Here is a 41452-nt window from a genome sequence, read left to right on the forward strand (position 1 = left end):
CACTGCTGATTGCCGCAACCCTGAGCGCGGGCACGGTGCTGGCGATTGCCGCGCTGGGCCTGTTGATCAACGAAAAAGCCGGCATCGTCAACCTGGGCGCCGAAGGCATGATGCTCTGCGCCGCCATCGCCGGTTTTGCCACCGTGGTGCACACCGGCAACAGCTGGCTGGGGTTTGCCGCTGGCATGGCCGCTGGTGCGGTGCTGGCCGCGATCTTCGGCGTGCTGGTGATCTGGCTCAACACCAATCAGTACGCAACCGGGCTCGCGCTCAGTCTGTTCGGCGCCGGCTTCTCGGCCTTTGCAGGTATCAGTTATGTGCAGGAAAAGTTGCCCGAACAGGCGCGGCATGTGATTCCCTGGCTGGGTGACTTGCCCTTTGTCGGGCCGGCCTTGTTCCGCCAGCACCCCATGGTCTACATCGCGATGGCGCTGACGCTGGGTTTGATCTGGTTTTTGTATCGCACCCGCGCCGGGCTGGTGCTGCGTTCAGTCGGCGAAAGCCCCGAGTCGGCCCACGCCCTGGGCTACCCGGTGCGGCGAATCCGGCTGATGGCCGTGGTGGCGGGCGGCGCCTTGTGCGGGCTGGCGGGCGCCTATGTGTCTGTCATCTACACGCCGCTGTGGGTAGAGGGCATGATTGCCGGCAAGGGATGGATTGCGCTGGCGCTGACCACCTTTGCCACCTGGCGCCCGGCACGGGTGTTGCTTGGTGCCTACCTGTTTGGCGGTGTGACCATGCTGCAGTTTCATTTGCAGGGGCTGGGCGTGGATGTGCCGCCCCAGTTTCTGACGATGTTGCCCTACCTGGCCACCATCGTCGTGCTGGTGCTGATCTCGCGCAATCCGCGCTGGATCAGGCTGAACATGCCGACGTCCATAGGAAAACCCTTCTACCCCGGTTCATAATCGGATTTTTTCGCCAATTGTTTAACTTGCTACAGGAGACGAGATGACTGACTTGCAAAAACGTTCGATGCTCAAGCTGGCTGCGCTTTCCGCAGTTGCTTCGGCCGCGCTGATAGGCTGCGGCAAAAAGGAAGCGCCAGCCCCTGCGCCTGCCCCCGCACCCGTTGCAGCACCGGCACCGGCCAAGCCGGAGCCACTGAAAATTGCGTTTGCCTATGTCGGCCCGGTCGGTGACGGCGGCTGGACCTTCGCGCACGACAACGGCCGCAAAGCCATCGAGAAGGAATTCGGCGACAAGATCGTCACCAGCTTCGTCGAAAAAGTGCCGGAGTCTGCAGACGCCGAGCGTGTGATCCGCGACATGGCCGGCCAGGGCAACAAGCTGATCTTCGGCACCACATTCGGCTACATGGAGCCCATGCTCAAGGTGGCCAATGACACCAAGGGCGTGAGGTTTGAACACGCCACAGGCTACAAGACCGCAGAAAACATGCGCACCTATGACAGCCGCACTTACGAAGGCGCCTACATGGCCGGCGTGATTGCCGGCAAGATGAGCAAGACCGGTACGCTGGGCGTGGTTGGCTCGATTCCTATCCCTGAGGTGGTGCGCAACATCAATGCCTTCACACTTGGCGCGCAGTCGGTCAACCCCAAGGTCACGACCAAGGTGGTGTGGGTCAACGAGTGGTTCAACCCGCCCAAGGAAACCGAAGCCGCCACCGCGCTGATCAACGGCGGCGCTGACGTGCTGTTCCAGAACACCGACTCATCTGCCGTGCTGCAGACTGCCGAGAAGATGAACAAACGCGCCTTCGGCTGGGATTCGGACATGACCGCTTACGGCCCGAAAGCCCACCTCGGTTCGGCCATCATCAACTGGGGCCCCTACTACATCAAGGCGGTCAAGGAAGCGCTGGACGGCACCTGGACCACCGGGCAGAGCTGGTGGGGCGTCAAGGAAGGTGCCATCGACATGGTGTCGATTGCGGCCGACGTGCCTGAAGAAACCAAAAAGCGCGTTGACGAGATCAAGGCCGGCCTGAAGGACGGCAGCTTTTCGATCTGGAAAGGCCCGATCATGGACAACACCGGCAAGGAACTGATCGCCAAGGACGTGGTCGCTGACGACAAGTTTCTGGGCGGCCTGAAAACCTACGTCAAGGGCGTGGAAGGCAAGGTTCCGGGCAACTGAGGCAGCCCTACAGCGGTGGGCGGCATGGCCGCCCCTGCTTGCTGGCCCAGGCTGCCTTGTGCAGCCTTTTTTTATTGACGCATGTGAGGGGAGGGGCAGTGGCTGGACATCCGATCGGCTCTTTCGAGCCTACACAACCACAGGAAGACCATCAGCAGGCTGCACGCTCAGAGGCCGCGCTGGCGCCGTCCTATGTGCCGAATGCGGTCCCCGCGGTGGTGCGGCTGTTCTATGCCTTGCTTGCGCTGACCTGGACCGGCTGGGCGATGATTGGTCTCGTGTCGGGTCACATGTTTTTCATGGTGTCACGCGGGGGCCCGGTCCACTTCGAAGGGCTGGCCGCAATGCTTTTTTGTGCAGCCGTTCTGCTGGCTGCCTTCCAGTGCGTGCTGCCCATCATCGACCATCACGACCAGCGCGACAACGAAGCCGCTTACAAGCGCGTGCGCAAGACGATGGCATGGGTGGCTGTGATGGTGCTGGTGGCTGCCCTCACCTTTGGTTGCATCCCTCCCTGAACAATCAGGCATGGGCACGGGGACTGCTCGATGGCAAGGGCCTGGCCGATCTGGGGCGGGTGCGCTGGGTCGCCGAACATCTGGGTCCGCTGAGCGAGCAACTGCGTTTATGGGCCTTTATGAGCTCTCTGTGGCTTGTGTTCTGCGGGGTGGTGGGCAAGACCTGGCAGGTCTTGTCGGGGAACAACATCGCGACCGGTGCGGCAAAGCACACTTGGTGGTCGCTTGTCCTGCTGCATGTTGTCCTCACACCGGCCGTGGTCGCTTTCGGGCTCAACCTGGTGTACGACATCGCAAGCGGAGAACTTGCCAACAGTGTCAGGAACCCCGACGAACTTCCCCAGCGTCTCGCCTGGATGTATTCGATGCTTGTGGCAGTGCTGGGGGCTGGCCTGTTCATCACGCTCGCCACCCTGATGACCTTGCTGCGGGCGGCCGGGCTGGTCGCCGGACCGGAGGAGACAGCGTCGGACGCCTAAATTGCGGTAGACCCTGCCCGCTGCGATACTGAGCCTTATGCACTCACTTCCCCCAACCCTTTCTCCCGCGCGCCTGCCTGCGCTGCTGCAGGCCATGCCCAAAGCCGAGCTGCATATCCACATCGAGGGCTCGCTGGAGCCGGAGCTGATTTTTGCGTTGGCCCAACGCAACGGCGTGAGCTTGCCGTACGCGGACGTGGAGGCGCTTCGCAGCGCCTATGCGTTTACCAACCTGCAGAGCTTTCTGGACATCTATTACGCCGGTGCCAGCGTGCTGATTCAGGAGCAGGACTTCTACGACATGGCGCAGGCCTATTTCGTGAAGGCCGCTGCCGACAATGTGGTGCATGCCGAGCTGTTTTTCGACCCGCAGACACACACGGCGCGTGGCGTGTCGATGGAAACAGTCATCAATGGCCTGCACCGCGCCTGCGTGGATGCTGAAAAAGAGCTGGGCGTCAGTGCATCGCTGATCATGTGTTTCCTGCGCCACCTCAGCGAAAAAGAAGCTTTCGAAACCCTGGAGCAGGCGCTGCCTTACCGCGACAAAATCATCGGCATCGGCCTGGACTCCGGCGAGGTCGGCAACCCGCCGGAAAAGTTTGCGCGGGTGTTTGCGCGTTGCCGCGAACTGGGCCTGCGCCTGGTTGCCCACGCAGGCGAGGAGGGGCCACCCGAATACATCTGGACCGCGCTGGACGTCCTCAAGGTCGAACGCATCGACCACGGCGTGCAGGCGATCAAGGATGCCGCACTGATGCAGCGCCTGGCGAAAGACCGCATTGCGCTCACGGTGTGCCCGCTGTCCAACCTCAAGCTGTGTGTGTTCCCGGACTTGGCGCAGCACAACCTGCGGCAGTTGCTGGATGCCGGCCTGGCTGCAACCGTCAACTCGGACGACCCGGCTTACTTCGGCGGCTACATGAACGCCAATTTCACGCAGACCTTTGCGGCTGTTGGCATGGATGCGCACCATGCCTACACCCTGGCGCGCAACAGCTTTGAGGCGAGTTTTATCGACGATGCGGGGAAGAGCCGCTACATCGACCGTCTGAATGACTGTTTCGAAGGGTTCCGCCGCTGAGGTGCTGCCCGCTACCCGCCTTCAGAGCATTTGCATGGCTGGGCCTTCGGGTTCGGGTGGCAGGCCCAGCACGGTGCGTACCACATGCATCAGCGCATCGGCCTCAAAGGGTTTGGTGACATAACCGTCGGCGCCAGCGGCCAGGCCCTTGAGCACCGACTCGCGTGTCGCCTTGCCCGTCAGCATGATGACCGGCACGTCCTTGAGCGCCGGGTGTTGACGCAGGCGCAGCAGGATGTCGAAGCCATCGGCATCGGGAAGCACGACGTCAAGCAGGATCAGGTCGGGCGGGGGCTGTTTACGAAACTCGGCCACGACCTCCTCCCGGTTCCCGGCCACCCGCACCTTGAAACCCTCGAAGCTCAGGTAGCTCTGGATGAATTTGGCCAGCATGGGCTCGTCGTCAACCACAATGGCAGACAGTTCCTCGCCTGGTTCCCTGGGTTTGGCCGGGCCGCGCGGTCTGGCGATCCTGACGTAGTAGCCGGCTTTTTTGAGTGAGGCCGCGCCTGCGTCGGCCTCGGCCTCGGCTTGTGTCACGGCGAAATGATTCATCCGGGCGGTGAATTGCTCGGTGAAGGGGTCGACTTCCGCGATGGCGACCAGCTTGTCGTTCTGCAGGGTCATGAACGCCGCAGTGAACGCGCCGCTGGACACGCTTGTCATGCCGGTTCTGAGTTGGCCCAGCGTCAGAGAGCCGTCAATCCTGACCAGCAATTCGAGCGTGGCCGGCTCGAGGGTGCTGGCACCGCTGCGCAGCGCTTCCTGCCCCCGGGTGGTCAGTGCATAAATGTCGTTGTCATTCATCATTCGGCTTGGTTGGACGAGGGCCCTGTTGGGGGGATATTTCGTGAGATTATCGCCTTTCGAGGCGGGGGAAGCCAGTACTTGCCTTGGGGGCCTACCACACCGTACCATCTCAGGCCTGAATGACGCAACCCCTATGAAACGTCTTGTCCTTACCTTCTTCCTGATGTGCCTTGGCTTTGGTGCTGCCGCCCAGTGGACGCCAGTAATGGTCGATGAGATGGTGATTACCTATATTGACCGCAACAGCCCGCGTGGCAAGGGCGGCCAGGTCCGCATGTGGTGGCTGATGGACTACCAACTGGTCCAGATTACCGATGAAAAGGGCTACTTCTCGCGCCTGAATCACAGCGAATTTGACTGCAAAAACCAGCGCTCGCGCTTGCTGTCGGTCGCGCTGCTGTCGGAACGGATGGGCATGGGACAAGTGGTGTTCGAAGACCCGTTTCCGCGCAAGTGGGAGGCGGTGCAGGATGGCAGCTTTCAGGACGCCTTGTTCGATATCGCCTGCATCAATTATTGACTTGTCCGTCTCCCGCCTGATTCAGGGCGTTGTGCCTTCGTCCTACGGTCAATTGGCTGCTTTCCGACAGAGTCAAGCTGGCTGGCGACGTACAAATCGAGTTAGCCACAGCAGTGGCAAGTAACTACCAAGGAAACCACATGTCATCCAATAAAAGTCCCGCCAACACACGCTCTGAACACGCTGGCTCTTCAAGCAAGCAGGGCAATGAACAACAGTCTGAAAAACGCGGATCCAGCCAGGTCGACCAGGCAGCTGCGCAGGGCAAGGTGACGGGACAGGCTCCCAAAGGGGACGGAAAGGAACGTCAACAGGCTTCCACCGGGAAGTCCTGATCACGGAATCGATGGGGGCTGAGTCCCGTTCGCCCTAGGGCCGCCCTAGTATCCGACAGAGCGCTGCCGGCTGAGCTCACTGTGTGATGGCATTGATGCCGCTGCGCATCAGCCGCGCGACGCGCGCAGCCTGCGCATCGCCGTTGGCTTCGAGCGCGGCAATAACGCCGAGTCGGTCTTCGACCGATCGGTCCTGGTTGAGCTTGAACTTGCCTTCGAGCGTTGACAGGGGAATCCGCATCGCCGCGATCATATCCAACCGGGGCGCCACGAAGGCCAAGGGCATCGCATCGAAGTCCCACGCGCCCTTCACCGGCGTTTCGTAGAGCGCCACCCTGCGGCGCAGCACGGCATGCAAGGCCTCGTGTTCCTCGATCAGTTGCGGCCGGCCGCCCGCATGGATCGCGCAGTAGTTCCAGGTCGGAAAGGTGCTCTGCCGCACATACCAGCTCGGCGACACATAGGCATGCGGCCCCTGGAAGATGACCAACGCCTCGCAGCCGTCGCGCAGGTCCTGATACTGGGCGTTCTTCTTCGACAAGTGCGTCGTCAGCACGCCCAGGCCATCATCCTGCGCATCGAGCAGGAAAGGCAGATGGCTCGCGTGGACGCCGGCCGCACCCGAGGTCACGAGCGTGGCGAAGCTCCATTCGCGCATGCCGGCGTGCAGCGTGGCGAGATCGTTCTCGGCATAGGGGGGAGGCATGTACATGTGGGCGTCCTTGCGCGATGGTCAGGTAGAGGCCAGCGTGGCGAGCCAGCGGACCGAGTCATCGAAAGCTCGGCAAGCCACATCGGCGATGGCCACTGCTTCAAGAAAGCCGTGCACCGTGCCGGGGTACAGCGTTGCCTGTACCGGCACCCCGGCGGCCGTGAGGCGTTTCGACATCTCCAGGTTGTCGTCGTGCAGCGGGTCGCATTCGGTCATGACCAGGCAGGCCGGCGGCAAGCCCGTCAGGCGGGCCTCGATGCTGGCCAGGCGCGGATCGCTGAAGTCCTCGGGCCGGCGCAGGTAAAGGCCGTAGAACCACACCATCATGTGCAGCGTCAGCCCATACTCACCCGCGCCATAACGCGCCATCGACTCGCGATACAGGTCGGTGCTGTAGACGCCGTAGTTCAGCAGCATGCCGAGCGGCAGCAGCCGGCCTTCGTCGCGCAAAGTGAGGCAGGTGCCGACCGACAGGTTTGCGCCGGCTGAATCGCCGCCGATGAAGAGTTGGACGGGGTCGATGTCCAGCGCCGGCGCGTTGTCGGCCAGCCAGCCCATCACGTCCACGCATTCGTCCAGGGGCTGTGGGAACGAGGCTTCCGGTGCGCGGGTGTAGTCGATGCCGATGACGGCGATGCCCGCGCGGCCCGCGTATTCGCGCATCACGCGGTCGTGCGTGTCGAGGCTGAAGAGCACGAAGCCGCCGCCGTGGATGTAGATCAGCGCGCCACGCAGTGTGCGCGTTTCGGGGTAATGCACACGGATGCGGACATTGCCGTGGCGCGTTGGCACCGCGTGCTCAATCGTCCGGGCCATGACCGGGCCGCCCTTTGTCCACGGCGCGCGCACCCTCTCGGCGTTGGCGCGCCCTTCGTCAATAGGAATGGTGTGGCGCTTGGGGTAGCGCCCACCTTCGGCCGCCATGCGCTGCATGTACTCCACGATCTGCGGGTCCAACGGTGGCGGCGCGCAGGGAGCGCGCCAGGCGGCGGGCAGGGGTGATGACATAAACAGAACCTTCTAAAACGAGGAGAGGGCGGAAGTCAGCGAGGCCAAAGGCCGTGGCGTTGCCTCCAGCAGTGCCCGGGTGTAGTCGTGGCGCGGGGCGTCGAACACCGCGTCGCGTGTCCCCTGCTCCACGATGCGCCCACGCTTCATCACGAGCACGCGGTCGGCAATCTGTTCCACGGCCGCGAGGTCGTGGCTGATGAAGAGGCATGCGAAACCGTGATGTGCCTGCAGGCTTTGGAATAGCTGCAGCACCTGTGCCTGGATGGTCATGTCGAGCGCGGACACCGGTTCGTCGCCCACCACGAAGGCCGGCCGGCGCACCAGCGCGCGTGCGATGGCCACGCGCTGGCGCTGGCCGCCCGACAGCTCGTGCGGAAAACGCCCGCCGAACTGGGCGAGACCGACTTCGTCGAGCGTCTCGTCGGCACGCCGTACGGCGGCGGCCGCATCCAGCGCCGGCAGGTGGCGCAGCGGCTCGGCCACGATATCCCGCACGCGCATGCGTGGGTCCAGCGACGAGAATGGGTCCTGAAAAACGAGCTGACATGCCAGCCTGAAGCGGTGCAGCGCCGCACGGTCGACGCTGCGCACGTCTTCGCCGCGAAACAAAATCTGCCCGCTTTGCGAGTCGACCAATCGCAGGATCGCGCGGCCCAGCGTGGTTTTGCCGGAACCGCTGCCGCCCACCAGCGCCACCATTTCGCCCGCGTGGATGTCGAGGTCGATTTCGTCGACCACGCGCTGCGGCGCATGGTGCTTGAAGAGCCCCGCGCGCTTGCCAGGGTAGCTCACGCACAAGCCACGCACTTGCACCAGCGGCTGCGGCGCGCTTGCCGCGGCCTTGGCTGGCTGCCGGCGCGGAAGCGCATCCACGAGTTTGCGGGTGTAGGCCTGCTGCGGCGCGATCAGGATGTCGGGCACGCCGCCGGTTTCGACCAGCCGGCCCTTCTCCATGACGATGGCGCGTTGCGCATAACGCCCCACCAGGCCGAGGTTGTGGGTGATGAGCAGCACCGCCGTGCCTTGGTCTCGCGCAAGGCCGACCATCAGGTCGAGCACTTCGCGCTGGCTCAGGGTGTCCAGCGCGGTGGTCGGCTCGTCGGCGAGCAGCAGGCGGGGCTTGAGCAGCATCACGCTGGCCAGCATGATCCGCTGACGCATGCCGCTGGAGAACTCATGCGGGTAGGCGTTCATGCAGCGCTCGGGGTCGGCGATCTGCACGCGGCGCAGCATGTCGAGACAATGCGTGCGGATCTCCGGCGCCGACAGCTTCGTGTGCATGCGCAGGCCCTCGGCCATCTGTTCGCCGATGCGGTGCACCGGGTTGAGCGACACCATTGGCTCCTGGAACACCATGCCGATGCCCGGCCCGCGGATCGGGCGCATGGCCTTCGGGTCGCACGTGCTCAGGTCTTCGCCGTCGAACACGATCTGTCCGCCGGTCTGCGCGATGCCGGGCGGCAGCAGCTGCAGGATGGCGCGCGCGGCCATGGTCTTGCCGCTGCCCGATTCGCCCACCACGGCGAGGAATTCACCGGGATACACATCGAACGAGAGGTCGTCTACCAAGGGCTGCGTGCCGCCGCGCACTTCGAGCCTGAGTTGCTGTACCGAGAGCATTGGCCGGATGAATTGTTCTGGCATCTTCATGACGGTACTGTCCTCGGGTCTAGGCGATCGCGCAGCGATTCGCCCAACAAGTTGATGCCCAGCAGCGTCATCGCGATGGACAGGCCGGGCACGACGCAGAGCCAGACGGCCGACGCCATGTAGGGGCGCGCGCTGGCGAGCATGTTGCCCCAGGTAGGTGCCGGGGGCGGCACGCCCAGCCCGAGAAAGCTCAGCGCGCTTTCCGACAGCAGTACCCAGCCGAACATGCTGGTGGCCAGCACTGCGACGGGCGCGATGCAGTTGGGCAGTATGTGTCGCCACATGGTGTAGGCCTCGGAGTTGCCGATCATCCGCGAGGCCTCGACGTATTCGCGCTCACGCAGCGACAGCACGGTGCCGCGCACCACGCGCACCACCGAAGGCGCATAAGCCAGGCTCAGCGCCAGCACAATGCCCCATTGGTTGGCGCCGACGATGACCATCACGCCCAGTGCCAGCAGCAGGCCCGGAAAGGCCAGCAGCGCGTCGTTGAGTGCCATGAGCACGCGGTCGGTCCAGCCGCGCACGAAGCCCGCGACCACGCCCACCAGCAGGCCGATCGAGGTCGCCAGCGTTACTGTGAGCAGCGCGATGAGGCAGCTTGTGGATGCGCCCCGCATGGCGCGACTGGCCACGTCGCGGCCGAACTCGTCGGTGCCCAGCCAATGGGCCGCCGAGGGTGCCTGCAGCTTGCTGCGCAGGTCGATGCCCAGCGGGTCGTAGGGTGTCCAGACCGCGGCTACCACCGCCAGCACCAGCAGCACCGCGATGAGCGCACCGCCGATGAGGGTATGTGTCTTGAGTTTCATCATTGCACGGACACTCGCGGATCGAACAGCGGATAACACATATCCACGATCAGGTTGATGACGACGTAGATGCAGGCCGTGAACAGCAGGCAGCCCTGTAGAACGGGGTAGTCGCGCGCGAAAATGGCGTCGATCATCAAGCGCCCCAGGCCGGGCAGCGTAAACACGGTCTCCAACACCGCGATGCCGCTGAGCAGGTGGCCGAGGATCAGCCCGATCATGGTGAGCGTGGGGTTGAAGGCGTTGGGTAACACATGGCGGCGCAGCACTTGCGCTTCGGGCACGCCCTTGGCGCGCGCGTGCGTCACGTATTCCAGCCGGAGGATCTCGATGGTGCTTGCGCGCGACATGCGCGTCAGCACGCCGGTCTCGACCAGCACCAGGGTGATGATCGGCAGTATCACATAGAGGACACCTTGCGAAAAGTTCTCCGACATGGGCACATAACCCACCACCGGCAGCCAGCCCAGGAACTGGCCGAAGAACATCAGCAGCAGCAGACCGAGCCAGAAGCTGGGCACTGAGAGCATCAGCGTTGCCGCGCCTATGATGGCGAGGTCGGTCGCGCTGTCCTTTCGCCAGGCAGCGATCAAGCCCGCCGGCACGGCGATCAGCGAGGCCAGTGCCACGGCAGTGAGCACGATGGCAGCGCTCACGTGAAAGCGTTCCAAGATCAAGGGCAGCACCGCCAGTCCGTTGGTGGTGGACACGCCCAGATCGCCGCTCAATGCGTTGCGCAGCCACACGAGAAACTGCGCCACCAGGGGCTGGTCCAGCCCCATCTGGTGGCGCATGAGATCGATCTGCGCGGCGTCGGCGCCTTCGCCCAAAACGAGCTGAACCGGGTCGCCCGGAATCAGCCGCATCAGCGTGAAGACCGCGATGGCAACCAGCAGCAGCGTCGGGATCGTCATCGCGATCCGGCGCAGGAGGTAGGCGGGCATGTCAGGGCCCGCCTCAGGAGCGTGCGTCCAGCCGCACGTTCCAGAACCTTGGCTTGGCGGTGGCCCAGCCCTTGAAGCCCGTTACGTTCTTTCGCATGGCCGTGGTGTCGCTGGCGTTAAACAGCACAATCATCGGTGTGTCCTGCAGCATCTGGCGATGGATCTCGTCGAACAGCGCCTGGCGCCGTGTCTTGTCATTCGAGGTCATCGACTCGGCGAGACGGGTCTTGACGAAGGCGCTGTCCCAGACCTTGCGCGGCTGGCTGGCCTTGGCGCCGGAGACCATCTCGTAGTTGAGCGAAGGATCGACGCGCGACGAATACACGAAGGCCATGGTCTGGTACTGGCCCTTGGTATAGCGGTCGAGCTGAGTGGCCCAGTCGAGCACTTCGAGTTCAATGTTGATGCCGGCTTCCGAAGCCATGGCCTGGGCCAGCACGGCGGCCGAATACAAGGCCTCATAACGTTTGTTGGCGAGCATGCGGATCGGTTGGCCGCGATAGCCGGCCTCGGCCAGCAGTTTCTTCGCCGCGCCCAGGTCCCGCTTGTAGCCGGTGGCCTGCACCTGGCTGTAGTAGGGGCTGGCCGACGGCACGACCGAGTTGTTGACGGGCGAAAGGCCTTCGGTCACCGTGCGTGCGATTTCCGGTGTGTCCAGTGCGAGGGCAAGCGCGCGGCGGATGCGCACATCCTTGAGCACCGGGTCGTTGGTCTGGATCAGCAGTGCCACCATGGTCATCACTGGTGTGCTGTCTATCGTCAGGTCGCTGCGACCACGCATCTCGATCACGTCCGAGGGGCTCGGGCTGATGAAGGCGTCGATGCCGCGGCTGTAGAGTGCGGCCTTGGCGGCCGCCGAGTCGGGAATGACGACGAAGCGCAGGTTCTCGATCTCGGCCTTCTTGCCGCCGGTAAGTCCATCGCGCGACTCGGCGCGCGAGGCGTAGCCGTCGAAGCGTGTCAGCTCCACGTACTGGCCGCGCTTCCACTCCTTGACCTTGTAGGGCCCGGTGCCCACGGGCTCCTTCCATTGCCCGTCGGCACTTACCGAGCTGCGGTGCAGCACGGCGGCGCTGCCGCAATCAGGGCGCGCCATCATCGAGAGGAACAGGCCGCTGGCGCGTTCGAGTTTGAAGACCACGGTCTTCGGATTGGGCGCCTCCACGGCGAGCACCTTGGTCATCCCCTTGCCGTCGAACTCGGACAGGCAGCGCCAGCCGCTGGTGGGCGTCAGGTAGCGCTGCCAGCTCCACACCACGTCGTCTGCCGTGAGCAGCGCACCGTTCTGGAACTTCACGCCGTCGCGCAGCGTGAAGGTGTAGGTCAGGCCGTCGGCGGAGGTGTCCACACGGCTGGCCAGCATGGGGCCGACCGAGGTGTCCTCGCGTAGCGCGACCAGGCCTTCGACCACGTGCATGAGCACGGTGTCGGTGTTGTCGTCGCGGTTGCCGCCGGGCTCAGTGGAGCGGATGTCGGAGTTGATCTGTATCCGCAGCGTCTGTGCTGCGCCGTTCTGGGCCAGGGTGGTGCCGGCGGCGAGGCACAGGCCCAAGGCCGCGATGCGCATAGTCCAGCGCGCAAGCGTGGTAGGGGTGGCGTAGGTGCTGGCTGGTACCAGGCTCGGGGCTGCGTCGGCGGCCGGGCTATATCGGGGCACGTTCATGGGAACACTCCTGGTGTCGGCTGGGCAGGTCAAAGGGAATACTCGGTGAAACGGTGCGCCTTGAAGGGCGCCGGTGCAATGCGCATCTTCCGTGCCGCCGGGTCCATCACGATCGTGGCGACGGTCGCCGACGAGGCGCCGCCCGGGCCCGCGCTCGGGCTTCGGCACACCGCGCGCGGCGCGCCGAAGCGGTCTTGCAGCGCATCGAGCACATCCTGTTCGGTGAGGTCGCCTGTGCGTGCACGCAGCGCCTCAGTCACGCGGCGGTCGCGGTAGAGCGAGTCGGGCGTGGTTTCCAGGCTGCGATCCACAACGCGCGCCAGGGCTGCCGACGTCTTGAAGTGGTTGGCATGCACCAGCAGGCCGGCCTCAGGCTGCTGCCAAAAGACCTGGTCGGGGCAGGTCTCAAGGCTCACCGCCTCGCCCTCTGCATGTGTGACGATCATGTTGTTGGAGATCGAGCGCGCAGTGCGGCACACCACGCCAAGCGCGTCGGCGTAGAGCTCCGACTGCAGGATGCCGCGCCGGATCAGCGCCAGCGGCACGCCTTGGCGCGTCCCGTCGCCATCGGCCCTGATGAAGTTGCCTGTGACCGCGATGCCGTGGCTGTTGAGCCCGGCGCGCGCCAGCGTGCCCGCTTCGGCAAAGGTAAGCATCGCGGGCCCCTTGGCCGGCTGGATGCGCAGCACCACGCCGAGTTCCAGGCTTTCGACGCGCCAGTCCCAATTCTGCGCATGGATGAGCTTGCCGTCGCGCGCGGCGGACGGCATCACCACCACACCGGTGCAGCCGTCGGGTGGCTCGCTTGCTTCGAGCTGTGCGAAGGCATAGAGCATCTCGCTGCGCGCATTGAGTGCCACGATGTCCTCGGTGGGTACGCCCGCACCGGCCGCCAGGCCCTCGATCTCGCGCAGCATAGCTGCGTCGAAGGCTTCGATGACCGGGATGAAACGCCGTGCGAGTGCCCGGGTGCGCTCCCAGTCGAGGCCCACGCGCTCGAAGGCGAGGCGGTAGGTGCGCAGGCTCAAGTCGATGCGGTCGCCGGCTGCGCGGCCGTACTGCTGGCCGCATTGGTGCGCGTCGCCCTCGATGTCGTAGAGGGGGAACGATTCGATGTCTGTATCCATATTCATGTCTCCTTTTTCTTTCTCTTCTTCTTTTTTTTTCTCTTCGGCCCGGCGCTCAGGCGGGCGTGTCCGTTGGCTGCGCAGTCTGCGTGATGGCCGCTCGCAGGCTGTCGACGATCTGGTCGATGTGCTTGCGCTCCATCGTGAACGGCGGCGATAGCGCGATGGTGTCGCCCACCGCGCGCACGAGCACGCCGCGGTCCAAACACTGCTGCGCCACGGCCTGCGCATGTGTGCCCGGGCCGTCGGCCCAGGGTTGCAGCTCGATGCCGCCGAGCAGGCCCACGTTGCGGATGTCGATCACGCCCGGCAGACCCCGCAGCGAGTGCACGGTGTCTTCGAAATACGGCGACAGCGCCGCAGCCTGGGCGATGAGGCCGTCTTCGAAGTAAGCGTCCAATGTGGCCATGGCTGCGGCGCAAGCCAGCGGGTGGCCCGAATAGGTGTAGCCGTGCGACAGCTCGACGGCGCTGACGCTGCCCTGCATGAAGGCGTCATGCACGGCGTCACGCATTAACACCGCGCCCATCGGCACGGCGCCGTTGGTCAGGCCCTTGGCGGTGGTGATGATGTCCGGCGCCACGTCGAACAGGTTGGCGGCAAAGTTGGCGCCCAGGCGGCCGAAGCCGGTGATGACCTCGTCGAATATCAGCAGTACGCCGTGTTTGTCGCAGATTTCACGCAGACGCTTCAAGTAGCCGCTCGGCGGCGGCAACACGCCTGCGGAGCCCGCCACGGGCTCGACGATCACCGCCGCCACTGTCGATGCGTCGTGCAGCGTCAGCATGGCTTCCAGCGTATCGGCTTTGTCGAGCCCATGCGCGGGCTCGCCGCGAGAAAACGCGTTGCGCCCCAGGTCGTGCGTGTGCGGCAGATGGTCGACGCCGTTCAGCAGCGGACCGAAGGTGCTGCGCTGCCGGCCGATACCGCCCACAGAAATGCCGCCGAAGCTTACGCCGTGGTACGAGCGCTCGCGGCCGATCAGGCGGTAGCGGCCGGCGTCGCCGCGTGCGCGGTGGTAGGCCAGCGCAATCTTGAGCGCGGTGTCGACCGACTCGGAACCCGAGTTGGTGAAGAAGACGTGGTTCATGCCCGCTGGCGCGATCTGCGTCAAACGCTCCGCCAGCTCGAAGGCCGCCGTGTGGCCGATCTGGAAGTTCGAGGCGTAGTCAAGCACGTCGATCTGCGCCTTCAGCGCTGCGCTCACCCGCGGATTGCGGTGCCCGGCATTCACGCACCAGAGGCCGGCAATGGCGTCGAGCACGCGGCGGCCGTCGGCCAGATCGTAGTACAGACCTTCGCTGCCGACGATGAATCGGGGCGATTGTTTGAACTTGCGGTTCGGCGTGAAAGGCATCCAGAACGCGTCGAGCGAGGGCGTCGCCCGATGGGCGGTGGAAGGGGGCGGAGACAGGGTGTCGGCAATGGCCACGAGATGGTTCCTCTGTTGGAAGCGACCCGGCGCCCGGGTCAGCATGGGCCGATCTTGGCATGCAAATTGTATTTTTGACATGATATATACATGTTCTTTTGTGGACAAAAATACAAAACAGATGCCATGATTGGCTCCATGCCAATGACCCGCGGAGAAACATGGATGGCCCACCCGGTGGACAAGACGATCCCGCCGCTCACGCAGCGCGTGAGCCGCTACATCCTCGACCAGGCGCTCGCCGGATGTTATGAAAACGGCCGCCACATGACCGAGGCCGATCTCGCGGGCAGGCTCGGCATCTCGCGCACGCCGGTGCGCGCTGCGCTGCGGTTTTTGCACGAACGGGCCCTGCTGGCGCACGTGCCCAACCGCGGCTACAACCTCCATGCCGACCGCGAGGCGCTTGGGCTCGCGCGCCGCGCGATGCCGGAGGACGAAGAGAAAACGCTCTACTACCGGCTGCTGCGCGACCGCCTCTCGGGCAAGCTGCCAACCCGTGTCAACGAACTGGAACTGGCGCAGACCTACGGCGTGGGCCGCGCCTTGCTTCGCAATGTGATGACCACGCTGCTGCAGGACGGCGTGCTGCGCGGGCGTCACTACCAGCGTTGGGAATTCACCGAGACGCTGGACTCGGTCGAGAGCGAACGCGAGAGCTACCGCTTTCGTCTGACGGTCGAATGTGCCGCGCTGCGCGAACCCGGCTTCCAGGTCGACCGCGAACGGCTGCTGGCCTGCAGGGAGCGGCAGCAGGCGCTGGCGGCCCATGCGCCGCGTTATTCGTGGATGGACTTTTTCGAGGCCAACGCGCAGTTTCATGAACTACTCGCGAGCGCCTCGGGCAACCGTTTCATCCTCGATGCCGTGCGACAGCAGAACCGGCTGCGGCGCATGTCCGACCTGTCCGACTATCCGCTCGTGAACATCGACGTGTTGTGCAAGTCGTGCCACGAGCACCTCGAAATCCTCGACGCGGTCGAAGACAACAAGCTCGAAATCGCCGCGGAGCACATGCGCGCACACCTGAACCGCGCCAGCGACCTGCTTGAGCGGCGCGTCATGGGCGAGCTTGGCGCCCTGGCCGAATGAAAGCCGACATGAACCGGACCCACAAACCGACAGCCAATGAATCCACCGCGCTCGCCGACGGCTCGCAGGCTGGAGCTACCGCAACATGTGGTGGGTCGCGCACGACCGGCACGGCAGCTTCACCGCGCAGAGCATCCACGGGCAGGCGCTGCATATCGACCCGACTGCCGAGATGGTGATCCCACGTTTCGCCCCGCATCCGCTTGCCGCGAACGCCCACCTGCCGACTTCGATGCCAGTGTTCCGCGCGCTGGGCCAACCCCTGATGCGCCATCCCGGCATGTCATTTTCCTGAGGAAGCACTTCATGTCATCGAGCTACGCGCACCTGCTGCGGGGGAAGGCCTTTCTTCGCGGCCAATGGATAGACGCGCTCGACGGGTGCGTTTTCAATGTAACCGATCCGGCCGGTGGTCGCCTGCTGGGCACGGTGCCCGACATGGGCGCCGACGACGCACGCGCCGCCGTCGCGCATGCCCACGCGGCCGGCCCGGCCTGGCGCGCGCTGCCGGTGCAGGTGCGCGCGGCGCACCTGATGGCGTGGCACGCGCTGATCCTGAAGGAATCCGAAGCGCTGGCTGCCCTGCTCAGCGCGGAGCAGGGCAAGCCATTGGCCGAGGCGCGTGGCGAGGTGCTGCACGGCGCCGCCTATCTCCACTGGTTTGCGGAAGAAGCGCGGCGCATCCAGGGCGACGTGCTGCCGCCGCCGGTCGGGGGCAAGCGCATGCTGGTCACCAAGGAACCGATCGGCGTCGTCGGCGCGATCACGCCCTGGAACTACCCCAACAGCATGGTTACGCGCAAATGCGCGCCGGCACTGGCGGCAGGCTGCACCATGGTCCTCAAGCCGGCCGAGTCGACACCTCTGTCGGCGCTGGCGCTGGCCGCGCTCGCCGAACAGGCCGGCCTGCCGTCCGGCGTGCTCAATGTCGTCACCGGCGACCCGAAGGCGATCGGCACGATGCTGGCGACGCATCCGCTGGTGCGCAAACTGTCCTTCACCGGCTCGACCGCCGTCGGCAAGCTGCTGTCGCAGCAGGCCGCGGGCACGGTCAAGCGGCTGTCGCTGGAGCTCGGCGGTAACGCGCCTTTTATCGTTTTCGATGACGCCGATGTGGAGCGCGCGGTCGATGGCGTGCTGCGGGCCAAGTTTCGCAACGCCGGCCAGGCCTGCATCAGTCCCAACCGGCTGTTCGTGCAGGCGCGTGTCCACGATGCTTTCTGTGCCCGCCTGGCGGAGAAATCCTCCGCGCTGCAGGTCGGCAGGGCGTGCGAACCGGGTGTTGCGATGGGGCCACTGATCCATGAGCAGGCACTCGCGCGGGTCGCGGCACTGGTCGATGGCGCCGTGGCCGAGGGTGCTCGCGTGCTCACCGGTGGCCTGCGGCTCCCGCTCGACGGCCCCTTCTATGCGCCGACAGTGCTTGTCGACGTGCGGCAGGACATGCGGATCTCGGCCACCGAGGTGTTCGGCCCGGTCGCGCCGGTTTGCCGCTTCGAGACCGAGCAGCAGGTGCTGACCTGGGCCAACGACACGCCCTACGGTCTTGCTGCCTATGTCTACACCGCCGACATGCGGCGCATTTTCCGCATGCTCGACGCGCTGGAGTGCGGCATGGTGGCCATCAACGACACCGCCATGTCCAACGAGGGGGCGCCTTTCGGCGGCGTCAAGGAATCCGGCTTCGGCCGCGAAGGCTCGAGTTACGGCCTCGACGACTACTTGGTGCTCAAGTACGCCTGCATCGGCGGGCTGGACTGAAATTGGCCCCAAGGTCGCTGCTAGCGTGTAGCTCCCTGCCCCCCGAGGGGGGGAGCTGCGCCTGCGGCCCGGCAAAGACGGTTCTGCGGCCCCGGCTGGTAGGGGACAGCTCCGAGGCCTTTCAGGCCGCCCTCGCGGGGTGCTTCGTCGCTGGAAAGCTTGAACGGCTAAAATAGTGCCTCACCCGCGTGCTGTCCCGACGCGCTGGGGTTTTCATTTTTCGGGGCCATGTAGAGGACCACCATGTATAAAAACCTCGCTGCCGCGCTCGCGGCCGCCTGTTTTATTTCGCCTGTTTTTACCCAGACTGCTGCGCCTGTGAAGCCGCCGCTGAAGATCGGGTTTGTTTATGTCGCCCCCATCACGGATGCCGGCTGGGTGCGCCAGCACGAAGACGCGCGCAAGGCTGTCGAAGCGGCGCTGGGCGACAGGGTTACAACCACCTATGTTGAAAACGTCACGGAGGGCGCCGACGCCGAGCGTGTGATCCGCGACCTGGCACAGCAGGGCCACCAGTTGATCTTCACGCCAAGCTTCGGCTACATGGAACCCACGCTCAAGGTGGCCAGGGACTTTCCCAACGTGAAGTTCGAGTCCATCACCGGCTACAAGACGGCGCCCAATGTGGCGGTGGCCAATGCGCGCTATTACGAAGGCCGCTACCTGGCGGGCCTCGCTGCCGGGCGGCTGGCGTCCAGCGCCGGTTATGTCGCGGGCTTCCCGATTCCCGAGGTGATTCAGGGCGTCAATGCCTTCACGTTGGGCATGCGTTCGGTCAATCCGCAGGCGACGGTGAAGGTGGTCTGGCTGGGCGCCTGGTTCGACCCGCCGCGTGAGCGCGATGCCGCGATGACGCTCTTCAACCAGGGCGTCGAAGTGATCACCTTTCACACTGGATCCACCGCCGTGATGGCTGCCGCGCAGGAGCGTGGCAAGCTGGCGATTGCCTACCACTCGGACATGCGCAAAGTCGCACCCGACGCCCAGGTGCTGGCCGTGACGCACCAGTGGGGCGACTACTACACCCGGCGCGCGCAGGCGGTGCTGAACGGCAACTGGCAAAGCGGCACGGTCTGGGGCGGCGTGAAAGAGGGCATGATCCGCGTCGACAGCTTTGGCCCCAAGGTGCCGAGGAAGGTGGCAGACGAAGTGCTGGCGCGCCAGCGGGATATTGCCAATGGCAGGCTGCACCCCTTCCATGCGCGTACCGCCCTGCTGGACAACGAGGGCCGCGAGCTGCTGGCCGCCGGCAAGACGCTGACGGACGAGCAGATCCTTGGGATGAACTTTCTGGTGCAAGGCGTGCAGGGAAGGCTGGCGAAAACGCCATGAGCTACCAGATCAAGGAGATTTTCTACACACTGCAGGGCGAGGGCTGCAACACTGGTCGTCCCGCTGTGTTCTGCCGCTTTGCCGGCTGCAACCTGTGGTCGGGCCGCGAGCAAGACCGGGCCACCGCTGTCTGCCGGTTTTGCGACACCGACTTTGTCGGCACCGACGGGACACTGGGCGGCAGGTTTGCCGACGCCGAGTTGCTGGCCGGTCAGATCGAAGCCCTGTGGCCGGCCGGTGCCGGGCATCGACTGGTGGTGATGACCGGCGGGGAACCGCTGCTGCAGCTCGATGCCGCCTTGATAGCCGCTCTGCATGTGCGCGGCTTTTCGATTGCCGTGGAAACCAACGGCAGCATCGCGGCGCCCCCCGGCATAGACTGGCTCTGCGTCAGCCCGAAGGCGGGTGCGCCCTGGGTTCAGCGAGAGGGCCAGGAGCTCAAGCTGGTATGGCCGCAACCAGGGTTTGATCTGGCAGAGCTGGAAGCCGCCAACTTCACCCAACGCTACCTTCAGCCCATGGACAACCCGGAACGCGCAGGCAACACCCAGGCCTGCATTGCCTTGTGCATGCAGCGGCCCGCCTGGCGCCTGAGCCTGCAGACCCACAAGATCACAGGCATCCGATGAGGTACACCATCAGCCAGAAGTTTTTCTTCGACGCGGCCCACACACTCAGGCGCGAGATCGAAACCGACAGCAGCCGGCGCGTGCATGGCCACACCTACAACGCCGAAGTTTTTCTGAGCGGGCAGCCCGATCCGGACTCCGGCATGGTGATGGATCTGGGTTTGGTGCGGCTGGAAATTGAGCAGATCCGGCAACTGCTGGACCACCACCTGCTGGACGACGTGGCTGGGCTGGGGCCGGCCACGCTGGAAAACCTGTGCCATTTCATCGCCCACAAGCTGCAGCCGCGCCTGCCGGCACTGAGTTCGGTGCGGGTGTGGCGCGAGTCCGTGGGCGACAGTTGCATGTGGAGCCTATAGTCCTTATTGGCTCTGGCTTATGGGCAAGCCCGACCACTGCAGTATTCTTGTGAACATGAAAGCCTGGCGCGCCTCCGTCCTCTACTTTGCCGATCCGGCGCAAGCCGTGCTGGAGACCGACGGTCTGCTGGTGGTCGGCCCCGACAGCGCGGGCCGACAGGTAGTGCAGGCTGTGGGCAGCTACAGCGCGCTCGCGCCGCGTTTTCCCGGCCTGGACATCACCCACCTGCCGGGCCGCATCATCGCGCCGGGTTTTGTGGACATGCACATCCATTACCCGCAGCTCGATGTGATCGGCTCGCCAGCCGAAGGCTTGCTGCCTTGGCTGGAAAACTACACCTTTCCCCATGAAAGCCGGTTTTCGGACGCTGCGCACAGCACGGAGGTGGCCAGTTTTTTTGTGGATGAGCTGCTGCGCCACGGCGTGACGACGGCGCTGGCTTTTGCCACCTCGCATCCGGCGTCGGTCAATGCGCTGCTTGGCGAGGCGCAGCGCCGCAAGCTGCGCATGATCGCCGGCAAGGTGCTGCAGGACCAGAACTCGCCCGACGGCGTGCGTGATGACACCGAGCAGGGCCTGATTGACACCGAGGCGCTGATCTCCCGCTGGCACGGTGTGGACCGGCTGGGCTACGCGATCACGCCGCGTTTTGTGCCCAGCTGCAGCGAAGCGCAGCTGCGCGGCGCCGGTCAACTGGCCGCCAGATATGCCGACGTCTGGATCCAGTCGCACGTGGCAGAAAACAAGGACGAGGTCGCCTGGGTGAAGGAGCTCTACCCCCAAGCACGCAGCTACCTCAGCGTGTATGAACAGTTCGGTCTGCTGCGCCCGCGCGCCGTTTACGCGCACTGCATCCACATCGACGATGAAGACCGCGCGCTGATGCGTAGCACTGGCACGGCGGCGGCCGTCAGCCCGACCAGCAACCTGTTTCTGGGCAGCGGTTTTTTCGACTACCTGGGGGCGGACCGCACCGGCTTTCTATATGGGCTGGCCAGCGACGTGGGCGGCGGCACCAGCTTCAGCCCCTTTCACACCATGCTGGCGGCCTATTACGTGGGCAGGGAAGGGCAGACCAAGGCTGGCGTCTCGCTGAGCCCGCAGCAACTCTGGTGGCAACATACCGGCGGCGCGGCGCGGGCGCTGGGCCTGGAGGGTGTGGTGGGCAACCTGGTGCCCGGCTGCGAAGCCGACTTTGTGATTCTCAATCCCCAGGCGACCCCGCTGCTGGCGCGCAAGACGGCGCAGGCCGGCAGCCTCGACGAGTTGCTGTTCGCGCTGATCGTGCTGGGCGACGACCGGGTCATCGAACAGGTCGTTATTTCTCAAGCCAAATCGGCCTCTGGCCCATAACTGGCGTGCGCAAGCAGCTATAAAAAGTATAGCGAATCAAACCCGGGTCGGCGCCTGTTCTGGCTTGCCTACAATCGAGGCAACCTGAGGAATTTCCTGACATGAGCATCAAAAGCGACAAATGGATACGCCACATGGCCGAGACCACCGGCATGATTGAGCCCTTCGAGCCGGGCCAGATCCGTGAGAGCGAAGGCCGCAAGATCATCAGCTACGGCACTAGCAGTTACGGCTACGACATCCGTTGCGCGCCCGAGTTCAAGGTCTTCACCAACATCCACAGCACGGTGGTCGATCCGAAAAACTTCGACGAAAAGAGTTTTGTCGACTTCCACGGCGACAGCTGCATCATCCCGCCCAACAGCTTCGCGCTGGCCCGCACGGTCGAGTACTTCCGCATCCCGCGCAACGTGCTGACCATCTGCCTGGGCAAGAGCACCTACGCCCGTTGCGGCATCATCGTCAACGTCACGCCCTTCGAGCCAGAGTGGGAAGGGTATGTAACGCTGGAGTTCAGCAACACCACGCCGCTACCCGCCAAGATCTATGCTGGTGAAGGCTGCGCGCAGGTGCTGTTTTTCGAAAGTGACAAGGACGACGTCTGCGAGGTCAGCTACAAGGACCGCGGCGGCAAGTACCAAGGGCAGAGCGGGGTGACGCTGCCCAGGGCGTAAAGACGCGGGCACTCGCCCCTTTGCAAGAAAAAGAAGCTGACAAGGTCAGTTTCTTTTCCCTGGGGCCTGATGTGGCGCTTACTTGACAAGCAGCACCAGCGCGCCCAGTTGTCATGCCGGAGTGGATGCGGCATTCATCCGCGCCGGGGAAGACGTCGGCCCTTGAGGCACGGATTGGGTCAAGCCCGCAATGACAACTACTACTTGTTCAATCCCTTCTCGCGCAGATGCCGCGCCAGCCCGCAGTAGCCGTCCTTGAACAGCAATTCGTTTTCCAGCTTGGCAGGCAGCAGCTTTTCCTTCAGCGCCTGCGCCGCCTGATTGCCCTGGTGCTGCCGCACGAACCCGATGGCCCGCTCGAACTTCGATACCTCGGCGCGACAGGGGTCTTGGGCGTGCAGGCTTAAATCCGCAGTCGTGCCCTGCGAAAAGGCCGCGCACGGCAGGAGTAGCGCTGAGGCCAGGGCGGGGATGTACTTCATGCAAAACCTCCAACCACAACTTGGCAAGTGTGCTGGGAGCCGGCTCATTCGCCATAGGCGAGTCCGTATGGCGACTATGGCGGATTCGGTATTGACAAGGCGCGAGTGACAAGCCTCTCGCCAAGGGGGGGGCACGCTCAATACCAAAATGGCGTCAGGAACTCAAGAATGTCTATCGCGACGACGTCTGCGAGGTCAGCTACGAGGACCGCGGCGGCAAGTACCAAGGGCAGAGCGGGGTGACGCTGCCCTGGGCGTGAGAAAGAACCCGACGCTTAAGCAAACCCCGCAGCGGAACAATGCGAAACGCTGCAATGCCTTCTAACCGGTCTGCCAGACGCCCAGCGCGCCCAGCCCCTGCGGCTTTTGCAGACGGGATTGGGCCTTCGCATCACCGATCAAATGTGCCCCCCACCAGTCCGTGGTGATGCGCGTGACCAGCATGTGGTGTTGAACTTGTAACTGACTCGAGATCACCTCGCGCGGCAGTATGCTTGCGGCGCGGCCCGTTGCGCCGGCAAAGGTCATGTGGTCGGCGTCTTTGAGCAACAACATTGCCTTGTTGCCCGCTGGCAAAACGCCAAACACGGCGGCGCGCCTGTCTGGCGTGGCATTGTTGCCCGCCACGTCCTCGTCCCGCGTTCCGGTAATGCAGAGAGTGGGTCGGGTCACGTTTGCAAATGCCTGCACCCATCACTCTCGGCCGGCAGCGCAGGTGACAAGGCGATCAGCGCGGCGATACGCGGCTCGCGCAAGCCCGGCTGTCCGGGGTAGGCCTGACCGCCGATGCCGAGCGTCGTGTGGGCTCCAAATGAATGACCTGCCATGCCAACCCATTCGGTACGGACAGATCGCCAAGCTTTCTCGGTCATCTTGCGCCTGGCCATTTCATCCAGCGCGAACGCCACGTCTTGCAGCCTGGCCAAAAGCTGGGTGGCATTGCCCACTGACCGCAGCGCCGCCCGATCCGCGAAACCGCCGCTGACACCGCGTACCGCATCGATGTCGCTACCTCCATGTTGCAAATGCAACACCACAAACCCGTTCTGCGTCCAGGCCTCCCCCCACACTTCTCCACCAGAACGCGAGCCTCCCAAACCATGGGAGTAAATGATCACCGGCCAGCCATCCGCAGGCGCGGCGCCCTGCGGCCAGCGGATGCGCACTGGCACCGCGCGCTGGCGATTTGCGTCCAGCCAGGTCTCGTCGGTAGATGAGGCAGCTTGCGCAAAAGCCAGCGGAGTGGCCATCAGCCCCGCTGCTGTGGCCAGCGCCTGCCGGCGATTGGGGTGCGTGATGGTGTTTCGCATGAACCAATACTGCGACAGTTCTGGAAAGCTGGCTTCAGGGGAAGTAGCTACTTCACCAGCAGCACCGGCACCTCGGCATCGGTCACCACACGCTGGGCCACGCTGCCCATCACGGCGCGGCCCAGCCAGCCGTGGCCGTGGGTGCCCATCATGATCATGTGGGCCTTTTCCTTTTTGGTGGCGCGCAGGATCTCGGCGGTGGGTGTGCCCACAACGGCCACGGTCTTGAAGGCAATCTTGTGGCGCTTGAGAAAACGCTCGATGGGAGCCAGCACCTTTTGTGATTCCTCGGCATGGTAGGCGGCAACTTCGGCCGAACCAAGCATGCCGCTGACACGACCGGGCACCGGCGCCTGCACGTTGAGGATGACGACCTCGCCGTCAGGACCGGCCAGATTTTCGTGGGTGACGAGAAAAGCCAGGGCCTTTTTGGTGTATTTGCTGCCGTCGGCGGCGAAGACTATTTTCATAAAGTTTCCTTGGTGAGAAAGCCGTCAGCGTAACACCAGCACCGGCACGCTGCTGTGGGTGAGGACATGCTGGGTCTCGCTGCCGAGCAGCAGGCGCTTGATGCCCTTGCGTCCATGCGAGGCCATGACGATCAGGTCGCATTTGTGTTTTTTGGACTGGGGTACACGCGCGGCGGGCGGGCTGCTGGCGGCGGCGGCCTGGGCGCTGTGGGCCGACGCCTTTCACCGCTTTGGCGAGTGGTGCGGGCTGGTCTGAGTCACTGCTTTCCCGCGCGCAAAGCGGTGCGCGCCGCCCCCAGGTCCCAACCGGCCCAGCCGCAGCTTTTGAACAGCACCGGGCCGGCGGGACGCGTGGCTCTGCCACCGATGACGTCGGCCAGGGTGGCGAAGCTGCCCACCTCCAGCCCGGCCTGCAGCAGGTCGCCGGCTTCGTGAAGCGCATCGGTCGTGTCCACCACTACCGAGCCGGTCTCTGCGATGTGCCGGCACAGTTCGGCGCCAAGCTCGACCATGTCCGGGGTGAAGGCCCCGACCGCGCTGATGAAACCATCGCGTCGCGGCAGCGCCCGCAGCACGACGCCACTGGCCGGGGTGCAGGTCACGGCGAGCGGGCACTCTGCCAGCGCGGCATTGGGATCGTCCGTCACATGCGCCAGCAGGCCCAGCGACCGGGCGTGCTCTGCAAGTGCCAACGCGCTGGAAGCGCTGCGCGAGGCGATAACCACCTCGCTGATGCTCAGGCCAGCGGCAAATGCCTCAATGTGCGCCCGACCCTGCACCCCGGCGCCGACAATCAGCAGCGGCCCGCTGGTATTGGGTGCCAGTCGCTGCGCCGCGAGCATGGTCACCGCAGCGGTGCGCCTGGCGGTGACGGTCGGCCCGTCCAGCACCAGGCGGCGAGCGCCACTGGCGATGTCAAACACCATCACGTCGCCCTGGATGGTCGGGCGCGGAGTGCCCGCATTGGCGGGTGTGAAAGTGATCAGTTTTGTGATGGCAAGCCGGCTGTCCATGGCCGGCATGACAAACAGGCTGCTCCCACCGGCCAGCCGCTGGACCAGCCGTTCCGGCACCTGTACCGACTCGTCAGCCAGCAGCGCGGCGAGCTCCGCCACCAGGGCGGGATAGGGCAGCCGCGCTGCTGTCTGGGTGGCGTCCAGCAAGGAGAGGGTGTCGTTCATGCAGGGATTATGGACGCGACAAATGGGTCCGTGCGCAGGCGCGGAAGTCGGATGGGGATGGGATTGCCAAGGCGGATTTCGCAGCCAATAGTCGGCTTGGCAAGAGATTGAGCGCAGCAGAGCTCCCGAGCCCGGCTGATCGCGCCCTCCAGGGGGCTGGTTCTGCGCTTCCTCAAGCCGGAAAGCGCATGCGGCCAGCGACTTTCTCCTACAGCGCCACGCGCCGTGCACCGGGGTGCCTGCCGGGGCGCGCTGCCTATGATCAAACCAGTCACCACCAGGAGCCTTTCATGTTTACCAACCACTCGCCAAAAATTCACTCTGTACCGCGCGAATATATGTTTGCCGGCGTCGGTTTGTTGTTGGTGATCGGCATGCTGATGGGCATCGCGATGGTTGCTGGCGGCCAAGTCAAAAAGGCCGAACTGCGTGAGTCCACGCTGACAACGCAGCGAATCGCCATTGCTCAATGCATGGAAACTCTGGGCGGCGCAAAACTCAACAAGTGCATCATTCAGGCCGAGGCCTCGCCAGCTGCTGGAAATCGCACAACGCTCGCTGACAACACTGTCAGCTTCACCCGCAGCACGGCAGTGGCCGCTGGTTCCAGCCAGGGTCTTATTCCCGTGGCCTTCAGCGCTCACCGCTAAGCCTTGCGCTACACCTGTCCCTGCGGCTGACCTGGGAGTCTGTCGGATTTGGGAATCGTCGGCTGCAAATCGACCGCAGCGGTCCATTTTCCACCGTCTTTTTATCCTATAGCTGGGCTATGGGCCTGCAAAACCGGCAAAAACTGTCTTCGCTGGGGCCGCTTTTCGCTTTCGACGCCCCAATCCCGACAGGCGCTTGGCCGCCTGAATGCGGTTAGCATGACCGCCATGAAGCTCTCCCGACTTTTCCAGCCGCGCAATCCACTCTTCTGGATGATGGTAGCGCTCAACTCGCTTTCTGCTGCGTTGGCCTGGATTGTGCAAAACCGCCCCCTGAATACCCTCGCCATGGTCATTGTTGGCGTATTTGCCGTGTGCAATGCGTTGATCGGCACCTGGCTGATGTGGCGTTTGGTGCGTGATAAATCCCCGGTTTCGTCCAACTAGCTGACTGCCCCCGCGCCCTTGGCGATGTCCTGGGCCGTGGTCAGCGCCGTGGCAATTGTCAGCCGCAGCCCGTGCACCAGGTCCTCGCTTGCCATGCAGGGCAGACCCTGTCCGGGTAGCCAGGGTACATGGATAAACCCCCCTCGTGTTCTTTTAAAACCGCGCCGCGTTGCCAGTGCGTGCATCAGCCCGTAAAAAACATGGTTGCAGACAAAGGTGCCGGCAGTCTGTGAGACCTCGGCCGGCAGGCCGGCGCGTTGCAGCGCCTGCAACATGGCCTTGATCGGCAGGCTGGTGAAATAGGCCGCCGGACCGTTGACCACCACCGGCGTATCCACCGGCTGCGCTGCTGCATTGTCAGGAATGCGTGCGTCATTGACGTTGATGGCCACGCGCTCCAGCGAGATCGCGGCTCGCCCGCCGGCCTGCCCCACGCAAATAACCAGCGCCGGCCTGTGCACGCGCAACAGGTGCGTCAGCTTCAACAGTGAGGCATCAAATACCGTGGGCAGTTGTGCGGCGACCACCCTGTGTCTGGCGATGCGCCGTCCGTGCAGCGCCTGGACGGCCTGCCAGCTCGGGTTCAGGGCTTCTCCGCCAAAAGGGTCGAACCCGGTCAGCAGGACGGTGGGAGGCGGGCTGGCCGCGTTGGAGGTGCGCATGCGCCTATTGTGCGTAGCTCTGGCGCCGTTTTGGCTAACATCGCCGCATGACCCTCTCAACTGACAGCCTCGCGGCCGAAATTTCCTCGGCCCGACTGCAGGCCAGTCCTCTTGCCTGGCCAGCCAGCTTTCCTGCCGACGTGCCTGCCGGCTATGCCGCAGCGCTCGCCGTGCGCACCGCGCGTGTCGCGGCGGGTGAACGCCCGGCCGGTTACAAGGTTGGTTTCACCAACCGAACGATCTGGCCGCGTTATGGGGTTTATGCGCCAATTTGGGGAACCGTCTGGGAATGCAGCCTGATCCGCGTCGGCGCAACGGGACCGAACGCAGGCGTGCTGTCGCTCGCAGGCCTGTGCGAACCGCGCATCGAGCCCGAGATTCTGTTCGGCCTGCGTACTGCACCTGCGACCTCCTGTACGCTGGCGCAACTGGTTGGCGCGATTGCCTGGGTAGCGCACGGCTTCGAGAATCGTGCACACGCATTTTCCGGGCTGGAAGTTCAGCGCCGCGCAGGCGGTGGCCGACGAGGGTTTGCACGGCCGGCTGCTGGTCGGGCGTCCGGTGGACCTGCCGCCCGGCACCCCGCCGCACGCGCTGGCCGAGGCGCTGGCCGGCATCCGGCTCAGGCTTTATGGCGACGGTGTGCTCAGGGACGAAGGCACCGGCGCCAACGTGCTGGACGGGCCGCTGCAGGCGTTGCTGCATTTTGTGAAAGAGATCCGTGCGCTTGCCGGAGCGCCGGTGCTGCAGGCGGGTGATGTGGTCACCACCGGCACCTTGACCGACGCCTGGCCGGTGCTGCCGGGCCAGACTTGGCACACCGAGGTGGACGGCGCAGGACCGGTGGCCGGGCAGCTCGCAGGCTTGTCGGTCCGCTTCGAGTAAGCCGCCTTACTTGCGGATCACGGCCCCGGTTTCCCGGTCGAAATTGACCCGGCGGACCTGGCCGTTCTGCCCCGGGAAACCATCAAAAACGGCTCGCACTAGGTAGGGTGCCATCGTCGGCAGCGCAGCCTGGCCTTCGTACACCGCATGCGACTCGAACACCGCGCGCGGCTGGCCGGCGGGGCCGCCCCGCGTGTCGAGTATTCGCAGGTTGATCTGGTTGAACTGCACCGTGTAGGGCACGATGCGGTCGCCAAGGTAGATCGGGCCGAAGCGGCTGGGTGCCCAGTAGCCCGGAAACAACTGGCCAGCGGCGTTGCGGTAGGGCGGGTAAAAAACCAGCCGGTCGTCGTAGACCGGTTCCCGGTAGCTGCGCTCTTGTGGCTGCGTGACCCACCCCAGCTCCACCAGCAGGCGCGCGGTCTGGCCAGGCGCCGCCTTGCGCAGGCCGAGTTTCTCCAGTTCCTGCTGGGCATATGCCTGATAGGTCGCCAGTTCCAGCTCGGGCGGCGGCTGCGTCCGGCTGGATGGCGGATGGATAAAGGTGAAGCTGCTGCCGGTGGCGTCTGACGGCCACTGGTTGAAATTGCTGACCTGCGTGACGATGGGACTGGCGCAAGCTGTCAGCAGGCCGGTGGCCAGAGCAGCCAGCGCGAAGCGGAGTCGGGAAAAGGTAATCATGATCGGTAGATTGTGCGTGCTACGACATTGTTCCCCCGCCGGCAGCTGCCGCTCAAGTAAAGTAGCCCAGAACAATCCAAACACGAAAGCACCATATGAAATGGGAAGGCAACCGCCAGTCCGACAACGTTGAAGACCGCCGCGCCGCAGGCTCCGGTGGGGGCGGCATGTTGGGCGGCCGCAGCATCGGCATAGGCACCATCGTGGTGGCGCTGGTCGGTGGCTGGATCTTCGGCATCAACCCCATGACCATTTTGGGCATGCTCAGCGGCGGTGGCACGCCGACCGCGCAGGTCCAGGGCCCGGCCCAGCGGCCGCCGGCCGATGACAAGATGGCGGGTTTTGTCTCGACCGTGCTGGCCGACACCGAAGACGTCTGGAAGGACATCTTCACCAAGGGCGGAAGTACCTACCGGGAACCGGCACTGGTGCTGTTTCGCGGGGCTACCCAGACCGCCTGCGGTCAGGGCCAGGCGGCCATGGGGCCGTTTTACTGCCCGGCCGACCAAAAGGTCTACATTGACCTCGGCTTTTACGAAACCCTGCAGAAGCGGCTGGGCGCGCCCGGTGACTTTGCCCAGGCTTACGTGATCGCGCATGAGGTAGGTCACCATGTGCAGCATCTGCTTGGCATCACTGGCAAGATGAACCAGATGCGCGGTCAGGTCAGCAAGGTCGAGTACAACGCGATGAGTGTCAGGCTGGAGCTGCAGGCCGACTGTTTTGCCGGCGTCTGGGCCAACCATGCGCAACGGGCTCGTGCCATCCTGCAGCAGGGCGACGTCGAGGAAGCCATGAACGCGGCGGCCAAAATCGGTGACGACGCGCTGCAAGGAGGCAGCGGCAAGATCGTGCCGGAAAGTTTCACCCATGGCACCAGCGCCCAGCGGGCTCGCTGGTTCAACAATGGCCTGCAGCAGGGCAGTGTCAAGGCCTGTGACACTTTCAGCGCGCGGACTTTATAAGAAATCTGGCTTCAGCCCCCGTCCAGTGGGCGTGAGTAGCTATCAAATAAGTAGCATTGTGGGGCAGAGCAGCGACCCACCGGGGGGTGCCCGGCGCGCCGTCTTGGGCTTGCCCGGCTTTGGCCGGGGCATTTCGCCCAAAGTGCGACAATACGGGCTTGAGGAAGCACTGCACACGCCCCGCGATCCGTGATCGCAATCCGGCTGTCTGTGGCGCCGCCTTTGCCACCAGCGCCGCTGTTGGCCCCCAACGCGCCCCGGCAAACCCGTCCCGGCCCGCGCGACCATCCGCCATCTACCACGCTGGAGCTACGTCGGGCTTTTTTTATGACATCCTCTTTTTCCAACCTCTCGCTGGCTGAACCGCTGGCGCGCGCCGTCGCCGAGATGGGCTACGAAACCATGACCCCGATCCAGGAGCAGGCCATTCCGGTCGTGCTGCAGGGCAAGGACGTGATGGGCGCGGCCCAGACCGGCACCGGCAAAACCGCCGCGTTTGCGCTGCCGCTGCTGCAGCGCATGATCAAACACGACAACGCCTCCACATCGCCGGCGCGCCACCCGGTGCGCGCGCTGGTGCTGCTGCCCACGCGCGAGCTGGCAGTGCAGGTGGCCGAGCAGGTCAAGCTCTACGCCAAATACACCAACTTGCGCAGCGCGGTGGTGTTTGGCGGCATGGACATGAAGCCGCAGACACTGGAGCTCAAAAAAGGCGTCGAGGTGCTGGTCGCCACGCCGGGCCGGCTGCTGGACCACATCGAGGCCAAGAACACCGTGCTCAATCAGGTCGAGTACGTGGTGCTCGACGAAGCCGACCGCATGCTGGACATCGGCTTTTTGCCGGACCTGCAGCGCATCCTGAGCTATCTGCCCAAGCAGCGCATCACCCTGCTGTTCTCGGCCACCTTTTCTCCCGAGATCAAGCGCCTGGCGGCCAGCTTCCTGCAAGACCCCGTGACGATCGAGGTGGCGCGCTCCAACGCCACGGCGGCCAATGTCGAGCAACATTTCTACAGCGTCAGCGCCGACGACAAGCGCCGCGCCTTGCACCAGATCCTCAAGGCCCGCGGCATCAAGCAGGCCTTTGTGTTTGTCAACAGCAAGCTCGGTTGCGCCAAGCTGGCGCGTTCGCTGGAGCGTGAGGGCCTGAAAACCACCGCACTGCACGGCGACAAGAGCCAGGACGAGCGTCTCAAGGCGCTCGATGCCTTCAAGAAGGGTGAGGTTGACCTGTTGGTCTGCACCGACGTGGCGGCCCGCGGGCTGGACATCAAAGACGTGCCGGCGGTGTTCAATTTCGACGTGCCTTTCAACGCCGAAGACTATGTGCACCGTATCGGCCGCACCGGTCGCGCCGGCGCATCGGGGCTGGCCGTGAGTTTTGCCGCCAGCAGCGACCAGCGCCTGGTTACCGACATCGAAAAACTCATCAAGACCAAGATCGAGCTCGAACCCATGGAGTTCGAGGAAGACCAGCCGCGCATCAAGGAACAGGGCCGCATCAACGACGGGCGCCGCATGTACCGCGAGACCGGCGATGAGGCCCCGCGCGACACTGACGCCGCCCCGCGCGAACAACGCCGTGAGCCGCGTGAGCGCCGCGAATACGCGCCCCGCCAGCCGGCCCAGCGCGATCCCTTCTTTGACAAGCCGTATGAATCAACGCTGCCGGCCGAAGCCCAGCCGGCGTGGGAAGAGGCCGCCAAAAGCACGTCCTCGCGCAGCAGCGTGTCGGCCAACATCAAGCCCAAGAAAAAGGTCGCGGCACTGTTCAAGACAGCAGTCTGACGTCCGGCTCGCCGCTGAACAGCGGCAGCTACCTACTTACCTGTCCGCGCGCAGGCGATGGGTGCCCGTGCCGGCGGCGCCCCGGTACACTGAGCCGATGTCGCCTCCGTCCGCCGGCGAGCCGCCGGCATCCTCCCTGAAGATCTTTTTCGAACCTTTGCGCCCCATCAAGCGCGCGGTCCAGCTCTGGATTGACGCGGACGGACTGCGCATGAGCGCGGCCATGTCGTTTTACGGCATCCTGAGCCTGGCGCCGCTGCTGGTGCTGCTGGTGGCCGTGTTGGGCTGGTGGCTGGACCGCAGCTACATTGAAGCCCGGCTGGTGCAGCAGATTACCGACGTCATTGGTGAACAGGGCGCGCTACTGGTGCAACAGGCGCTGACCAGCGCGCAAAAACCGGCCGAGGGGCTGCTGGCCTCGCTGATCGCTTTTGGACTGCTGCTGTCAGGCGCCACTGGCGTATTTGCCGAGCTGCAGGACGCCTTCGAGCGCCTGTGGCGACGCGACACCGGCGAGCTGCCCCGGCAAAAGTGGTGGTACAGCGCTTCGCTGCGCTTGCGCGGCGTCGCCTACATCCTGGCGTTTGGTTTCCTGCTGCTGACCTCGCTGGCGATTTCGGCGTTGCTGACGTTTCTCACCGGCTGGGCCGGCGCCTACCTGCCGCTGGAACGGGTGGCGCTGGCGGTTAACGAGGCGGTGTCCATGGCGTTTTGCGCCGGACTGTTTGTGGCGCTGATGCGCATGAGCGCCGGGCCCAAGCCGCCCATGCGTTACCTGGTGCTGGGCGGCACCGTCGGCGGCATCCTGTTTTCGCTGGGCAAGTATTTGATGGCGCTGTACCTGTCCACCGCCGCCGTGGTGTCGGCCTATGGCGCCGCCGGCTCGCTGGTGGTGCTGCTGATGTGGATTTATTTCTCATCGGCGGTGTTGCTGTTGTCGGCCAGCGTGGCGCGCAGCCTGTCGGACGAAGCGGCCCTGAAGGCCGCTCGCAAAGCCGAAACCGCCGCGCTGGCCGAGGCCGGGCGGCCTGCCGCGTCCATGCCCCAGCCAGCGCCCAGGCGCTACTGATTTCATAGCTAGTAACGCCCGTTCCATCAGGGCTACGGGCACAAAAGACTTGAAAGTGTCAGTGTGGCGCCTGCGCCTGCTCGCATCCCACCGTGATCAGCTCAAACGCATCGGGCGCCTGGCCCCGCTCATCCAGCCGCGCGGCCGTGAGGCACCCGCCCCAGACACAGCCGGTGTCCAGCGGCAGGGTGTTGTTCAGCAGACCGCCCCCCGCAGCGGCCGTGTCTGCCCCCAGTGTGGACCAGTGACCGAAGGCGACCGGCGTGTCAGCGGTGGCGCGGCCCGGCGCCTCGAACCAGGGCAGGTAGCCGGGCAGGGCGGTCTGGGGGCCGCCAGTGGTGGCAAACTCCATCGCGCCGTCGGGCGTGCAAAAACGCATGCGGGTCAGCGCGTTGACGATCACGCGCAGGCGCTCCGGCCCCTGCAGCGCATCGTCCCATCGGTCGGGGGCGTTGCCATACATGCCCTTGAGAAAACCGGCAAGGTCGGGGCCGCGCAGCGCCCGCTCCACCTCGTCGGCCAGCGCCAATGTCTGCACCACGCTCCAGCTGGGCAACACGCCGGCATGCACCATCAGCCAGCCGCGTTCAAACATCGCCATGCGGCGATGCCGCAGCCAGTCCAGCAGCGCTTCACCGTCCGGCGCGTCCAGTACCTGCTGCACCGTGTCACCACGGTGCGGCTTGCGCAAGCCGTGGCGAATGCCCAGCAGGTTGAGGTCGTGGTTGCCCAGCAGGCATTGCGCTGCGTCGCCGAGCTGCGCCAGGCTGCGCAGCACCGCCAGCGAGTCCGGGCCGCGGTTGACCAGGTCACCCAGCACGTACAGCGTGTCGCGGCTCGCAGAAAAATCGATCTTGTGCAGCAGGCGTTGCAGCGGTTCGTGGCAACCCTGCAGGTCGCCGATCATGTAAAGTGCCATGTGTTCATTCTGCCTGCGGATCCATGGATTTCATCCTCATCGCCTTCCTGACGTTGCTTAATGGCGTCTTCGCCATGTCAGAGCTGGCGCTGGCTTCCAGCCGCAAGGCGCGGCTCAATGCCATGTCCGAATCGGGTGACAAGGGCGCTGCGGCGGCGCTGACTCTGCTGGACAACCCGACCCAGTTTCTGTCGTCGGTGCAGGTGGGCATCACGTCCATCGGCATGCTCAACGGCATCATCGGCGAGGCGGCCTTCAGCGACGATTTGTCGGCATGGATCCAGTCCTTCGGGGCCTCGGTGCGTGCCGCCGACATTTCGGCCACGGCACTGGTGGTGACCATCATCACCTTCATCACCATCGTGTTCGGCGAGCTGGTCCCCAAACGCATTGGCCAGCTTTACCCCGAAACCGTTTCGCGTCTGGTTTCGCGCCCCATGATGTGGGTGGCCACCGTCGCCAAGCCCTTTGTTCGCCTGCTGTCGTTCAGCACCCACGCCGTGCTCAAGCTGCTGCGGGTGGACAACGCTGGTGAGCGCACCGTGACCGACGAGGAAATTGCCGCCAGCCTGGAGGAAGGGCTGGACGCCGGCCTGATCGAGGAGCACGAACACCAGATGGTGCAAAACGTGTTCCTGCTTGACGACCGCCTGCTGACCTCGCTGATGTTGCCGCGCTCGGAGATCCAGTGGATAGACGCCAACGACACCCTGGCGCAGGCGATTGCCAAGGCCGGCGCCACCGGCCATTCCTGGTACCCGGTGTGCCGCGGCAGCCTTGACGATGTGGTGGGTGTGGTCAACGTGGCCAAGCTGCTGGTGCCGCGCGGCCAGATCCTTCCCGCCGGTGAAAGCACGGTCACCGGCGCCACGCCGACCATGGACGACAGCATTGCAGCCTATGCCATACCGGCGGTGTTTGTGCCCGAAACCCTGACCGGCATGGAACTGCTGGAGCAGTTCCGCAAGCAGTCCACACGCATCGTGTTTGTGGTTGACGAATATGGCGTGGTGCAGGGCATGATGACACCGATGGACATGCTCGAAGCCATCACCGGCGAACTGCAGCCGGGCGCCCAGGTCGACGCCTGGGCCACGCAGCGCGCCGACGGCAGCTGGCTGATCGACGGCGTGATGCCAGTGTCTGAACTCAAGGCCAGGCTGGATATCCGCGACCTGCCCGACGAGGACAAGGGGCGCTACAACACCGTCGCCGGTTTACTGCAAAGCGTTTCTGGACGCCTGCTCGCTGTCGGAGAAAGGGTCGAGGCTGCAGGCTGGGAGTTCGAGGTGCTGGACCTGGACGGCAAACGCATCGACAAGGTGCTGGTCAGTGCCCTGCCCGGCACATCGGACCCCGCGGGCACCGGCCGGGACTGAGGGCCTGCTTGGCTGTGGCCGCGGACGCGGTATGCTGCTTCCAGCTCAGGGCAAGCCTGCCTCTGTTCGCGATTTTTTCAAGGACCCGCCATGCCCCGCATTCGCCGATATGCCCTGGCTCTCTTCATGCTGGCCGCCGTGGCCTGCGCCTGGTGGGCGCCGCTGGACAGGCCTGCGGCTGCACAGGTGGACGCCGGCCTGAAACGCGCGCTGATCAGTTTTGCATCGGCCCGCGCACTGAACGCCGTGATTTCGGTGGCGCAGGGCACCGAGCTGTCGATGCAGCCGCTGGGTGTGGGTGTCACCCTGACGCCCGGCCAGTTGCTGGACCCGGTCAACGACCTGATTGAAAAATTCTCCACCCTGATGCTGGCCGCCAGCGTGGCCTTTGGCGTGCAAAAGGCGCTGATCGCAATGGGTGCTTACTGGCTTGTCTCGCTGGCGCTGACGGTCGTGGCGCTGGGCTGGGCCTGGCTGTATGTGCGGCAGCGGGACGTGCCCGTCTGGCTGTCGCGCGCGCTGGTGATTGTGTTGATGCTGCGTTTTGCGATTCCGGTGGTGACCTTGGGCACCGACCTGCTGTGGCAGAAATTCCTCGCGCCCGACTACCAGGCCAGCCAGCAGGGCATTGCCAGCACATCTGTGCAAGCCGCGAAGCTGGCCCCGCCGCCGGTGGCACAAAGCCCGGGCATGCTCGACAGGATGAAGGGCTGGCTGTCAGAAAACGCCGACGTGAAGGCCCGCTTTGAAGAGCTCAAGCAGGCGGCCGAGCAGGCCATCGAACACATCATCCGCCTGATCGTGGTCTTTGTGCTGCAAACCGTGGTGATCCCGATGCTGCTGCTCTGGGCGTTGTATGCTCTGGCCAGAGGCGTGTTCGAGCGAGCCGGGCGGTGGCCTGACCCCACTCCGCGAAGCCCGTGAATCAGGAGGAGACAGGCGGCGTCTTAAGATAGGCACTCTTTTTTTCTGGAACAAAGGCCCATGCCCAACATTGCAAGCGTATTGAAGGAAGAAATCGCGCGTGTCGCCCGCAAGGAGGTGCGCGCCGACACGCAGCTGCTGAAAAAGTCCTCAGCCAGCCATCGCTCGGATATCGCCGCCCTCAAGCGCCGCATCGCAGCGCTGGAGCAGATGGTCAGGCGGCTGGGCAAGCAGACCGGTGCCAAAAGCGTCGAAGCCGAGGCGGCCCCACCCGCCGGAAGCTTCCGTTTCAGTGCCAGCGGCCTGATGGCGCAGCGAAAACGGCTGGGCCTGTCAGCCGCCGAAGCCGGCAAATTGCTGGGGGTGTCCGACCAGTCGGTCTACAAATGGGAAACCGGCAAGACGCGGCCGCGCGCCAGCCAGTTTGCGGCTATCGCGACCCTGCGCAGCATGAGCAAGAAGCAGGCAGCCGCCGGATTGGCCAAATGACCGCCACTGGGCCAACCGGACCCTCGTCCATGCGTCACAACCACGAACGCCTGGAAGCCCTGCGCAGGCTGGCGCTGCTCGATACTGCAGCAGAGGTGGTCTATGACGACCTGACGCGAACGCTGGCCCAGGCCTTCGATGTGCCGATCTCGCTGGTCAACCTGCTCGACGCAGACCGCGACTGGTTCAAATCCAGCATAGGTGTATCGCAGGCAGAGTCGCCGGTCGATACCTCCTTCTGCGAAATCTTCTTTCACTGTGACGATGACCTGCTGGTCATCCCCGACACCCTGGCCGACCCGCGTTTTGCGGATCACCCCATGGTGATCGGTGCGCCCTGTATCCGCTTCTACGCTTCTGCGCGCCTCCGTTTTGACGGGCACACCGTCGGTACCCTGTGCATTTATGACACGCGTGTGAAAGAAGTCTCCGCAGCACAGATTGAAACGCTGGGAGCGCTGCGTCTGGCGGCGATGGAAGTCCTGGCCAAACGCGCGCGCGCCGCCTGAAGCGTTTTCAGCCCCGCATTTGCTCCTATTTTGATAGCTGTTGGCGCTTGACTGGAAAGGGCTTAGGCCTGATTTCGTTCACAAGTCACGGTCTGCTGCAGCGACAAGTCCCTGCAGGCACGGGGGCGCAGACCCTGCGTTAAGCTGCCCGCCATGGATTCACTGACTCAGATTGCGCTTGGTTCGGCGGTTGGAGTGGCCGTGATGGGGCGGCGCACCGCCGTTTGGAAAGCCGCCTTGTGGGGCGCTGTGGGCGGCACACTGCCCGACCTCGACGCCTTCATTGACCACGGCAACGCGGTGCTCGACATGACGCTGCACCGTGCCGAAACCCATGCGCTGTTCTGGCTGACGCTGGTCGCACCCTTGCTGGCTTGGGCTGTCTCGCGCATCCATGGCGAGGCGGCGCTGTTCAAACGCTGGTGGCTGGCGATCTGGCTGGTGCTGATCACACACCCGCTGCTCGACGCGATGACGGTCTACGGCACACAGCTGCTGCTGCCTTTCACCAACTACCCGTATGGTGTCGGCAGCGTTTTCATCATCGACCCGCTGTACACCGTGCCGCTGATCGTCGGCGTCATCGCGGCGCTGCGGCTCAAAAGCACGCGGGGCCTGCGCTGGAATGCCGGCGGCCTGGTGCTCAGCAGTCTGTACCTGGTCTGGAGCGTGGTCGCGCAGCAGCAGGCCACGCAGGTGGCGCGCGCCTCGCTGCAGGCTGAGGGCATCGCTGCCCAGTCGCTGCTGGTCACGCCCGCACCCTTCAACACCTTGCTGTGGCGGCTGGTGGTCATGACGCCGACGCAGTACCTTGAAGGGCACTACTCGCTGCTCGATGCCTCGCCGCGCATTGTCTGGACGGCCTACGACCGCGGCGCGGCGCTGGCCACGCAACACGCCAACAATCCTTACGTCACGCGTATGGCAGCCTTCAGTCACGGCTTTTACCGCGTGTCCGAAAGCGGCGGTTACCTGTTTGTGACCGACTTGCGCATGGGCCAGGAGCCGGCCTATACCTTCCACTTCGACCTGGGCACGGAGCAGGAGCGCGCGGCAAACAGCCATGTGCCCACGCTCCAAAGTGCGCGCCCCGATGTGGCCACCGCGCTGCCCTGGCTGTGGCGGCGCATGTGGGGCGAGCCGGTCCCACCGCCGCGCTGAGAGCTGCCGGGACGCCTGTTAAAATACAGGCGGGTGTCAGCGCATTCGCGCCAGGGCAGGTATGCGTCGGTCGGGCCGCCACGCGGAGTACCTGCGCCCATGAGTTCCATCCCCCAGCACGTCCAGATCATCGCCGCCGTGATTTTTGCGGTGGCCCTGCTGCACACCTTTGCCGCCAAACAGTTCGAGCGGCTGTCCCACCGTTATCCCCGCCATGCCGGGCTGTTTCACCTGCTCGGCGAGGTCGAGGTTGTTTTCGGCTTCTGGGCCATCGTGCTGGTCCTCAGCATGGCCTTGCTGATGGGTGGCAGCGAAGCGCTGACTTACGCTGAATCACGCAACTACACCGAGCCGCTCTTCGTTTTTGTGGTGATGGTCATCGCCGCGTCGCGGCCGGTGCTGCGCGCGGTCATGGCGCTGGTCAACACCGCGGCGCACCATGTGCCGGTGTCCACACCGCTGGCTACCGCCTGGCTGGGTCTGGCTGCCGTGCCCTTGTTCGGCTCGCTGATCACCGAACCGGCCGCGATGACGATTGCCGCGCTGATGCTGGCGCCGCAGATCTTCCGCACCGCCGTGCCCGAAGGCGTGAAGTACTTCGCCCTCGGCGTGCTGTTCGTCAATGTCTCGATCGGCGGCACCCTGACCGCCTATGCAGCACCGCCGGTGCTGATGGTGGCCGCAGCCTGGCAGTGGGACAGCGCCTTCATGGCGGCGAACTTCGGCTGGAAGGCGGCGATTGCGGTGGTGATCAACGCCACGGCGGCGACCTTTGTGCTGCGCCGCCACCTGCAAACGCAGGCGACGCCCGCGGGCGGGGAGGAGCGGGTGCCGCTTTCCGTCGTTGCCGTGCACATCGGCCTGCTGGCTGCGGTCGTTTTGATGGCGCACCACCCGGTGGCCTTTCTGGCGATCTTCCTGCTCTTTCTCGGTTTCACGCAGGCCTATGACAAACACCAGAGCCCGCTGATCATCAAGGAGGCGCTGCTGGTCGGCTTTTTCCTCGCCGGGCTGGTGGTGCTGGGAGGCATGCAGGCCTGGTGGCTGCAGCCAATTGTCTCCAGCCTGAAACCGCTGGCGCTGTTCATGGGTTCGCTGGGCCTGACCGCCATCACCGACAACGCGGCGCTGACCTACCTCGGCTCGCTGATCGAAGGCATCTCCGACGAATCCAAGTACATGCTGGTGGCCGGCGCGGTGGCCGGCGGCGGCCTCACCGTGATTGCCAATGCGCCGAACCCGGCCGGCGTGGCGCTGCTCAAGCGCGGCTTCACCGACGAGACCGTGGGCGCCGGCGGTCTGCTGCTCGGTGCGCTGGGGCCGACGGCGGTGGCGGCAGCGGCCTTCCTGTTTCTCTGAAGGCAAGGCCGGCGCCGCGCCGATTGCTCCTTTATTGATAGCCGCCGGCGCAGCACTGGCGGGCCCTGCGGCCGAATTTGTTTCATACTCAGGGGCAGCCATGTGGCTTGCCCCTGCGCCCCGGCAGTACATCGGCGCGCTTGACTTCGCCGGCGCGCATGTTAGAACCGCTGGCAGCCCATCGCCCAACAGAAGCGGACAACGCCATGCCAAAAATCACCCAATCGGATGTCTGGAAAATACCCGGACCCACCGGCGCCATCCTGGAGCGCGCCGGATTTCATCCTTCGCACGGGCTGGCAATCCAGTCGGTCGCCAACGACTTCGAGCGCATCGTCATCTCGCGCTGCGCGACACCCGCCGGCATCCAGCTGCTGGACGAAGGCTACTCGTCCAAGGGTTTCGGCATCAAGGCCAAGAGCTGCGATTGGGGGCCGTTTACCGGCTTTGCGATGTCGGACATCCAGTACTCCAAGTTCGGCGACGGCAACTCGATTGCGGCCTACAACAAGCAGAAGAACTTTTTCGACCACGCGCGCAGCGACACCGGCTTCCAGGCCAGCGACGCCGGCGGCCGCGCCGCCCAGGCGGGGCTGCGGCACTCGTCGATGGCCGCGGCCGACGTGCTCAAGCTGTCCAGGGCGCGGCTGGACTACCTCAAGCGCTACAACGTCATCCACTTTGACCAGGTGCGTGATGGCGCGCGTATCGAATGCGACTCGCCTTTCGGCCGCCTGATGTTCATCCTGGTCGATCTGAAGACCGGCAGCAGCGCAACCTGGGGCATCCTGCACCGCAACAACTTCCAGCTCGGCGAACAAACCGTGACGCTGGCCGACGGCGGCCAGTGGACGCTGGTGCGCGGCATGGCCAACACCGCGCCCAGCGGCAGTCCGCTGGACCCGCACCGCCGCTGCTGCACCGGCGACTACGATTTGTGGGGCGTGTTCCCCAAGCGCAACTCCAGCGTGGCCAGCACGCGCTCTCTCGCCAAACACGGCATGGACCGGCAACTGCAGGTGTTCTCGGCGGCCATGCCCGGCGTATCGGCAGGCATCAAGTCACGCGTCGGCCAGCTCCAGAAAGCGACGATGAAACAGGCCGTCGCGCGCACCCACCATGTCTATGGCAGCTACACCGAAGACCGTGAAAAGGGCAACATCTCCGGGCTGACCCTGCACACCGCCCGCGAGATGAACCGCCGCATCCGCGCCAACGGCTACAAGGGCGGCGACATGTTCCATCACAACGACGACCTCGGCAAGGAAAAATTGACCGCAAGTCCCGCTCGCATCACTTTCTGCCGCAATTTGTTGGGGACGGTGTCGGATGTCGTTCAATTTATAAATGGGAGGCACCATGCTGATGAGTTTCCCCAATTTCCTGCCGCGTTGACTATTTCCCTTGCTACGGATCTCGCGAACTCTTGTCGTCGCGCTGCACACACGATAAACGGTCAGCAGTAAACGGCCCTCCGCGGGGCGTATGAAAACAGCCGGAGTAATATTTTTCAGCATTGGGGAATCAACGTAAACACTGACCTGCCCCCTCTCGCCGTACCAATGATTCTGAGGAAGTCCGTGGTTGAAGGTTAACTGTAAGCGTCTGGCCAACCCCTTCTTGAGTTTGAGCGCGTAAGCGGCAACGATGGTGTCCACCAATGAATTTAGGTGGACACCATGAAAGAGTTCAGGAAGACACGTCGGCGCCATAGCGCCGAGCTC

General features: G+C 64.5%; 46 protein-coding genes and 2 pseudogenes. 30 read left to right on the plus strand and 18 right to left on the minus strand.

The window, feature by feature from the left end; translation table 11 throughout:
• Positions 1-2: 2 nt before the first annotated feature.
• Genes H0W47_RS08260 through H0W47_RS08280 form a run of 5 tightly spaced genes read left to right on the plus strand, consistent with a single transcriptional unit; the run spans position 3 to position 4184 of the window.
• Complete coding sequence (locus H0W47_RS08260) at positions 3-908, plus strand: ABC transporter permease (protein ID WP_296922977.1); 906 nt, start codon at positions 3-5, stop codon at positions 906-908.
• Positions 909-951: 43 nt separating this feature from the next.
• Positions 952-2103 (plus strand): BMP family ABC transporter substrate-binding protein, encoded by a 1152-nt coding sequence (locus H0W47_RS08265; protein ID WP_296922981.1) that lies wholly within the window; start codon positions 952-954, stop codon positions 2101-2103.
• A gap of 38 nt (positions 2104-2141) precedes the next feature.
• Positions 2142-2621, plus strand: coding sequence for a hypothetical protein (locus H0W47_RS08270; RefSeq protein ID WP_296922984.1), 480 nt, complete (start codon positions 2142-2144; stop codon positions 2619-2621).
• Positions 2606-3100 carry a hypothetical protein gene (locus H0W47_RS08275; RefSeq protein WP_296922987.1) on the plus strand — a complete coding sequence of 165 codons (495 nt, stop codon included), beginning with the start codon at positions 2606-2608 and terminating at the stop codon, positions 3098-3100. The genes H0W47_RS08270 and H0W47_RS08275 overlap by 16 nt, the downstream gene beginning before the upstream one ends.
• A 37-nt stretch (positions 3101-3137) precedes the next feature.
• Positions 3138-4184, plus strand: a complete 1047-nt coding sequence (locus tag H0W47_RS08280; protein ID WP_296922990.1) for an adenosine deaminase — start codon at positions 3138-3140, stop codon at positions 4182-4184.
• A gap of 21 nt (positions 4185-4205) precedes the next feature.
• On the opposite strand, the gene H0W47_RS08285 is transcribed toward H0W47_RS08280, so the two are convergent.
• Positions 4206-4991 carry a response regulator transcription factor gene (locus H0W47_RS08285; RefSeq protein WP_296922992.1) on the minus strand — a complete coding sequence of 262 codons (786 nt, stop codon included), beginning with the start codon at positions 4989-4991 and terminating at the stop codon, positions 4206-4208.
• Between the two features lie 136 nt (positions 4992-5127).
• Here H0W47_RS08285 and H0W47_RS08290 point away from each other — a divergent pair, with 136 nt between their 5' ends.
• Positions 5128-5514, plus strand: coding sequence for a surface-adhesin E family protein (locus H0W47_RS08290; protein WP_296922995.1), 387 nt, complete (start codon positions 5128-5130; stop codon positions 5512-5514).
• A gap of 140 nt (positions 5515-5654) precedes the next feature.
• Positions 5655-5849, plus strand: coding sequence for a hypothetical protein (locus H0W47_RS08295; RefSeq protein ID WP_296922998.1), 195 nt, complete (start codon positions 5655-5657; stop codon positions 5847-5849).
• A 76-nt stretch (positions 5850-5925) separates the two neighbouring features.
• Here H0W47_RS08295 and H0W47_RS08300 read toward each other — a convergent pair whose 3' ends face one another.
• From H0W47_RS08300 to H0W47_RS08335, 8 genes are read right to left on the minus strand one after another with little or no spacing between them, the layout of a single operon-like run.
• A complete protein-coding gene (locus tag H0W47_RS08300) occupies positions 5926-6561 on the minus strand; it encodes an FMN-binding negative transcriptional regulator (protein WP_296923000.1) in 636 nt (211 codons plus the stop codon).
• 21 nt (positions 6562-6582) lie between these two features.
• Positions 6583-7569 carry an alpha/beta hydrolase gene (locus tag H0W47_RS08305; protein ID WP_296923003.1) on the minus strand — a complete coding sequence of 329 codons (987 nt, stop codon included), beginning with the start codon at positions 7567-7569 and terminating at the stop codon, positions 6583-6585.
• A gap of 12 nt (positions 7570-7581) precedes the next feature.
• On the minus strand, positions 7582-9222 hold the full coding sequence (locus H0W47_RS08310; protein ID WP_296923005.1) for an ABC transporter ATP-binding protein: 1641 nt from the start codon (positions 9220-9222) through the stop codon (positions 7582-7584).
• On the minus strand, positions 9219-10031 hold the full coding sequence (locus H0W47_RS08315; RefSeq protein WP_296923008.1) for an ABC transporter permease: 813 nt from the start codon (positions 10029-10031) through the stop codon (positions 9219-9221). The genes H0W47_RS08310 and H0W47_RS08315 overlap by 4 nt, the downstream gene beginning before the upstream one ends.
• On the minus strand, positions 10031-10975 hold the full coding sequence (locus tag H0W47_RS08320; protein WP_296923012.1) for an ABC transporter permease: 945 nt from the start codon (positions 10973-10975) through the stop codon (positions 10031-10033). The genes H0W47_RS08315 and H0W47_RS08320 overlap by 1 nt, the downstream gene beginning before the upstream one ends.
• A 13-nt stretch (positions 10976-10988) precedes the next feature.
• The gene (locus H0W47_RS08325) at positions 10989-12638 is read right to left on the minus strand and encodes an ABC transporter substrate-binding protein (RefSeq protein ID WP_296923016.1); all 1650 of its coding nucleotides are present in this window, start codon (positions 12636-12638) and stop codon (positions 10989-10991) included.
• A 29-nt stretch (positions 12639-12667) separates the two neighbouring features.
• Positions 12668-13771, minus strand: coding sequence for a C45 family peptidase (locus H0W47_RS08330; RefSeq protein ID WP_296923019.1), 1104 nt, complete (start codon positions 13769-13771; stop codon positions 12668-12670).
• A gap of 49 nt (positions 13772-13820) precedes the next feature.
• Entirely contained in the window at positions 13821-15122 is a 1302-nt protein-coding gene (locus tag H0W47_RS08335) for an aspartate aminotransferase family protein (RefSeq protein ID WP_296923105.1), read from the minus strand.
• 213 nt (positions 15123-15335) lie between these two features.
• Between H0W47_RS08335 and H0W47_RS08340 the strand changes: the two genes are divergently transcribed.
• The 8 genes from H0W47_RS08340 (at position 15336) to dcd (H0W47_RS08375) (ending at position 22398) form a co-directional block, all read left to right on the plus strand.
• On the plus strand, positions 15336-16289 hold the full coding sequence (locus H0W47_RS08340) for a GntR family transcriptional regulator (RefSeq protein WP_296923022.1): 954 nt from the start codon (positions 15336-15338) through the stop codon (positions 16287-16289).
• 85 nt (positions 16290-16374) lie between these two features.
• Complete coding sequence (locus H0W47_RS08345; RefSeq protein WP_296923025.1) at positions 16375-16584, plus strand: hypothetical protein; 210 nt, start codon at positions 16375-16377, stop codon at positions 16582-16584.
• An 11-nt stretch (positions 16585-16595) separates the two neighbouring features.
• The gene (locus H0W47_RS08350) at positions 16596-18050 is read left to right on the plus strand and encodes an NAD-dependent succinate-semialdehyde dehydrogenase (RefSeq protein WP_296923028.1); all 1455 of its coding nucleotides are present in this window, start codon (positions 16596-16598) and stop codon (positions 18048-18050) included.
• A gap of 243 nt (positions 18051-18293) precedes the next feature.
• Positions 18294-19382 (plus strand): BMP family ABC transporter substrate-binding protein, encoded by a 1089-nt coding sequence (locus H0W47_RS08355; RefSeq protein WP_296923030.1) that lies wholly within the window; start codon positions 18294-18296, stop codon positions 19380-19382.
• Complete coding sequence (gene queE, locus H0W47_RS08360; protein WP_296923033.1) at positions 19379-20011, plus strand: 7-carboxy-7-deazaguanine synthase; 633 nt, start codon at positions 19379-19381, stop codon at positions 20009-20011. Before H0W47_RS08355 ends, queE begins: the two co-directional genes overlap by 4 nt.
• Positions 20008-20370: a 6-carboxytetrahydropterin synthase gene (locus tag H0W47_RS08365; protein WP_296923036.1), complete on the plus strand. Its 363-nt coding sequence runs from the start codon at positions 20008-20010 to the stop codon at positions 20368-20370. Before queE ends, H0W47_RS08365 begins: the two co-directional genes overlap by 4 nt.
• A 55-nt stretch (positions 20371-20425) precedes the next feature.
• Positions 20426-21724 (plus strand): guanine deaminase, encoded by a 1299-nt coding sequence (gene guaD, locus H0W47_RS08370; RefSeq protein ID WP_296923106.1) that lies wholly within the window; start codon positions 20426-20428, stop codon positions 21722-21724.
• 101 nt (positions 21725-21825) lie between these two features.
• The gene (gene dcd, locus H0W47_RS08375) at positions 21826-22398 is read left to right on the plus strand and encodes a dCTP deaminase (RefSeq protein WP_296923039.1); all 573 of its coding nucleotides are present in this window, start codon (positions 21826-21828) and stop codon (positions 22396-22398) included.
• Between the two features lie 200 nt (positions 22399-22598).
• Here dcd (H0W47_RS08375) and H0W47_RS08380 read toward each other — a convergent pair whose 3' ends face one another.
• Positions 22599-22880, minus strand: a complete 282-nt coding sequence (locus tag H0W47_RS08380) for a hypothetical protein (protein WP_296923041.1) — start codon at positions 22878-22880, stop codon at positions 22599-22601.
• Positions 22881-23059: 179 nt separating this feature from the next.
• Between H0W47_RS08380 and dcd (H0W47_RS08385) the strand changes: the two are divergent.
• Positions 23060-23140, plus strand: a pseudogene (gene dcd, locus H0W47_RS08385) (dCTP deaminase); the annotation flags it as partial.
• A gap of 61 nt (positions 23141-23201) precedes the next feature.
• On the opposite strand, the gene H0W47_RS08390 reads toward dcd (H0W47_RS08385), so the two are convergent.
• The 4 genes and pseudogenes from H0W47_RS08390 to H0W47_RS08405 all read right to left on the minus strand — a co-directional run.
• Positions 23202-23552 (minus strand): hypothetical protein, encoded by a 351-nt coding sequence (locus H0W47_RS08390; RefSeq protein WP_296923044.1) that lies wholly within the window; start codon positions 23550-23552, stop codon positions 23202-23204.
• The gene (locus tag H0W47_RS08395; protein ID WP_296923047.1) at positions 23549-24190 is read right to left on the minus strand and encodes a hypothetical protein; all 642 of its coding nucleotides are present in this window, start codon (positions 24188-24190) and stop codon (positions 23549-23551) included. The genes H0W47_RS08390 and H0W47_RS08395 overlap by 4 nt, the downstream gene beginning before the upstream one ends.
• A 47-nt stretch (positions 24191-24237) precedes the next feature.
• Positions 24238-24660, minus strand: coding sequence for a universal stress protein (locus tag H0W47_RS08400; protein WP_296923051.1), 423 nt, complete (start codon positions 24658-24660; stop codon positions 24238-24240).
• 24 nt (positions 24661-24684) lie between these two features.
• Positions 24685-24816 (minus strand): annotated as a pseudogene (locus H0W47_RS08405) (universal stress protein); the annotation flags it as partial.
• Between H0W47_RS08405 and H0W47_RS08410 the strand changes: the two are divergent.
• Positions 24785-24916 (plus strand): hypothetical protein, encoded by a 132-nt coding sequence (locus H0W47_RS08410; RefSeq protein ID WP_296923055.1) that lies wholly within the window; start codon positions 24785-24787, stop codon positions 24914-24916. The pseudogene H0W47_RS08405 and the gene H0W47_RS08410 overlap by 32 nt on opposite strands.
• A gap of 1 nt (position 24917) precedes the next feature.
• Here H0W47_RS08410 and H0W47_RS08415 read toward each other — a convergent pair whose 3' ends face one another.
• Positions 24918-25841, minus strand: coding sequence for a delta(1)-pyrroline-2-carboxylate reductase family protein (locus H0W47_RS08415; protein WP_296923058.1), 924 nt, complete (start codon positions 25839-25841; stop codon positions 24918-24920).
• Between the two features lie 290 nt (positions 25842-26131).
• Here H0W47_RS08415 and H0W47_RS08420 point away from each other — a divergent pair, with 290 nt between their 5' ends.
• Together H0W47_RS08420 and H0W47_RS08425 are read left to right on the plus strand one after the other, a co-directional pair.
• Complete coding sequence (locus H0W47_RS08420) at positions 26132-26491, plus strand: hypothetical protein (RefSeq protein WP_296923060.1); 360 nt, start codon at positions 26132-26134, stop codon at positions 26489-26491.
• 219 nt (positions 26492-26710) lie between these two features.
• Positions 26711-26938 carry a hypothetical protein gene (locus tag H0W47_RS08425; protein WP_296923063.1) on the plus strand — a complete coding sequence of 76 codons (228 nt, stop codon included), beginning with the start codon at positions 26711-26713 and terminating at the stop codon, positions 26936-26938.
• On the opposite strand, the gene pcp is transcribed toward H0W47_RS08425, so the two are convergent.
• On the minus strand, positions 26935-27600 hold the full coding sequence (gene pcp / locus H0W47_RS08430) for a pyroglutamyl-peptidase I (RefSeq protein WP_296923066.1): 666 nt from the start codon (positions 27598-27600) through the stop codon (positions 26935-26937). The two genes, H0W47_RS08425 and pcp, sit on opposite strands and share 4 nt — an antisense overlap.
• 471 nt (positions 27601-28071) lie before the next feature.
• Here pcp and H0W47_RS08435 point away from each other — a divergent pair, with 471 nt between their 5' ends.
• On the plus strand, positions 28072-28485 hold the full coding sequence (locus tag H0W47_RS08435; RefSeq protein WP_296923068.1) for a hypothetical protein: 414 nt from the start codon (positions 28072-28074) through the stop codon (positions 28483-28485).
• Between the two features lie 6 nt (positions 28486-28491).
• On the opposite strand, the gene H0W47_RS08440 is transcribed toward H0W47_RS08435, so the two are convergent.
• Positions 28492-29166 carry a DUF4136 domain-containing protein gene (locus H0W47_RS08440; protein ID WP_296923070.1) on the minus strand — a complete coding sequence of 225 codons (675 nt, stop codon included), beginning with the start codon at positions 29164-29166 and terminating at the stop codon, positions 28492-28494.
• A gap of 95 nt (positions 29167-29261) precedes the next feature.
• On the opposite strand from H0W47_RS08440, the gene H0W47_RS08445 reads away from it, so the two are divergent.
• The 3 genes from H0W47_RS08445 (at position 29262) to H0W47_RS08455 (ending at position 32988) form a co-directional block, all read left to right on the plus strand.
• Positions 29262-30131, plus strand: a complete 870-nt coding sequence (locus H0W47_RS08445) for a neutral zinc metallopeptidase (protein WP_296923073.1) — start codon at positions 29262-29264, stop codon at positions 30129-30131.
• Between the two features lie 327 nt (positions 30132-30458).
• A complete protein-coding gene (locus H0W47_RS08450; RefSeq protein WP_296923076.1) occupies positions 30459-31919 on the plus strand; it encodes a DEAD/DEAH box helicase in 1461 nt (486 codons plus the stop codon).
• 97 nt (positions 31920-32016) lie between these two features.
• Positions 32017-32988 carry a YihY/virulence factor BrkB family protein gene (locus tag H0W47_RS08455; RefSeq protein ID WP_296923078.1) on the plus strand — a complete coding sequence of 324 codons (972 nt, stop codon included), beginning with the start codon at positions 32017-32019 and terminating at the stop codon, positions 32986-32988.
• Positions 32989-33046: 58 nt separating this feature from the next.
• Here the strand turns inward: H0W47_RS08455 and H0W47_RS08460 are convergent, their stop codons facing one another.
• A complete protein-coding gene (locus H0W47_RS08460) occupies positions 33047-33907 on the minus strand; it encodes a symmetrical bis(5'-nucleosyl)-tetraphosphatase (protein ID WP_296923081.1) in 861 nt (286 codons plus the stop codon).
• 23 nt (positions 33908-33930) lie between these two features.
• Here H0W47_RS08460 and H0W47_RS08465 point away from each other — a divergent pair, with 23 nt between their 5' ends.
• The 7 genes from H0W47_RS08465 to H0W47_RS08495 all read left to right on the plus strand — a co-directional run bounded on the left by H0W47_RS08465 (position 33931) and on the right by H0W47_RS08495 (position 41194).
• Positions 33931-35286, plus strand: a complete 1356-nt coding sequence (locus H0W47_RS08465) for a hemolysin family protein (RefSeq protein WP_296923084.1) — start codon at positions 33931-33933, stop codon at positions 35284-35286.
• A 90-nt stretch (positions 35287-35376) separates the two neighbouring features.
• A complete protein-coding gene (locus tag H0W47_RS08470; RefSeq protein WP_296923087.1) occupies positions 35377-36210 on the plus strand; it encodes a hypothetical protein in 834 nt (277 codons plus the stop codon).
• Between the two features lie 60 nt (positions 36211-36270).
• Complete coding sequence (locus H0W47_RS08475; protein WP_296923090.1) at positions 36271-36699, plus strand: helix-turn-helix transcriptional regulator; 429 nt, start codon at positions 36271-36273, stop codon at positions 36697-36699.
• Positions 36700-36728: 29 nt separating this feature from the next.
• A complete protein-coding gene (locus H0W47_RS08480) occupies positions 36729-37208 on the plus strand; it encodes a GAF domain-containing protein (RefSeq protein ID WP_296923093.1) in 480 nt (159 codons plus the stop codon).
• A 153-nt stretch (positions 37209-37361) separates the two neighbouring features.
• On the plus strand, positions 37362-38369 hold the full coding sequence (locus tag H0W47_RS08485; RefSeq protein WP_296923096.1) for a metal-dependent hydrolase: 1008 nt from the start codon (positions 37362-37364) through the stop codon (positions 38367-38369).
• A gap of 99 nt (positions 38370-38468) precedes the next feature.
• Positions 38469-39728: a putative Na+/H+ antiporter gene (locus H0W47_RS08490; RefSeq protein ID WP_296923099.1), complete on the plus strand. Its 1260-nt coding sequence runs from the start codon at positions 38469-38471 to the stop codon at positions 39726-39728.
• Between the two features lie 206 nt (positions 39729-39934).
• Positions 39935-41194 (plus strand): anthrax toxin-like adenylyl cyclase domain-containing protein, encoded by a 1260-nt coding sequence (locus tag H0W47_RS08495; RefSeq protein ID WP_296923102.1) that lies wholly within the window; start codon positions 39935-39937, stop codon positions 41192-41194.
• Positions 41195-41452: the final 258 nt, after the last annotated feature.

It is taken from the genome of Polaromonas sp., from assembly GCF_013817205.1.
In the GTDB taxonomy this organism is placed as follows: Bacteria; Pseudomonadota; Gammaproteobacteria; order Burkholderiales; family Burkholderiaceae_C; genus Polaromonas.

Coding starts and splice junctions, on each gene's coding strand:
- H0W47_RS08265 (WP_296922981.1), top strand. CDS start 952: ATGACTGACTTGCAAAAACGTTCGATGCTCAAGCTGGCTGCGCTTTCC.
- H0W47_RS08280 (WP_296922990.1), top strand. CDS start 3,138: ATGCACTCACTTCCCCCAACCCTTTCTCCCGCGCGCCTGCCTGCGCTG.
- H0W47_RS08285 (WP_296922992.1), bottom strand. CDS start 4,991: ATGAATGACAACGACATTTATGCACTGACCACCCGGGGGCAGGAAGCG.
- H0W47_RS08290 (WP_296922995.1), top strand. CDS start 5,128: ATGAAACGTCTTGTCCTTACCTTCTTCCTGATGTGCCTTGGCTTTGGT.
- H0W47_RS08295 (WP_296922998.1), top strand. CDS start 5,655: ATGTCATCCAATAAAAGTCCCGCCAACACACGCTCTGAACACGCTGGC.
- H0W47_RS08300 (WP_296923000.1), bottom strand. CDS start 6,561: ATGTACATGCCTCCCCCCTATGCCGAGAACGATCTCGCCACGCTGCAC.
- H0W47_RS08305 (WP_296923003.1), bottom strand. CDS start 7,569: ATGTCATCACCCCTGCCCGCCGCCTGGCGCGCTCCCTGCGCGCCGCCA.
- H0W47_RS08310 (WP_296923005.1), bottom strand. CDS start 9,222: ATGAAGATGCCAGAACAATTCATCCGGCCAATGCTCTCGGTACAGCAA.
- H0W47_RS08315 (WP_296923008.1), bottom strand. CDS start 10,031: ATGAAACTCAAGACACATACCCTCATCGGCGGTGCGCTCATCGCGGTG.
- H0W47_RS08320 (WP_296923012.1), bottom strand. CDS start 10,975: ATGCCCGCCTACCTCCTGCGCCGGATCGCGATGACGATCCCGACGCTG.
- H0W47_RS08325 (WP_296923016.1), bottom strand. CDS start 12,638: ATGAACGTGCCCCGATATAGCCCGGCCGCCGACGCAGCCCCGAGCCTG.
- H0W47_RS08330 (WP_296923019.1), bottom strand. CDS start 13,771: ATGAATATGGATACAGACATCGAATCGTTCCCCCTCTACGACATCGAG.
- H0W47_RS08335 (WP_296923105.1), bottom strand. CDS start 15,122: ATGCCTTTCACGCCGAACCGCAAGTTCAAACAATCGCCCCGATTCATC.
- H0W47_RS08340 (WP_296923022.1), top strand. CDS start 15,336: ATGCCAATGACCCGCGGAGAAACATGGATGGCCCACCCGGTGGACAAG.
- H0W47_RS08345 (WP_296923025.1), top strand. CDS start 16,375: ATGTGGTGGGTCGCGCACGACCGGCACGGCAGCTTCACCGCGCAGAGC.
- H0W47_RS08350 (WP_296923028.1), top strand. CDS start 16,596: ATGTCATCGAGCTACGCGCACCTGCTGCGGGGGAAGGCCTTTCTTCGC.
- H0W47_RS08355 (WP_296923030.1), top strand. CDS start 18,294: ATGTATAAAAACCTCGCTGCCGCGCTCGCGGCCGCCTGTTTTATTTCG.
- queE (WP_296923033.1), top strand. CDS start 19,379: ATGAGCTACCAGATCAAGGAGATTTTCTACACACTGCAGGGCGAGGGC.
- H0W47_RS08365 (WP_296923036.1), top strand. CDS start 20,008: ATGAGGTACACCATCAGCCAGAAGTTTTTCTTCGACGCGGCCCACACA.
- guaD (WP_296923106.1), top strand. CDS start 20,426: ATGAAAGCCTGGCGCGCCTCCGTCCTCTACTTTGCCGATCCGGCGCAA.
- dcd (WP_296923039.1), top strand. CDS start 21,826: ATGAGCATCAAAAGCGACAAATGGATACGCCACATGGCCGAGACCACC.
- H0W47_RS08380 (WP_296923041.1), bottom strand. CDS start 22,880: ATGAAGTACATCCCCGCCCTGGCCTCAGCGCTACTCCTGCCGTGCGCG.
- H0W47_RS08395 (WP_296923047.1), bottom strand. CDS start 24,190: ATGCGAAACACCATCACGCACCCCAATCGCCGGCAGGCGCTGGCCACA.
- H0W47_RS08400 (WP_296923051.1), bottom strand. CDS start 24,660: ATGAAAATAGTCTTCGCCGCCGACGGCAGCAAATACACCAAAAAGGCC.
- H0W47_RS08410 (WP_296923055.1), top strand. CDS start 24,785: ATGACGATCAGGTCGCATTTGTGTTTTTTGGACTGGGGTACACGCGCG.
- H0W47_RS08415 (WP_296923058.1), bottom strand. CDS start 25,841: ATGAACGACACCCTCTCCTTGCTGGACGCCACCCAGACAGCAGCGCGG.
- H0W47_RS08420 (WP_296923060.1), top strand. CDS start 26,132: ATGTTTACCAACCACTCGCCAAAAATTCACTCTGTACCGCGCGAATAT.
- H0W47_RS08425 (WP_296923063.1), top strand. CDS start 26,711: ATGACCGCCATGAAGCTCTCCCGACTTTTCCAGCCGCGCAATCCACTC.
- pcp (WP_296923066.1), bottom strand. CDS start 27,600: ATGCGCACCTCCAACGCGGCCAGCCCGCCTCCCACCGTCCTGCTGACC.
- H0W47_RS08440 (WP_296923070.1), bottom strand. CDS start 29,166: ATGATTACCTTTTCCCGACTCCGCTTCGCGCTGGCTGCTCTGGCCACC.
- H0W47_RS08445 (WP_296923073.1), top strand. CDS start 29,262: ATGAAATGGGAAGGCAACCGCCAGTCCGACAACGTTGAAGACCGCCGC.
- H0W47_RS08450 (WP_296923076.1), top strand. CDS start 30,459: ATGACATCCTCTTTTTCCAACCTCTCGCTGGCTGAACCGCTGGCGCGC.
- H0W47_RS08455 (WP_296923078.1), top strand. CDS start 32,017: ATGTCGCCTCCGTCCGCCGGCGAGCCGCCGGCATCCTCCCTGAAGATC.
- H0W47_RS08460 (WP_296923081.1), bottom strand. CDS start 33,907: ATGGCACTTTACATGATCGGCGACCTGCAGGGTTGCCACGAACCGCTG.
- H0W47_RS08465 (WP_296923084.1), top strand. CDS start 33,931: ATGGATTTCATCCTCATCGCCTTCCTGACGTTGCTTAATGGCGTCTTC.
- H0W47_RS08470 (WP_296923087.1), top strand. CDS start 35,377: ATGCCCCGCATTCGCCGATATGCCCTGGCTCTCTTCATGCTGGCCGCC.
- H0W47_RS08475 (WP_296923090.1), top strand. CDS start 36,271: ATGCCCAACATTGCAAGCGTATTGAAGGAAGAAATCGCGCGTGTCGCC.
- H0W47_RS08480 (WP_296923093.1), top strand. CDS start 36,729: ATGCGTCACAACCACGAACGCCTGGAAGCCCTGCGCAGGCTGGCGCTG.
- H0W47_RS08485 (WP_296923096.1), top strand. CDS start 37,362: ATGGATTCACTGACTCAGATTGCGCTTGGTTCGGCGGTTGGAGTGGCC.
- H0W47_RS08490 (WP_296923099.1), top strand. CDS start 38,469: ATGAGTTCCATCCCCCAGCACGTCCAGATCATCGCCGCCGTGATTTTT.
- H0W47_RS08495 (WP_296923102.1), top strand. CDS start 39,935: ATGCCAAAAATCACCCAATCGGATGTCTGGAAAATACCCGGACCCACC.